Annotated in this window: 53 protein-coding genes (1 of these 53 cut by a window edge); 30 read left to right on the forward strand and 23 right to left on the reverse strand. The window is 62.8% G+C overall.

What is annotated here, in order from left to right; translation table 11 throughout:
* Positions 1–30: 30 nt before the first annotated feature.
* The gene (locus MOQ67_RS08845) at positions 31–1,350 is read left to right on the forward strand and encodes an MFS transporter (RefSeq protein WP_017848723.1); all 1,320 of its coding nucleotides are present in this window, start codon (positions 31–33) and stop codon (positions 1,348–1,350) included.
* Here MOQ67_RS08845 and MOQ67_RS08850 read toward each other — a convergent pair.
* Complete coding sequence (locus tag MOQ67_RS08850) at positions 1,328–1,507, reverse strand: hypothetical protein (RefSeq protein WP_017848724.1); 180 nt, start codon at positions 1,505–1,507, stop codon at positions 1,328–1,330. The two genes, MOQ67_RS08845 and MOQ67_RS08850, sit on opposite strands and share 23 nt — an antisense overlap.
* 129 nt (positions 1,508–1,636) lie before the next feature.
* On the opposite strand from MOQ67_RS08850, the gene MOQ67_RS08855 reads away from it, so the two are divergent.
* Both MOQ67_RS08855 and MOQ67_RS08860 read left to right on the forward strand, forming a co-directional pair.
* The gene (locus MOQ67_RS08855; RefSeq protein WP_017848725.1) at positions 1,637–2,560 is read left to right on the forward strand and encodes a LysR substrate-binding domain-containing protein; all 924 of its coding nucleotides are present in this window, start codon (positions 1,637–1,639) and stop codon (positions 2,558–2,560) included.
* A gap of 55 nt (positions 2,561–2,615) precedes the next feature.
* Positions 2,616–2,978 (forward strand): 5-carboxymethyl-2-hydroxymuconate Delta-isomerase, encoded by a 363-nt coding sequence (locus MOQ67_RS08860; RefSeq protein ID WP_017848726.1) that lies wholly within the window; start codon positions 2,616–2,618, stop codon positions 2,976–2,978.
* Positions 2,979–3,013: 35 nt separating this feature from the next.
* Here the strand turns inward: MOQ67_RS08860 and MOQ67_RS08865 are convergent, their stop codons facing one another.
* From MOQ67_RS08865 to MOQ67_RS08880, 4 genes are all read right to left on the reverse strand, one after another.
* Positions 3,014–3,949 carry a LysR family transcriptional regulator gene (locus MOQ67_RS08865; protein ID WP_198717739.1) on the reverse strand — a complete coding sequence of 312 codons (936 nt, stop codon included), beginning with the start codon at positions 3,947–3,949 and terminating at the stop codon, positions 3,014–3,016.
* A gap of 137 nt (positions 3,950–4,086) precedes the next feature.
* On the reverse strand, positions 4,087–5,274 hold the full coding sequence (locus tag MOQ67_RS08870) for a cyanate transporter (RefSeq protein ID WP_102617688.1): 1,188 nt from the start codon (positions 5,272–5,274) through the stop codon (positions 4,087–4,089).
* Between the two features lie 141 nt (positions 5,275–5,415).
* A complete protein-coding gene (locus MOQ67_RS08875) occupies positions 5,416–6,858 on the reverse strand; it encodes an aldehyde dehydrogenase family protein (protein ID WP_448675916.1) in 1,443 nt (480 codons plus the stop codon).
* A complete protein-coding gene (locus tag MOQ67_RS08880) occupies positions 6,855–8,480 on the reverse strand; it encodes a 5-guanidino-2-oxopentanoate decarboxylase (protein WP_198717737.1) in 1,626 nt (541 codons plus the stop codon). The genes MOQ67_RS08875 and MOQ67_RS08880 overlap by 4 nt, the downstream gene beginning before the upstream one ends.
* 111 nt (positions 8,481–8,591) lie before the next feature.
* On the opposite strand from MOQ67_RS08880, the gene MOQ67_RS08885 reads away from it, so the two are divergent.
* Positions 8,592–9,464, forward strand: coding sequence for a LysR substrate-binding domain-containing protein (locus tag MOQ67_RS08885; RefSeq protein ID WP_046490388.1), 873 nt, complete (start codon positions 8,592–8,594; stop codon positions 9,462–9,464).
* Between the two features lie 59 nt (positions 9,465–9,523).
* Here MOQ67_RS08885 and MOQ67_RS08890 read toward each other — a convergent pair whose 3' ends face one another.
* Together MOQ67_RS08890 and MOQ67_RS08895 are read right to left on the reverse strand one after the other, a co-directional pair.
* On the reverse strand, positions 9,524–10,138 hold the full coding sequence (locus MOQ67_RS08890; protein ID WP_017848732.1) for an NAD(P)-dependent oxidoreductase: 615 nt from the start codon (positions 10,136–10,138) through the stop codon (positions 9,524–9,526).
* Between the two features lie 34 nt (positions 10,139–10,172).
* Positions 10,173–11,039, reverse strand: coding sequence for an MBL fold metallo-hydrolase (locus MOQ67_RS08895; protein WP_102617692.1), 867 nt, complete (start codon positions 11,037–11,039; stop codon positions 10,173–10,175).
* A 105-nt stretch (positions 11,040–11,144) separates the two neighbouring features.
* On the opposite strand from MOQ67_RS08895, the gene MOQ67_RS08900 reads away from it, so the two are divergent.
* Positions 11,145–12,050, forward strand: a complete 906-nt coding sequence (locus MOQ67_RS08900; protein ID WP_032804836.1) for a LysR family transcriptional regulator — start codon at positions 11,145–11,147, stop codon at positions 12,048–12,050.
* A 99-nt stretch (positions 12,051–12,149) separates the two neighbouring features.
* Positions 12,150–12,326, forward strand: a complete 177-nt coding sequence (locus tag MOQ67_RS08905) for a hypothetical protein (protein WP_017848735.1) — start codon at positions 12,150–12,152, stop codon at positions 12,324–12,326.
* A gap of 25 nt (positions 12,327–12,351) precedes the next feature.
* Here the strand turns inward: MOQ67_RS08905 and MOQ67_RS08910 are convergent, their stop codons facing one another.
* Complete coding sequence (locus MOQ67_RS08910) at positions 12,352–13,239, reverse strand: helix-turn-helix domain-containing protein (protein ID WP_046490390.1); 888 nt, start codon at positions 13,237–13,239, stop codon at positions 12,352–12,354.
* Positions 13,240–13,428: 189 nt separating this feature from the next.
* On the opposite strand from MOQ67_RS08910, the gene pobA reads away from it, so the two are divergent.
* Positions 13,429–14,613, forward strand: coding sequence for a 4-hydroxybenzoate 3-monooxygenase (pobA, locus tag MOQ67_RS08915; RefSeq protein WP_371918422.1), 1,185 nt, complete (start codon positions 13,429–13,431; stop codon positions 14,611–14,613).
* 65 nt (positions 14,614–14,678) lie between these two features.
* Positions 14,679–16,196 carry an MDR family MFS transporter gene (locus MOQ67_RS08920; protein ID WP_102617694.1) on the forward strand — a complete coding sequence of 506 codons (1,518 nt, stop codon included), beginning with the start codon at positions 14,679–14,681 and terminating at the stop codon, positions 16,194–16,196.
* A 69-nt stretch (positions 16,197–16,265) separates the two neighbouring features.
* Here the strand turns inward: MOQ67_RS08920 and MOQ67_RS08925 are convergent, their stop codons facing one another.
* Together MOQ67_RS08925 and MOQ67_RS08930 are read right to left on the reverse strand one after the other, a co-directional pair.
* A complete protein-coding gene (locus MOQ67_RS08925; protein WP_017848739.1) occupies positions 16,266–17,105 on the reverse strand; it encodes a cache domain-containing protein in 840 nt (279 codons plus the stop codon).
* 50 nt (positions 17,106–17,155) lie between these two features.
* Positions 17,156–17,929 (reverse strand): transporter substrate-binding domain-containing protein, encoded by a 774-nt coding sequence (locus tag MOQ67_RS08930; RefSeq protein WP_017848740.1) that lies wholly within the window; start codon positions 17,927–17,929, stop codon positions 17,156–17,158.
* 410 nt (positions 17,930–18,339) lie between these two features.
* On the opposite strand from MOQ67_RS08930, the gene MOQ67_RS08935 reads away from it, so the two are divergent.
* The 5 genes from MOQ67_RS08935 to MOQ67_RS08955 all read left to right on the forward strand — a co-directional run bounded on the left by MOQ67_RS08935 (position 18,340) and on the right by MOQ67_RS08955 (position 22,999).
* Positions 18,340–19,710, forward strand: coding sequence for a glutamine synthetase family protein (locus MOQ67_RS08935; protein ID WP_046384337.1), 1,371 nt, complete (start codon positions 18,340–18,342; stop codon positions 19,708–19,710).
* A 101-nt stretch (positions 19,711–19,811) separates the two neighbouring features.
* The gene (locus MOQ67_RS08940) at positions 19,812–20,411 is read left to right on the forward strand and encodes a class I SAM-dependent methyltransferase (RefSeq protein ID WP_102617695.1); all 600 of its coding nucleotides are present in this window, start codon (positions 19,812–19,814) and stop codon (positions 20,409–20,411) included.
* A 122-nt stretch (positions 20,412–20,533) separates the two neighbouring features.
* Entirely contained in the window at positions 20,534–21,667 is a 1,134-nt protein-coding gene (rnd, locus tag MOQ67_RS08945; protein ID WP_046490395.1) for a ribonuclease D, read from the forward strand.
* Positions 21,664–21,957, forward strand: coding sequence for a YcgL domain-containing protein (locus MOQ67_RS08950; RefSeq protein WP_017848744.1), 294 nt, complete (start codon positions 21,664–21,666; stop codon positions 21,955–21,957). Before rnd ends, MOQ67_RS08950 begins: the two co-directional genes overlap by 4 nt.
* A gap of 109 nt (positions 21,958–22,066) precedes the next feature.
* The gene (locus MOQ67_RS08955; protein WP_017848745.1) at positions 22,067–22,999 is read left to right on the forward strand and encodes a D-2-hydroxyacid dehydrogenase; all 933 of its coding nucleotides are present in this window, start codon (positions 22,067–22,069) and stop codon (positions 22,997–22,999) included.
* A gap of 45 nt (positions 23,000–23,044) precedes the next feature.
* Here MOQ67_RS08955 and MOQ67_RS08960 read toward each other — a convergent pair whose 3' ends face one another.
* Positions 23,045–23,644 (reverse strand): nitroreductase family protein, encoded by a 600-nt coding sequence (locus MOQ67_RS08960; RefSeq protein WP_046490398.1) that lies wholly within the window; start codon positions 23,642–23,644, stop codon positions 23,045–23,047.
* Positions 23,645–23,797: 153 nt separating this feature from the next.
* Here MOQ67_RS08960 and MOQ67_RS08965 point away from each other — a divergent pair, with 153 nt between their 5' ends.
* Positions 23,798–24,247: a YcgN family cysteine cluster protein gene (locus MOQ67_RS08965; protein WP_017848747.1), complete on the forward strand. Its 450-nt coding sequence runs from the start codon at positions 23,798–23,800 to the stop codon at positions 24,245–24,247.
* A 13-nt stretch (positions 24,248–24,260) separates the two neighbouring features.
* Positions 24,261–25,481 (forward strand): hypothetical protein, encoded by a 1,221-nt coding sequence (locus tag MOQ67_RS08970; RefSeq protein ID WP_104903755.1) that lies wholly within the window; start codon positions 24,261–24,263, stop codon positions 25,479–25,481.
* Positions 25,482–25,546: 65 nt separating this feature from the next.
* Here the strand turns inward: MOQ67_RS08970 and MOQ67_RS08975 are convergent, their stop codons facing one another.
* The 4 genes from MOQ67_RS08975 to MOQ67_RS08990 all read right to left on the reverse strand — a co-directional run bounded on the left by MOQ67_RS08975 (position 25,547) and on the right by MOQ67_RS08990 (position 27,754).
* Positions 25,547–25,897, reverse strand: coding sequence for a YgaP family membrane protein (locus MOQ67_RS08975; RefSeq protein WP_046490402.1), 351 nt, complete (start codon positions 25,895–25,897; stop codon positions 25,547–25,549).
* A 68-nt stretch (positions 25,898–25,965) separates the two neighbouring features.
* Positions 25,966–26,433 (reverse strand): RNA methyltransferase, encoded by a 468-nt coding sequence (locus tag MOQ67_RS08980; RefSeq protein WP_017848750.1) that lies wholly within the window; start codon positions 26,431–26,433, stop codon positions 25,966–25,968.
* 199 nt (positions 26,434–26,632) lie between these two features.
* A complete protein-coding gene (locus MOQ67_RS08985; RefSeq protein WP_003210675.1) occupies positions 26,633–27,007 on the reverse strand; it encodes a YajD family HNH nuclease in 375 nt (124 codons plus the stop codon).
* A gap of 60 nt (positions 27,008–27,067) precedes the next feature.
* Positions 27,068–27,754 carry a spermidine synthase gene (locus MOQ67_RS08990; RefSeq protein ID WP_017848751.1) on the reverse strand — a complete coding sequence of 229 codons (687 nt, stop codon included), beginning with the start codon at positions 27,752–27,754 and terminating at the stop codon, positions 27,068–27,070.
* 78 nt (positions 27,755–27,832) lie between these two features.
* On the opposite strand from MOQ67_RS08990, the gene MOQ67_RS08995 reads away from it, so the two are divergent.
* Complete coding sequence (locus MOQ67_RS08995) at positions 27,833–28,111, forward strand: hypothetical protein (protein ID WP_017848752.1); 279 nt, start codon at positions 27,833–27,835, stop codon at positions 28,109–28,111.
* 34 nt (positions 28,112–28,145) lie between these two features.
* Here the strand turns inward: MOQ67_RS08995 and MOQ67_RS09000 are convergent, their stop codons facing one another.
* Positions 28,146–30,200, reverse strand: coding sequence for a S9 family peptidase (locus MOQ67_RS09000; protein WP_104903754.1), 2,055 nt, complete (start codon positions 30,198–30,200; stop codon positions 28,146–28,148).
* Positions 30,201–30,221: 21 nt separating this feature from the next.
* Here MOQ67_RS09000 and MOQ67_RS09005 point away from each other — a divergent pair, with 21 nt between their 5' ends.
* The 4 genes from MOQ67_RS09005 (at position 30,222) to MOQ67_RS09020 (ending at position 33,073) form a co-directional block, all read left to right on the forward strand.
* Positions 30,222–30,755: a hypothetical protein gene (locus MOQ67_RS09005; RefSeq protein ID WP_017848754.1), complete on the forward strand. Its 534-nt coding sequence runs from the start codon at positions 30,222–30,224 to the stop codon at positions 30,753–30,755.
* A gap of 30 nt (positions 30,756–30,785) precedes the next feature.
* The gene (locus MOQ67_RS09010; RefSeq protein ID WP_198717736.1) at positions 30,786–31,562 is read left to right on the forward strand and encodes a class II glutamine amidotransferase; all 777 of its coding nucleotides are present in this window, start codon (positions 30,786–30,788) and stop codon (positions 31,560–31,562) included.
* An 11-nt stretch (positions 31,563–31,573) separates the two neighbouring features.
* Positions 31,574–32,116, forward strand: a complete 543-nt coding sequence (locus MOQ67_RS09015; RefSeq protein WP_017848756.1) for a DUF2937 family protein — start codon at positions 31,574–31,576, stop codon at positions 32,114–32,116.
* A 216-nt stretch (positions 32,117–32,332) separates the two neighbouring features.
* Positions 32,333–33,073: a 5-oxoprolinase subunit PxpA gene (locus tag MOQ67_RS09020; RefSeq protein WP_169884546.1), complete on the forward strand. Its 741-nt coding sequence runs from the start codon at positions 32,333–32,335 to the stop codon at positions 33,071–33,073.
* Positions 33,074–33,098: 25 nt separating this feature from the next.
* On the opposite strand, the gene MOQ67_RS09025 is transcribed toward MOQ67_RS09020, so the two are convergent.
* A complete protein-coding gene (locus tag MOQ67_RS09025) occupies positions 33,099–34,277 on the reverse strand; it encodes a vWA domain-containing protein (protein WP_046384330.1) in 1,179 nt (392 codons plus the stop codon).
* A gap of 11 nt (positions 34,278–34,288) precedes the next feature.
* Positions 34,289–35,134 (reverse strand): AAA family ATPase, encoded by an 846-nt coding sequence (locus MOQ67_RS09030; protein ID WP_017848759.1) that lies wholly within the window; start codon positions 35,132–35,134, stop codon positions 34,289–34,291.
* A 256-nt stretch (positions 35,135–35,390) separates the two neighbouring features.
* On the opposite strand from MOQ67_RS09030, the gene cysK reads away from it, so the two are divergent.
* Both cysK and MOQ67_RS09040 read left to right on the forward strand, forming a co-directional pair.
* Positions 35,391–36,365: a cysteine synthase A gene (gene cysK, locus MOQ67_RS09035; RefSeq protein ID WP_198717735.1), complete on the forward strand. Its 975-nt coding sequence runs from the start codon at positions 35,391–35,393 to the stop codon at positions 36,363–36,365.
* Positions 36,366–36,551: 186 nt separating this feature from the next.
* Positions 36,552–37,490 (forward strand): aspartyl/asparaginyl beta-hydroxylase domain-containing protein, encoded by a 939-nt coding sequence (locus tag MOQ67_RS09040; RefSeq protein ID WP_017848761.1) that lies wholly within the window; start codon positions 36,552–36,554, stop codon positions 37,488–37,490.
* 134 nt (positions 37,491–37,624) lie between these two features.
* On the opposite strand, the gene acnA is transcribed toward MOQ67_RS09040, so the two are convergent.
* The gene (acnA, locus tag MOQ67_RS09045) at positions 37,625–40,366 is read right to left on the reverse strand and encodes an aconitate hydratase AcnA (RefSeq protein WP_017848762.1); all 2,742 of its coding nucleotides are present in this window, start codon (positions 40,364–40,366) and stop codon (positions 37,625–37,627) included.
* A gap of 195 nt (positions 40,367–40,561) precedes the next feature.
* Here acnA and rlmM point away from each other — a divergent pair, with 195 nt between their 5' ends.
* Positions 40,562–41,638: a 23S rRNA (cytidine(2498)-2'-O)-methyltransferase RlmM gene (gene rlmM, locus MOQ67_RS09050; RefSeq protein ID WP_017848763.1), complete on the forward strand. Its 1,077-nt coding sequence runs from the start codon at positions 40,562–40,564 to the stop codon at positions 41,636–41,638.
* A 27-nt stretch (positions 41,639–41,665) separates the two neighbouring features.
* Positions 41,666–41,917, forward strand: a complete 252-nt coding sequence (tusA, locus tag MOQ67_RS09055) for a sulfurtransferase TusA (RefSeq protein ID WP_017848764.1) — start codon at positions 41,666–41,668, stop codon at positions 41,915–41,917.
* A 116-nt stretch (positions 41,918–42,033) separates the two neighbouring features.
* Here tusA and MOQ67_RS09060 read toward each other — a convergent pair whose 3' ends face one another.
* Complete coding sequence (locus MOQ67_RS09060; RefSeq protein ID WP_198717734.1) at positions 42,034–43,428, reverse strand: MATE family efflux transporter; 1,395 nt, start codon at positions 43,426–43,428, stop codon at positions 42,034–42,036.
* A 180-nt stretch (positions 43,429–43,608) separates the two neighbouring features.
* Here MOQ67_RS09060 and pdxB point away from each other — a divergent pair, with 180 nt between their 5' ends.
* Entirely contained in the window at positions 43,609–44,751 is a 1,143-nt protein-coding gene (pdxB, locus tag MOQ67_RS09065; RefSeq protein ID WP_017848766.1) for a 4-phosphoerythronate dehydrogenase PdxB, read from the forward strand.
* A 57-nt stretch (positions 44,752–44,808) separates the two neighbouring features.
* Here pdxB and MOQ67_RS09070 read toward each other — a convergent pair whose 3' ends face one another.
* On the reverse strand, positions 44,809–44,982 hold the full coding sequence (locus MOQ67_RS09070) for a PA1571 family protein (protein ID WP_017848767.1): 174 nt from the start codon (positions 44,980–44,982) through the stop codon (positions 44,809–44,811).
* Between the two features lie 245 nt (positions 44,983–45,227).
* Between MOQ67_RS09070 and MOQ67_RS09075 the strand changes: the two genes are divergently transcribed.
* Positions 45,228–47,012 (forward strand): ABC transporter ATP-binding protein/permease, encoded by a 1,785-nt coding sequence (locus tag MOQ67_RS09075; RefSeq protein WP_185833599.1) that lies wholly within the window; start codon positions 45,228–45,230, stop codon positions 47,010–47,012.
* Between the two features lie 63 nt (positions 47,013–47,075).
* On the opposite strand, the gene MOQ67_RS09080 is transcribed toward MOQ67_RS09075, so the two are convergent.
* Entirely contained in the window at positions 47,076–49,004 is a 1,929-nt protein-coding gene (locus MOQ67_RS09080; protein ID WP_017848769.1) for a transglycosylase SLT domain-containing protein, read from the reverse strand.
* A gap of 213 nt (positions 49,005–49,217) precedes the next feature.
* Between MOQ67_RS09080 and MOQ67_RS09085 the strand changes: the two genes are divergently transcribed.
* The gene (locus MOQ67_RS09085; RefSeq protein ID WP_017848770.1) at positions 49,218–51,137 is read left to right on the forward strand and encodes an ATP-binding cassette domain-containing protein; all 1,920 of its coding nucleotides are present in this window, start codon (positions 49,218–49,220) and stop codon (positions 51,135–51,137) included.
* Positions 51,138–51,258: 121 nt separating this feature from the next.
* Here the strand turns inward: MOQ67_RS09085 and MOQ67_RS09090 are convergent, their stop codons facing one another.
* Positions 51,259–51,696 carry a universal stress protein gene (locus MOQ67_RS09090; protein ID WP_017848771.1) on the reverse strand — a complete coding sequence of 146 codons (438 nt, stop codon included), beginning with the start codon at positions 51,694–51,696 and terminating at the stop codon, positions 51,259–51,261.
* A gap of 105 nt (positions 51,697–51,801) precedes the next feature.
* On the opposite strand from MOQ67_RS09090, the gene MOQ67_RS09095 reads away from it, so the two are divergent.
* The 3 genes from MOQ67_RS09095 to fadA form a co-directional block, all read left to right on the forward strand.
* The gene (locus MOQ67_RS09095) at positions 51,802–52,239 is read left to right on the forward strand and encodes a hypothetical protein (RefSeq protein ID WP_046490422.1); all 438 of its coding nucleotides are present in this window, start codon (positions 51,802–51,804) and stop codon (positions 52,237–52,239) included.
* Positions 52,240–52,732: 493 nt separating this feature from the next.
* Entirely contained in the window at positions 52,733–54,880 is a 2,148-nt protein-coding gene (gene fadB / locus MOQ67_RS09100) for a fatty acid oxidation complex subunit alpha FadB (RefSeq protein ID WP_017848773.1), read from the forward strand.
* 29 nt (positions 54,881–54,909) lie between these two features.
* Positions 54,910–55,985 carry the 5' portion of an acetyl-CoA C-acyltransferase FadA gene (gene fadA / locus MOQ67_RS09105; RefSeq protein WP_026140242.1) on the forward strand. It continues 100 nt past the right edge of the window, so only the first 1,076 of its 1,176 coding nucleotides appear in the window; its start codon is at positions 54,910–54,912; its stop codon lies off the right edge, out of view.

The following is a 55,985-nucleotide window of genomic DNA, read 5'->3' on the forward strand; positions in this document are numbered from 1 at the left end:
CGCTGGCGGGGCGCCAGGAGGAACTGCCCGATGACTACCGCCACCCAGGCCCGCGAACCGCAGGTGCTGAACAAATTGATGTTCGCCAAGTTGATGCCCTTGTTGATCATCGCCTACATCCTGAGCTTTCTGGACCGCACCAACATCGCCCTGGCCAAGCACCACCTGGACGTCGACCTGGGCATCTCCGCCGCAGCCTACGGGCTGGGCGCGGGCTTGTTCTTCCTCACGTATGCACTGTCGGAAATCCCCAGCAACCTGATCATGCACAAAGTCGGCGCGCGCTTCTGGATCGCGCGGATCATGGTGACCTGGGGCCTGATCTCGGCGGCCATGGCGTTTGTGCAGGGCGAGACCTCGTTCTACGTATTGCGCCTGCTGCTGGGCATCGCCGAAGCGGGCCTGTTTCCCGGGGTCATGCTCTATCTGACCTACTGGTTCAACCGCGAACAACGCGCACGGGCCACCGGCTATTTCCTGCTCGGCGTGTGCTTTGCCAACATCATCGGTGGCCCGGTGGGCGCAGCGTTGATGCGCCTGGACGGGCTGCTCGGCTGGCATGGCTGGCAGTGGATGTTCCTGCTCGAAGGCTTGCCGGCGGTGGCGTTCGCCTGGGTGGTGTGGCGCAAGTTGCCGGACCGCCCGAGCCAGGCGCCGTGGCTGACGGCGGCGGAAGCGCAGGGTATCGAACAGCGCATTGCCCAGGAAACCGAGGAAGGCGCCGGGGAGGGCGGCCACGCGTTGAAAAACTGGCTGACCCCGCAGATCCTGCTGGCGATCTTTGTGTATTTTTGCCATCAGATCACGGTCTACACGGTGATCTTTTTCCTGCCGAGCATCATCAGCAAATACGGTGAATTGAGCACCATGAGCGTGGGGTTGCTGACCTCGCTGCCCTGGATCGCCGCCGCCTTGGGCGCAGTGTGGCTGCCGCGTTTTGCGACCACACCCACCCGCGCGCGGCGCCTGTTGATCAGCGGGTTGCTGACCATGGCGCTGGGGTTGGGCATCGCGTCGGTGTCGGGGCCGGTGTTCAGCCTGCTGGGCTTTTGTCTGTCGGCAGTGATGTTTTTTGTGGTGCAGTCGATTGTGTTCCTCTACCCGGCCTCGCGTCTCAAGGGCGTCGCCTTGGCGGGCGGGCTGGGTTTCGTCAATGCCTGCGGGCTGTTGGGCGGGTTTGTCGGGCCGTCGGTGATGGGCATGATCGAGATGAGTACCGGCAACGCGATGAATGGCCTGAAGGTGATTGCCGTGGTGCTGGTGGTCGCGGCGTTGGCCGCGCTGCGTTTGCGCCAGGGCCAGGAACAGGCGCCGGCCCCTCGGGTCGTTATGAGACCAGCAACGAAATAGGATAACCCGACGCCAATACCAGGTACGCCACCACCGCCGCCAGGCACAGGCCGACGAATACCCGCAACAACGTGCGGGCGGTGGGGTGCGCGATAAACTGGATGACCCAGATGCAGAACCCGGCCAGGAGGAAGGCCGCGGCGAGAATAACCAGCACGATAGTGTTCCTGCGACCGTGAAGAGCTGAATATATAGTCGTAAAGCCGCCCAATGAACAGTGCGCGCATAGACGCAGCCCCTCGGGCTTTCTAAACTGCGGCTTGTCGTGGGGAAAGGGCAGGTGCCGATGAATCGCAATGAATTACGCAAGGCCGACATCAACCTGATGGTGGTCTTCGAGGCACTGATGCTCGAACGCAATGTGACGCGGGTGGCGGAGAAGTTGTTTCTTGGCCAGCCGACCATCAGTTCGGCGCTCAACCGGTTACGCACCTTGTTCAACGATCCGCTGTTCATTCGCGTCGGCCACCGCATGGAACCTACCGCACGGGCCGAGGAAATCATCCGGCACCTGTCGCCGGCCCTGGACTCTCTTTCATCGGCGCTGAGCCTGACCCACGATTTCGACCCGTCCGTCAGCACCATGACCTTCCGGATCGGCCTGTCCGATGACGTCGAGTTCGGCCTGTTGCCGCCGTTGCTGCGCGCCTTGCGCCAGGAAGCGCCGAAGGTGGTGTTCGTGGTGCAGCATGTGGATTACTGGCGGATTCCCGATCTGCTGGCATCCGGTGATATCACCGTCGGCATCACCCAGACCCGTGGCCTGCCGGCGAACGCCAAGCGCAAGTTGCTGCGCCATATCCACCCGCGCTTGCTGCGCGCCGACGCGTCCGACCGGCCGCTGACCCTCGATGAATATTGTGCGCGGCCCCATGTGCTGGTGTCCCACACCGCCAACGTATCCGGGTTTGCCGATGAGTGGCTGGCGGAAATCGGGCGCAAGCGCCATGTGGTGCTGTCGGTGCCGCAATACAGCGCGCTGCCGGCGCTGCTGGCCGGCACCGACCTGATCGCCAGCCTGCCGGACTACACCGCCGAAGCCATGACGCTGTCGGGCAATCTGTTTTGTGAGCCCTACCCATTCGAGACGCCGACCCTGGATCTGTCCATGGTCTGGCTCAGCCATGTGGACACCGATCCGGCCGAGCGCTGGGTGCGTTCGCGGCTGGAGGCGTTCATGAGCGACCGCGGGCTGGCGAAAAAGGTCTGATGCTTTTATCCGTGGTATATCTAGGAATCTTCCTATCGATACTTCGGAGACTCCCATGCCACACCTGCACCTGGAATACACCGCCAACCTGACGCAACTGGACACCGACAAGGCCCTGTTGCGTCTGAACCATGCATTGGTGGCCTCCGGTCAGTTTGGCGCCGAGCTGGATATCAAGAGCCGTTCACTCAAGGTCGAGAGTTTTCGCGTGGGCACCGGCATGAACCCGCGGGGTTTTGTCGCCGTGCGCCTGGCGTTGCTCAGTGGACGCTCGGCGCAGGTCAAGAAGCAGCTGTCAGAAAGCCTGCTGGCCGTGGTGCAGGAACTTGGGCCATGGCCGGAAGGTGTGCAGGTGCAACTGAGTGTCGAATTGCTGGATATCGATCGCGATTCCTACAGTAAGGTCGCGATCGGCTAAGCGCTTCCATCCACCACGACCGTCGATGCGTAAGGTCAGAGTAATCCCTGTTCAGCGCAGACTTTGACCACCTGCTCCCTGAACCAGGTATTGGCGCTGTCCTGTTCACTGGTTTCGTTCCACTGCATATCCAGGGTGAACCCCGGCAACCCGTGGGGCGCCTCGCAGTGGCCGAACACCGACGCCGGGGCCAGCAGTTTGTGGACGCGGCGGGGCAGGGTCACGATGAAGTCGGTGCCGGTGATCATCTTCAACGCCGCGCCATAGCTGTTGGCCCGTGCGACCACCTGGCGCTTGTGGGCCTGACGCGCCAGCCAGCCGTCGACCATGTTGGTGTCGGAGGTCCACGGCGTGGGAAACACGTGGCGCCGCTTGACGAACGACTGCAGGCTGAACGCCGCCTCGCGGGGCGCCGCACGCTTGTCGAAGACACACACCAGATCATCTTCCAGCAACATCTGGGTCTTGAAGTCTTTATGCGCGCGGTGAAAGTGCGGGCCAAAGCAAATCACCAGGTCGAGGCGGCCTTCGCGCAGGTCGTCGGCAGGGATCTCGGTTTCCAGCTTGCGCACATTGACGATCACCGGCAGGTTCGCGCGGTCGAAGTGTTTCAACAGGCGCGGCAGGATCAGTTGCTCGAAATACTCCGGGGCGCACACGTTGAAGGTCACGGCTTTCTGGGTGGGGTCAAAGGCTTGGCCACCGGCGTGGCACAGGTTGATGCTTTCGAGGATTTTCTGCACATGGCCGTACATGGTGCTGGCCTTGTACGTCGGACGCATACCCGCCCGCGTGTTGATGAACAGCTCATCCTCGAAGCTGGTGCGCAGCTTCTTCAAGCTGTAGCTCACGGTCGACTGGCTGACGAACAGCGTTTCTGACACCTCGGTAACGCTGCTCTGGTCGTAGACGGCGATAAACACCATCAAATCCTGCATATCGAGCTTTCTGAGCAAGTTACTGTTTAGCATCCATTCCATCCGGTAAGCCTTGGCACTGTGGCAGCGCGCGACAAGGGCAAAAGCTTAACGGAACGGGAGTGCCAATAGAAAGCTCTGTAGGGTGTTTCAGTGTTGTGCGTGGGACAAAAAGTGTTTGCAACACGACGTCAGCGGATGTGGTCTGCGTAATGCTTCGGATTGAAGCGCGTGACGATCAGCAGCATCACCCCGATCACCGCCGCCAGCGACCACCATGCCCATTCGAAACTGCCCAACTGATCGCGGATCATCCCGGCGATCAGCGGCGACAGGCCGGCAATCAGGTAACCGATGCCTTGCACGAACGCCGTCAGGCTACCGGCGCGGCGCGGGTGGTCGAGGTGGTCGAGGGACAGGATCAAACTCATCGGGAACAGGCCGCCGATGCCCAGGCCGAGCAGGCAGGGCCACAGCAGGCTCAGGTGTTGGGGCGCGAGGATCAGGCCGCAGAACCCGAGGATGATCAGCACCAGCAACACGGCCAACACTCCGCGTTTATCCCGGCGGCGGTTGGCGAGGGCGGGGGTGACCAGGCCCGAGATGACTTCCATCGCGGTGAGGAAACCCAGGAGCAAACCGGCATGCTGTTCGCTCCAGCCTTGTTCTACGTAGTACGGCGCCAGCCACGCCAGTACGCAGGTGTAGGAGGCTGTACCGAGGCCAAAAAAGATCGCCAGCAACCAGGCGCGGCCGTTGCCGAAAAATCCTTCCTGCTTGTCAGAACCTGCCTGGGGCAGAACCGGCAGCGCCGCACGCTGGGCGGACCAGCACACCAGGGCGAGCACGGCCAGCCCCGCCCAGATCGCCAGGCCGATGCGCCAGCTACCGGTCTGCACCAGCACGAACGGGGAGAACGACGCCGCCAGCGCCGCGCCGCCCATGATCGCCGTGACGTACAAGCCCATGAACAATGAAACGTCAGCGCTGAAGCGCGACTTGATCAGCGCCGGCATTACCGCCTGGATCATCGCGATGCCGACCCCCGCAGCGATGGCGCTGACGATCAACTCCAGCGCCGAATCGAGGAACAACCGCGACAGCGTCGCCACGCCGATCACCAGCAGCGACACCGCAATGCTGCGATGTTCGCCGAAGCGCTTGGCCAGGCCCATGCCGAAAAACATCGCCAGGCCCATGGCCATGACCGGCAACATGGTCAGCAGCGCCGCGCTGCTGAAACTCAACGGCACCTCGTCGCGAATCGACGCTAACAACGGCCCTACGGCCGCCATCGACGGGCGCAGGTTAAGCGCGACCAGCACGACGCTGATCATCAGCCACACGGCGGTGGTGGGTTTTGCGTGAACGTTTTCCATGGGCCTGCCTTGAGTGAACAAGGGCGAATCAGGCCACGGGCGGGGGAGTGGGGCAAATGAGAAAGTCGCAGGGGCTATCTAAAAAATGCAGTTAACTGAAATACCGCACATTGCTCCACATTCCATAGGGTGGCTGCGTCGTCAGTTAGACCGGATTACATGCTTGATCTCCTGAAACGTCGCCAGCCCCCACGGGCCCAGTTCGCGGCCGATGCTGCTTTGCTTGTAACCGCCCCACGCCGTTTGCGGGAAGATCACCTGCGGCGCGTTGATCCACACCATGCCGGCCTGCAAGGCATTGGCCACGCGTGCGGCGGTTTCGTCGTTGCGGCTGACCACGCTGGCCACCAGGCCGAAATCGCTGTCGTTGGCCAGGGCGATGGCCTCGGCCTCCGTGGTAAAGCGTCGTACACACAGCACCGGGCCGAAGATTTCTTGCCGCCATAACGCGCTGTCCAGCGGCACGTCGGTGAACAGCGTGGGGCGAATGAAATAACCCTTCGCCAAGTGCGCCGGGCGCTCACCGCCGCACAGCAAGCGAGCACCGTCCTGCACGCCGCGCTGGATATGCGCCAACACCCGTTGGTACTGGGCGCGGTTGATCAGCGCGCCCATTTCCACGTCGTCGGCAAATGGGTCGGCGACGCGAATCCCTTCAGCCCGCGCAGTTAAACGCTGTAGGAATTCATCCGCGAGACTGTCCGCCACCAGCACACGACTGGTCGCTGAACACATCTGCCCGGCGTTGAAAAAGCCACCTCCACAGGCCAGCTCAAGTGCCAGGTCGAGGTCGGCATCTTCCAGCACCAGCAGCGAGGATTTGCCCCCCAGTTCCAGGCTCACGCCCTTGACGGTTTCGGCGGCGCGTTGCATCACCTGCACGCCCACCGCATTGCTGCCGGTGAAGGAAATCTTCGCCACGCGAGGGTCCGCCGCCAGCGGGGCGCCCACGGCCAAGCCGGTGCCGCAGACCAGGTTGAACACCCCCGCCGGGAAGCCGGCCGCGGCGATGATCTGCGCCAGTTGCAACTCCGCCAGCGGCGTCACTTCCGACGGTTTGAGCACCACGCAACAGCCGGCGGCCAGCGCCGGGGCGAGTTTCCAGGCGGTGGTGACCATGGGGAAATTCCACGGCACGATCAGCCCCACCACGCCGCAGGGCTCGCGGCGCAGGCGGGCGCTGAAGGCATCAGTGGGCAGCGCCACCGCGCGGTCTTGCTCGGCGTCCAGCGCCTCGGCGAGACCTGCGTAGTACTCGAAGGTGGCGATGACGTCGTCCACATCGATTCCCGCTTCGAACAACGGTTTGCCGCTGTTGTGCGACTGCACGCGCATCAACGGCTCGCGCTGCTCGCTCACGCCTTGAGCCACTTTGCGCAGCAGGGCGCCGCGCTCGCGGCCGGTGCTCTGCGACCAGCCGACACACGCCGCACTGGCGGCGTCGACCGCCTGGGTCACGGCGCGGGCATCGCCGACGCTGACCTGGGCGAGTATTTCCTCGGTGGCCGGGTTGATCACGTCCAACACGTCATGGCCCGCACGCCACGCACCATTGATATACACACCGTTTACGACCGCACTCATACCGCTACCTCCTGCACCCAACGTTCCTGGTCGATTTCAATCAGCGTCGGCCCCTGGCGATCTGCTGCGGCACGCAAGGCCACGCGCAGTGCGTCCAGGCCCTGGATGCGTTCGGCAGCGCAACCGAGGGCCGTGGCCACGCCGATGAAGTCCGGCGTGTAAATGTCGACGCCGACCGGTTCGATGGCCCGGTTGACCATGTACTTCTTGATCTCCTCGTAGCCCTGGTTATTCCACAGCAGCACGATGATCGGCGTGCGCGCCTCCACGGCGCTGGCCAGTTCCGGCAGGGTGAATTGCAGCCCGCCGTCGCCGATCAGGCACACCACCGGCTGGCCATCGCCACGCCCCAACCAGGCACCAATGGCCGCGGGCAGGGCGTAGCCCAGGGTGCCGTAGCCGGTGGACGCGTTGAACCAGCGGCGCGGGTGGTCAAGGTTCAGGGTCAGGTTGCCGCTGTACACCGGCTGCGTGGAGTCGCCCACCAGCGCTGCGCCGGGCAGTTCCTCCAGCACCGTGTGGAGCATGCGGGTTTGCGCGCGGGTGGCGGCGTCCCAGGTCGGCGTCAATTCGGCCCACAGGCGGGCGACGCGCTGGGCGCCCCAGGCACTGTGGCGAGGCGCCAGCGGCTGGCGCTGGAGTTCGGCGAGCAAGGCGTCGGCGGCGATTTGCGCGTCGGCCACCAAGGACAGCTCGGGCGGGTAATTGCGCACGGTCTGGTCGGGGTCGATATCGATGCGCAGCAGTGCGCCGGGAATCTCGAAACCGCCGGCGAAGGTCACGTCGTAGTCGGTCTCCGCCAGCTCCGTGCCGATCGCCAGCACCACATCGGCTTCGGCGACCAGGGCGCGGGTGGCGAGCAGGGACTGGGTCGAGCCGATCAGCAGCGGGTGGGCCGCGGGCAGCAGGCCTTTGGCGTTGATGATCAGCGCCACGGGGGCGCCGAGGGTTTCGGCCAGGCGGGTCAACGCCGCGGCGGCCTCGATGGCGCCGCCGCCGGCCAGGATCAGCGGGCGTTGGGCGGCGGCGAGCCGTTGGCTCATCTGCGCGACCGCCACTGGCGCCGCTCCGGCACGCGCCACGCTGATGGGGGAGGTGCCGAGCAACGCGTCGGCGTTTTCCACCAGCACATCCAGCGGGATTTCGATGTGTACCGGGCGCGGGCGCCCTGCCTGGAACAGCGCAAACGCCCGCGCCAGCACGCCGGGCAATTCTGCTGCCGACATCACGGTGTGGGAGAACGCTGCCACGCCGGCGACCAGCGCACTTTGGTTCGGCAGCTCATGCAACTTGCCGCGCCCGCCGCCCAGCTGGCTGCGCGCCTGCACGCTGGAGATCACCAGCATCGGGATCGAGTCGGCATAGGCCTGGCCCATGGCCGTGGTGATGTTGGTCATGCCGGGGCCGGTGATGATCAAACACACGCCGGGCTTGCCGCTGGTGCGCGCATAGCCATCGGCCATAAAGCCCGCGCCCTGTTCGTGGCGCGGGGTGACGTGGCGGATGTTCGAGCGCGCCAGGCCGCGATACAACTCCACGGTGTGGACGCCAGGAATACCAAACACCTGCTCCACGCCGTAGCTTTCCAGGAGCTTGACCAATACTTCGCCGCAGGTCGCCATACATGTCGCTCTCAGGTTGAGGTGAGGCGGTATTGGACCGGCTGGCCCGTAGCGGCAACAATCGATAAAAAGTCATACTAGCCATGTCCTCACGTCATGGCTGCTTGCCCTATGAAACGCCTCCCGCCGCTGCCCGCGCTGCACACCTTCTGGGTCACCGCCCAGTGCTGCAACTTCACCCACGCTGCCGCGCAGTTGCACATCACCCAAGGCGCGGTGAGCCGGCAGATCGCCGGGCTGGAAAGCCATTTGGGCTATGCCTTGTTCCAGCGCCAGGCGCGGGGCCTGAGCCTGACCGAAGAAGGTCGCGAGTGGTCGCTGCGGGTGCAGCAGGTCTTCGGCCTGATCGGTGACGCGCTGGAGCAGATCGGCCGCCGCCGCGACACCCTGCAGCTCAAGGCTTCCACCTGCGTGATGCGCTGGCTGCTGCCGCGCTTGATGCAATGGCAGCGGGAGCGCCCGGATGTGCCGGTGGAGCTGACCACGACCGTGGCCTACACCGTGGACTTTCGTCGAGAGCAATTCGATGCCGCGGTGATCTATGCGCCCAGCGCCGAACAGTCGGCCGAGGCTCGGCATCTGTTCGACGAACACCTCACCCCGGTGTGCGCGCCGGCCTTGCTGGGCGCGCTGAATACGCCAGCGGACCTGCAGCAACAGGTGCTGCTGCACCCCACGCGGGACGAGCGGGACTGGGCGTTATGGCTGAACGCGGCGAAGACGCGCTTGAGCAATGTGAGCCAGGGCCATCATTTCGAGACGCTGGATCTGGCCATGACAGTGGCGTCCCAGGGTTCAGGCGTGGCGATTGGCGACAGCGCGTTGATTGGCGAGGACGTGAGCGCGGGGCGCTTGGTGACGCCGTTTGAATTGCGGGTGCCGACGGGGATGGGCTATTACCTGGTGTATCCGCCGGGGACAAAGCCGTCCGCCGGGCTTGAAGCGTTGATGGAGTGGTTGGTTAACCAGGCGCAACAGGCGTAACGCTGAAGATCCACCTGTGGGAACCGGCAAGCCAGCTCCCACAGGTGGATCGTGTCGGCTCAGTAACCGACGGTGAAACGCTGGCGCGAATGCTTCGGTGTTTCCACTTCATCGATCATCGCGATGGCGAAGTCGGCGAAGCTGATCCAGCTGCGGCCTTCGCGGCTCACCAGCAAATCATCCTGGCCCAGGCGGAAGGTGCCGGTGCGCTCGGTTTCAACGAATTCGGCCGATGGCGACAGGAAGGTCCAATCCAGTTCCTGTTCCTGACGCAACGCCTCGAGGAACGTCGCGCCGGCACTGGCTTCAGCCTTGTACGCCTCTGGGAAACCCTCGCTGTCGATCACCCGAGTGCCGCCCGGCAGCAGCAACGAACCCGCGCCGCCCACCACCAGCAGGCGTTTGACCCCGGCTTTTTTCACCGGGCCGATCACCGCGCTGGCGGGCAGGGTGGCGAAATGCGCCGCGCTGATCACCACATCGCTGCCGCTGATGGCCTGTTGCAAGGCCTCGGCATCCAGCGCATCGACCTGTTTGACGCTGACGCCAGGACGCACGGCGAGCTTGTCAGTGTTGCGCGCGATGGCGGTGACGCTGTGCCCGCGTCGCAGCGCTTCTTCCAGCAGTTGGCTACCGGCGCGGCCGGTGGCCCCAATGATTGCGATCTTGCTCATGACATTCTCCAGTACGGTTAAGGTTTGAAACGCTTCACCACTTCATTTCGCCCTTGGCGACTTTGGCGCTCAGTTCCAGCGAACTTTCGTCGGCGAGGGTCGGGTAACGCTTTTTCATCCCCGCGATCAGGGCGGCGGAGTCCTTGGCCTTGGCGGTTTCTTCGTCAAAGGCCTGGATGTAGTCGGCGGTAAAGGCCACGGATTGCAGCGACGGGCTGCCGAGGAAATGCCCCGGAACCACCGTGCGCGGCTGCAGTTCGGCGATGCGTTGCAGGGTGGCCAGCCAGTCTTTATGGGACTGCGCGCTCTGAGTATCGGCCATCCACAGGTGGATGTTGTCGGCGACGACCACACCGCCGACCACGGCCTTGATCGACGGCACCCACACAAAGCTGCGGTCCGGCTGCGGGCCGTCGAGGCCGATCACTTCCAGCGGTTGCCCTTCAAGCGTCAGGCGGTGGCCGTCGAGCACCTGCGGCACGATGGTTTTGCCTGGCTTGTCGGCGCCCATTTTCGGGCCCCAGAACGCCAGTTTGCCGGCGACGGTGGCGTTGATGTGGTCGACCACCGCTTGCGGGGCCAGCACCTTGGCGTCGGGGAATGCGGCGGTCAGGGTGTCGAGGCCGAAGTAGTAGTCCGGGTCGCCGTGGCTGATGTAGATGGTCGTCAGGTGTTTGCCGCTGGCGCGGATCTTCTGCACCAGGTGTTCGGCCTGGCTTTTGCCGAACTGCGCGTCGACCAGGATCGCGTCTTTCGCGCCGCTGACCAGCACCGAACTGACCGGGAAGATCGCGGCCTCGCCGGGGTTGTACACGTCGAGGGTCAGCTCGGCAGCGGCCGCCTGGACGGCGAAGGCCAGGGCGGCGGTCGCCAGGGTCAGGCGCTTGAGGGTGGACAACATCGGGCAACTCCGGCAATCGGTAAGGGATGCACAGAGCTTAGTTGCACCAAACACCACAAAAAATGCGATGCTGGGACATAGTTTGTTTCTAAAATCGGGCAGATCATGGATCGTCTTCAAGCAATGCGCGTGTTTGTGACGGTGGTGGATCTGGGCAGCCAGTCCGCCGCCGCCGACCATCTGGACCTGTCGCGCCCGGTGGTCTCGCGCTACCTGGCCGAGCTGGAAGACTGGGTCGGCGCGCGCTTGCTGCATCGCACCACGCGCAAACTCAGCTTGACGGCTGCCGGCGGGGAAACCCTGCCACGTTGCCGGCAATTGCTGGAACTGTGCGGCGACATGCAGGCCGCCGTCAGCGAACCGGATGACGCGCCCCGTGGCCTGCTGCGCCTGAGTGTCAGCACCTCGTTCGGCCAGGCGCAGTTGGCCGAGGCCATCGCCGAATACGTCAGGCGCTACCCCTTGGTGACGGTCGACCTGCAGATGCTCGATCGCACGGTCAACCTGGTGGATGAGCGCATCGACCTGGCCATCCGCACCAGCAACGACCTGGACCCCAACCTGATCGCGCGGCGCCTGACGGTCTGTCGCTCGGTGGTGTGCGCGACCCCGGCCTACCTGCTTGAGCATCCGGCGCCGCAAAAGGTCGAGGACCTGGCGCGACACAACTGCCTGACCCACTCGTACTTCGGCAAAAGCCTGTGGCATTTCGAGGAAGGCGGCGAACACGTTTCGGTGCCGGTCCACGGCAATATCACCGCCAACGAAGCCAGCACGCTGTTACGCGTGACGCTCGCCGGGGCGGGGGTGGCGATGTTGCCCAGTTATCAGGCCGGCGAGCACATCCGCCGTGGCGAACTGGTGCGCCTGTTGCCCGCGGCCGAACCGCGGCAGATGAATATCTACGCGGTGTACGCGTCGCGCAAACACATGCCGTCGGCGCTGCGTAGCCTCCTGGATTTCCTGGTGCTGAGGTTTCCGGAAACGCCGGAGTGGGACCGGGGCCTGTGACCCGACATACAGATGTTGAATGGCGTCCAATAATGGCAACTCGCCCTGGCTGACCTATGCTTTAAACAGCACCGAGTAGGTCCTTCAGAGGTCTGTGCCATGACCGTCAAAACCAGAAAGTACCTGAAAATTTTCATCCTTTGCGCCTTGGTCAGCGCGCTGTACGGCACCGCCGCCTATCGCGTCGAGCAGGCCCGCATGCAGCCGAGCTTTGCGATCAGTTGCCATCAGGATCAATGCATTCCGCGCACCGGCAGTTTCAGCGCGTTGCGCTAATGGCCGACCAAGGACGATCTCGCGTTTAATCCTCGGGTGTTTCGGCCTTGAGTCGTTCGCGAAATGCCTTGGGCGAAAACCCGACCCGGCGGCGGAATAGCCGCGAGAAGTTGGTCGGGTCGGAAAAGCCCAATACCTCCGACATTTCATTGATGGTCATGCTGGTGTAGGTCAGCAGGCGCTTGGCTTCCAGCAATTGGCGGTCGTGCATGATCTGTAGCGCGGGTTGCCCACCCAACTCCCGACATGTGCCGTTCAGGTGTGAGACCGAGATACCCAGCTTGTGGGCCAGGTCTTCAATCTTCGGGTGTTCGCGATAATGCTGTTCGACCAATTGGGTAAAGCGCCGGAAATACTCGCGCCCACGCGGTGCCCGCGGGTGACGGCGCTGGATGGCCTGGCGGCTGATCCATACGAGCAGCACGCTGACCAGGGCGTGCATCAGCATGTCCCGGGCCGGCTGCTCATCGGCGTATTCGTCCTGCAGGCGGGCGAACAGGTTGTTGAGATAGTCGCTGTCCTTGCCTGCCGGGTAACTGCCCAGCACCTGCAGGCCGTCCACCGTTGCGCCCAATTGCGCTTGCAGGTGGCTGACCAGCGGTGCCGCCAGGGTCAGCACGTAGCCTTCGACATCTTCCGCAAACCGGAATCCGTGCACACACAGCGGCGGCAGCACCTGCAAGGTCGCTTCGTTGAGGGTGGTGCGCTGGCCTTCGATTTCCAGTTGCGCCTGGCCTTGGTGGACGTACAGCAACTGGCACAGATCCGCGTGCCGGTGGGGCTGGATTTCCCACTGGTAGTCCCGGCTGCGTCGGGAAATCGTTTCGCAGTGCAACAAATCCGGCGTCGGCCATTGCTGGTTTTCCCCGTACAGCTTGAACACCGGAATCGCGGAACTGGCAGTTTTGGTCATAGTTTCAATCCGATACTCAGGCAAGTGGTTCGGTAATCGCCCCGATTGGCAAAAAGCGCAGGCTTTGGCGCAGTTTTCACCTTCTTATAGCGCCCACTCAAGTGAAAAATGTCAGCAATAAGACCAATGACAACTCTTTCACCTTATCCGTTCGGGTGAATTTTTCGGACCATAAAAATAATGAAAACGCTGAAAACTCAAGTCGCCATCATCGGCGCCGGTCCTTCGGGACTGTTGCTCGGCCAACTGTTGCAGCAGGCCGGTATCCAAACCCTGATTCTAGAGCGCCAGAGCGCCGATTACGTGCTGGGGCGCATCCGTGCCGGGGTGTTGGAGCAAGGCATGGTCGACCTGTTGCGCGAGGCCGGCGTCAGCCAGCGCATGGACGAGGAAGGCCTGGTCCATGATGGCTTCGAACTGGCGCTTAATGGCCAACTGACTCACATCGACCTCAAGGCGCTCACCGGCGGTCAATCGGTGATGGTCTACGGCCAGACCGAAGTGACCCGCGACCTGATGGCCGCACGCGCCGCCACCGGTGGCGTCACCTTGTATAACGCGCGTGAGGTGCAACCCCACGGGCTCAAAACTGATCAACCCTGGCTGACGTTCGAACATGAAGGCGAAGCCTTTCGCCTGGAGTGTGATTACGTGGCCGGTTGCGACGGTTTTCACGGTGTCGCCCGGCAATCGATCCCGGCCGAGTCGCTGAAGGTCTTCGAGCGGGTGTATCCCTTCGGCTGGCTGGGCATCCTGGCCGACACGCCGCCGGTCCATCCTGAACTGGTGTACGCCAAGCATGCGCGTGGGTTTGCCTTGTGCAGCATGCGTTCGCCGACGCGCAGCCGTTACTACCTGCAAGTACCCGTTGAGGAGTCGGCCGATGAGTGGTCGGACCAGCGTTTCTGGGCTGAACTGAAAACGCGCCTGCCAAGCCAGTTGGCCGAGCAGTTGGTGACCGGGCCGTCGATCGAAAAAAGCATCGCGCCGCTGCGCAGCTTCGTGGTCGAGCCGATGCAGTACGGGCGTTTGTTTCTGCTGGGGGACGCGGCGCACATCGTCCCACCCACCGGGGCCAAGGGCTTGAACCTGGCGGCGAGCGACGTGAGCACGCTGTTTCGCATCTTGCTCAAGGTCTACCGCGAGGGGCGCGTGGAGTTGCTGGAGAAATATTCGGAAATCTGCCTGCGACGCGTGTGGAAGGCTGAGCGGTTTTCCTGGTGGATGACGTCGATGCTGCATCAGTTTCCCGAAGCGGACGGGTTCAGCCAGCGCATTGCCGAGAGCGAACTGGCGTACTTCATCCACTCGCACGCCGGTCGCACCACCATCGCGGAAAATTACGTCGGGCTTCCTTACGAAGCTATCGAATAGCCTGCTATCGTATCGAGCATGCCCGCAGGTCGCCTTTTCCTGCGGGCCTTGCTCGAAGGTTTACCGTGACTCAGCTCAATCAGCCTACTCCAGCCGTACCTGCCGTGCGCAGCATCCTCGTCTCGTTGATGATGGCGATCTTCCTCGGTGCCTTGGACCAGACCATTGTCGCCGTGTCCATGCCGGCCATTTCCGCGCGGTTCCACGACGTCAACCTGCTGGCCTGGGTGATCTCCGGCTACATGGTGGCGATGACAGTGGCGGTGCCGATCTACGGCAAGCTCGGCGACCTGTATGGGCGGCGGCCGATGATGCTGATCGGCATGGGTCTGTTCACCCTGGCGTCGCTGTTCTGTGGCATGGCGCAAAGCATGGAGCAACTGGTGCTGGCGCGGGTGCTCCAGGGCATCGGCGCCGGCGGGATGATTTCGGTGAGCCAGGCGATCATCGGCGACATCATCCCGCCGCGCGAGCGCGGGCGTTACCAGGGCTATTTCAGCGGCATGTACGCGGTGGCCAGCGTGGCCGGGCCGGTGCTGGGCGGTTATATGACCGAGTACCTGTCCTGGCGCTGGGTGTTTTTGATCAACCTGCCGTTGGGCGCCGGCGCCTGGTACGTGGCCCATCGCAGCCTGGTCGGGCTGCCGTTGCCGCAACGCAAGCCGATCATCGATTACCTCGGCACCGTGCTGCTGATCATCGGCTTGAGCGCCTTGCTGCTGGGCATCACCGAAATCGGCCAGGGCCATGATTGGCGCAATGACTCGGTGCTAGCGTTGCTGGCCTGCGCGCTGGTGGCGCTGAGCATATTTGTCTGGCATGAGCGGCGTGCGCGGGAACCGTTGTTGCCGATGCACCTGTTCGCCAACCGCAGTGCTGTGCTGTGCTGGTGTACGATGTTTTTCACCAGTTTCCAGGCGATTTCCCTGACGGTGCTGATGCCTTTGCGCTTTCAGACCGTGACCGGCTCCGGCGCCGACAGTGCCGCGCTGCACCTGCTGCCACTGGCGATGGGCTTGCCGATGGGCGCCTACTTTGCCGGGCGCATGACCTCGGTGACCGGGCGCTATAAACCGCTGATCCTCAGCGGCGCCGTGTTGAGCCCCTTGGCGATTCTCGGCATGGCCTACAGTGCGCCGCAGGCGATGGGGCTGACGGCGATGTTCATGCTGCTGTGCGGCATCGCTGCCGGCATGCAGTTCCCGACCTCGCTGGTGGGCACGCAGAACTCGGTGGAACAGCACGATATCGGCGTCGCCACCAGCACCACCAACCTGTTCCGTTCCCTGGGCGGGGCGGTCGGGGTGGCGTGCATGTCGGCGTTGTTGCTGGCGCTGTTGCAGGACTCCAGCTTTGCCCACCTGGCCAGCGGCGCGCTGGTGGTCGAGGGCGGTTCCGGCAGCGTTTTGCTCGACGGCCTGAACGCCGCCCCGGGCCCGGCGCAGGATGCCCTGCGCGGGGAACTGGCGTTGACGTTCCGGCATTTGCTGATGGTCAGTGCGGCGGTGTCGTTGCTGGGGTTGGCGGCAGCGATTGCGATGCCTGATCGCATGCTGCGCGGCCGTGAAGACAAGGCCCGCTGACGGGCCGGCTGGACATCCAAATGTGCGAGCGGGCTGGCCCGCTCCCACCGGTTTGACCGCCTGTGCAATTCAAGGGCTGTAAGAACCGACCGCCACCATGAAATGCCCGGTTTTGCGCAAATACGCATGCTTGTTCTCGACCTTGCCGGTCACCGGGTTTTTCCAACGGTACGTGTACTCACCCTGATCCTGCTCCGCCATCAACTTGAGGATCGGTGCGCCCACCGGCTTGCCGTCGGGGTCCTTGATCTTGCTGAAGTCGGTGTTGATCAGCCGCAGGTTGGTGCCATGGGCGGCATAGCGCCGGGTATCGAGGTCGACCACGAACACGTAGAGATCGTCCTGCAGGAAACCGCCCTGCAATGAGTTGATCGCCTTCAGCGTGCCGGCTTCATCCTTGACCAGCGCCTTGACGGCCTGGTCCCGCAGCGCTCGCGCCTGTTCCGGCGTGGCCCGTGGCAGGTAATAGCCCACCGCGAGGATGCGTTCGCCGACACGCTGATAAAACACATGCTTGTGTTCGATCTTGCCGTCGTTCCAGTTCTGCCAGCGGTAGTCGGCCTGCTGGATGCCCTGGCCTTCCGGCGCCTTGAGCGCGTCCTTGAACGACTGGCGCAAATCCGCCCCGAGCACTTCGGACACATCGCGGCCGATCAAGGCGGAGGAGGGCCCGCCGCTGGCCAGCAACACGCCCTGGGTGTCGACCACGAACACATAGCGGTCATGGTCGACGAACTCGCCCTGGCGGCTGAAGGCGGCGAAGGCCTTGTCGCCATTGCTCTGGTAGTAGGCCAAGGCTTTTCCCAGCAGAGCCTTGGCCGCCTGGGCTTCCTCCTCCGGCAAGGCGGCGGCGTGTACTTGGCTGAAACCCAACAGCAACAGCCAGCTGAATCGGAGCAGTCGCTTCATTATCCGTGCCTCGTTCTTATGGATGTGAGCACAGCTTAGACGGCTGCGGCTCAGGGCGCCGCCAGCCATTGATTGACGATGCCGTCGTACACCCCGGTGGCCACGCTCAGGTGCAACCACTGGTCGACGTAACTTTTCCAGGCCACATCGTCGCGGGGCAGCAGGAAGGCTTTCTCGCTGTATTGCATCTGCCGCTGCGGGTTGACCGCACACAGCCCCGGCTTGAGTTTCTGCTGGAAGCGCGCCTCGCTGGCGTCGGTGATCATCACATCGGCCTTGCCCGCCAGCAGTTCGTCGAAGATGGTCACGTTGTCGTGCAGGCGCAGTTGCGCCTGGCCCAGGTGCGCCCGGGCGAACACTTCGTTGGTGCCGCCCGCCGGTTCGATCACCCGCACCTGTGGCTGGTTGATCTGCTCGACGCTCTGGTAACGCTGCACATCGGCGCAGCGCACCAGCGGGATCTTGCCGTCGACGCCGAGGGACTGGCTGAAGAACGCCTTTTTCTGGCGTTCCAGCGACACCGAAATACCGCCCACGGCGATGTCGCAGCGGTGCGCGAGGAAGTCCGGCATCAGGCTTTTCCAGGTGGTGGGCACCCAGGCGATTTTGGCGTTGAGGCTCTTGGCCAGGGACTCGGCCATGGCGATATCGATGCCTTCGTAGCGGCCATCGGCACGCAGGAAGGTGTAGGGCTTGTAGTCGCCGGTGGTGCAGACGGTGAGCGTGCCGCTGTCGAGCACGTTGTCCAGGCGCGAGGGGGGCGTGTCCGCGAGGGCGGGTGTCGCCAGACTCACCAATACACACAGGGCTAAAGGAGCTTTCATGCGGTCGAGTCCTTGGGCATGATCGGGCGGCCATTATTTCCAGCAAGATGGCGGGGTGGCAAGGACGGCGAATGTTTAGCCAACGTGCAACCAAACTCCGTCAACCCTGAATTGACGCCCCTGACCCGGCGTGTGACGCTGCCAGGCATCTCCCTCACTGTGATTCGCCCATGGACGGTTACCCCGACACTTACCCCGAGACACTGCCTGGCGTGCTCGCGCCGAGCGGTCCGGCGGATGTCGAGGCGTTGCCCTCCGCGCTGGCTTTCTGGGCCCTGTTCCACTGTCGACATGCGCGCCCACCAGATACCTCTCTCCTACGTTGATCTATCCGATGGATGACGCGCACCTGCGCGCATCCGCCCGGCGGCGCCTGTGCGCCTGCCTGACGCAAACGTATGAGAATTGCCATGAGTGTTTTTGCCAGCCTGCACGAAGCCCGCTCTTTCCTTGAGCAGAACCCGGACATCGAGATGTTCGAGCTGTTCATCCTCGACAACAATGGCGTGCCGCGCGGCAAGTTGCTGCATCGCGACGAACTGCTGGCGGTGTATGAAAGCGGCCGCCCGCTGCCCAGCACGATCCTTGGCCTGACCATCCATGGCGATGACGTGGAAAACTCCGGGCTGGTGTGGGAGGTGGGCGATATCGACTGTCGCGCCTACCCGATCAGCGGCAGTTTGCAGCGCATGCCATGGCGGCTGATTCCGACGGCGGCGGTGCAAGTCAGCATGCACCCCACCGAAGGCTTGCCCGCCACCGTGGCCGACCCCCGGCACGTGCTGGCCAGGGTGATCGACGGGCTCAAGGCCGATGGTTATTACCCGGTGATGGCGGCGGAACTGGAGTTCTACCTGCTCGACCAGAAACCCGACCACAACGGCCGCCCGCAACCGGCGCGCGACATGGACGGCGGCCGCCCGCGTGCGACCCAGGTCTATGGCCTGCGCGAGCTGGAGCAGATCGAGCCGTTTCTCGCCGACCTTTACAGCGCCTGCAAACTGCAAGGTATCCCGGCGCGCACGGCGATTTCCGAATACGCGCCGGGCCAGGTCGAAATCACCCTCGAACACCGCACCGATGCCCTGCAAGCGATGGACGAAGCGGTGCGCTACAAACGCCTGGTCAAAGGCGTGGCGCACAAACACGGAATGACGGCGTGCTTCATGGCCAAACCGTTCGACGACCTGGCCGGCACCGGCATGCACATGCACGTCAGCCTGGCGGACGCCGAGGGCCATAACCTGTTCGCCAGCGAGGCCGCCGACGGTACGCCGCTGCTGCGCCAGGCCGTGGGCGGCATGCTCAGCACCTTGCTCGATTCGCTGCTGATGTTCTGCCCCAACGCCAACTCCTATCGCCGCTTCCAGACCAACAGCTATGCGCCGCTGGCCGCCACCTGGGGCGTCGACAACCGCACCGTCAGCCTGCGTGTGCCGGGTGGTCCGGCGCCGTCGCGGCACATCGAACACCGCCTCTGCGGCGCCGACGCCAACCCCTATCTGGCGGCGGCGGCGATCCTCGCCGGTATCCACCGCGGCATCCGCGAACGACTTGACCCCGGCGCTCCGGTGGAAGGCAACGGCTACGCCCAGGCCAACGCGTTGCTGCCCACCGATTGGCTCACCACCCTGCGCGCCCTGGAAGACTCCAGCTGGGCACGGGAGGCGTTCGGCAGTGAGTTCCTCGGCGTGTACCTGGCGGTGAAACGGGCTGAATATCGGCAGTTCATGGGCGAGGTGGGCGAACAGGATTGGCGCTGGTATCTGCACTCGGCGTGAACGGATTGACGGTGGTGGTTTTTTCGACCTTTTTTTCACGTTGCACTGGTTAAGCTGCGAATCAAGGTCGTTCACTACCGTTCCACTCACATGAGCCCGTGATGTTGTCACCACCACTTTCGTCCATCGAGATCGAATACGCCGAACGCTGTGACCGTGAGCACGCCAGGGTCTGCGGCGATACGCGCCCGCCTGGGCTGCGCCGGCGTCTGGCGGCGTGGCGTGACGGGCGGCTGGTGCGCAATGCCCTCAAGGTGGCCGGCGAGCCCGGTCTGATCCTCGACCTGGCCTGCGGTTCGGGGCGGTTCTGGCCGGTGTTGGCCGAACACGTCAACCGGGTCATCCTCGCCTCGGATAACTCCCAGGACATGCTCGACCACGCCCGCACCCATCACCCGGCGGCGCTGCTCAAGCGGGTCAAGACCTTTCAGGGCTCGGCGTTTTCCATCGGTTTGTCGGCGAACGCGGTAGATTGCATTTTCTGTCTGGAATTGTTTCGCCACGTGCCCAGCCGCGAAGGGCGCCAAGCGCTGCTGCAGGAGTTTCATCGGGTCAGTCGCGACACCGTGATCGTGTCGGTCGCCTCCCGGACGCCAGTGGAGGAGGAGTTCTGCCAGGCGGGGTTCCAGGTCCTGAATCACCAGGAGTTCATTCCTGGCTCCAGCGTATGGCGTGTCTACGTTCTACGTAAGATGGGATAACTCCAATCTGTCCGACTATTCTTCACATGCTGTCGGAGTTTTCATGATTGCGTGTGCACTGCGGATGCTCGCAAGTCCCTTCCGCGATATATACTGCGCGCCATTCTTCAAGGGAGAGCCGTGTGGCCATCGATATTCACTGGATCTGCGACAACGATAGCCTCGGCCAGCATTGCGCCGAATGGCAGCAGTTGCCATTCGTCGCCCTCGACACCGAGTTCATGCGGGTCGACACCTTTTATCCCATTGCCGGGCTGATCCAGATCGGTGATGGCGTTCGCGCTTACCTGATCGACCCCCTGACCATCGACAACTGGCAACCGCTGGCGGCGTTGTTGGAAAACCCGGCCGTGATCAAAGTGGTCCACGCCTGCAGTGAAGACCTGGAAGTGTTGCTGCGCCTGACTGGCAGCCTGCCAGTGCCGTTGTTCGACACCCAACTGGCCGCGGCTTACCTGAACCTCGGCTTCTCCATGGGCTATTCGCGCCTGGTGCAAGCCGTGCTCGATATCGACTTGCCCAAGGGCGAAACCCGCTCGGACTGGCTGCAGCGCCCGTTGTCCGAGACCCAGGTGAGCTACGCCGCCGAAGATGCGGTCCACTTGGCCGAGGTCTTCATTCGCCTGCGCCCGCGGCTGTCGGACGACAAGTACGCCTGGGTCCTGGAAGACGGTGCCGAACTGGTGGCCAACCTGCGCCGCGAAGTCGACCCTTACGAGGTGTACCGCGAGGCCAAGCTGGCGTGGAAACTGTCCCGTGCCCAACTCGCCGTGCTGCGTGAACTGTGCGCCTGGCGCGAGCAGCAAGCGCGTGCCCGTGACCTGCCGCGCAATCGCATCATTCGTGAACACTCGCTGTGGCCCCTGGCCAAATCCCAGCCGGATAACCTCGCCGCTCTGGGCAAAATCGAAGACATGCACCCGCGCACCGTGCGTCAGGATGGCCAGTTTCTGCTGGACCTGATCAAGCGCGCCGGCAGCGTGTCCATGGACCAATGGCCGCCCGCCGTGGCTGAACCGCTGCCGGTGGACGCCGCGACGCTGATCAAGCACCTGCGCGCCTTGGGCCAGGCGCAAGCCGAACGTCTGGAGATGGCGCCGGAACTGATGCTGCGCAAGAAAACCCTCGAAGCCCTGGTCAAAAGTGGCTACCCCGACGGGCCTTACCAATTGCCAGACTCGCTGCGTGGCTGGCGCCGCGAGTTGATGGGCCAGGCGCTGCTCGACAGCCTGGCCACTGCCGGAGAACAGCCTTGAAACGTATTTGCTCCATCTATCGCAGCTTGAAACGCAACGAAATGTATCTCTACGTGCTGAAAAGTGATGCCCTGGAGCGCGTGCCGGAACCCTTGATGGAAGCCTTCGGCAAGGCCCATCACGCCTTCGACATGGTGCTGACGCCCGAGCGCAAGCTGTCGCGCGAGGACATCGCAGTGGTCCTGGAAAACCTCGAAAAGCAGGGCTACCACCTGCAAATGCCACCGGCCGAGGACGAGTACATCGAACACTTGCCCGAAGAGCTGCTGCGCCGCAACGACCCGATGTGATCGTGGCGTGCCCTGCCCGGGGCGCATTCTTTTCCATGGAATCGTATTAATGGATGGTGGCCGTAAGGATGCGGGCGGCCGTCCGCATTGTTTTTGAAAGGTTTGAACCATGCGTGTTCTGATTGCTGAACAGGATCACCCGCTCTACGCCCGGTTGCTGAGCGAAGCGGCCCCAGACCTCGAGGTGTTGACCAGCGGCGACTCGGCCGAACTCTCGCGCCTGGCCGCCGATTGCCCGGTGTGGCTCGGCCAGCCGGACCTGCTCGCCACCCTGTTGCGCCAGGGGCACCAGCCGCAGTGGCTGCAATCGACCTGGGCCGGCATCACGCCGCTGCTGGCCGACGGCCTGCCCCGCGACTATCGCTTGACCCGTGCGGTGGGGATTTTTGGCCAGGTCATGGCGGAATTTATCCTCACCTACATGCTCGGCCATGAACGCGAAGTCTTGGCGCGCCTGGTCAGCCAGGTCGAGCGCAAGTGGGACAACCGCATGGGCCAGAGCCTGGCGGGGCGCACGGTGCTGATCGTCGGCTGCGGTGATATCGGCCAGCGCGTGGCGCAGTTCCTCGTGCCGTTTGGCGTCAAGCTGTACGGCATCGCCAGCCAGGCGCGCGAGCAGGCGCCGTTTGTCGAAGTGGCCGCGCTCGATCAACTCGGCCGGCTGGTGGGCGAAGCGGACTACGTGATCAACCTGTTGCCCAACACGCCGAACACCCACGACCTGTACGACGCGGCGCTGTTCAAGCAATTCAAGCCGAGCGGGTTGTTTATCAACGTCGGCCGCGGCGTCGCGGTGGTTGATGCGGATCTGGTCGAAGCGTTGAAAGAAGGGCACTTGGCTGGCGCGGTGATCGACGTGTGCCGCCAGGAACCGTTGCCGCAGCGCCACCCGTTCTGGACCGCCTGGGGCCTGCTGCTGACCGGGCACAGCTCGGCGCCGACCTCGCCATCGATGATGGTGCAACTGTTTCTGGAAAACGTGCGCGCCTACCAGGCCAAGCAAGTGTTGCGCGGTGAAGTGGATTTCGAGCGCGGCTACTGACACCGCGTCGAACCACAGGTGGGGGCTGGCGAGCCAGCTCCCACGTCAGTCCTGGAGACTGAAATCGCCTTGCGAAACCAGCTCGCTCAACGGCTTGCGCGGGCTTGGGGTCTCACGGCCTTGCAGGTACTCGGGCAAGCTCGACTTGTCGCCCAGCTTGCCAATCGCGACCGCCGCATGCAGCGCATAACCCTCGGGAATCTTCAGCTCCTTGCGCGTCAGTGCCTGATCGAAGCCGGCCATGCCATGGCTGTGCCAGCCGCTGAGGCTGGCCTGCAGCGCGAGGTAGCCCCAGGCCGAACCGGTGTCGAAGGTGTGCCACAGCGCCGGGGTTTCTTCGCTGGCGCCGGGGGCGATGAAGTCGGTTTTCGAGGCGATGATCACCAGGGCCGACGCATGCTGCGCCCAGTTGCGGTTGAATTCGTTCAACAGGCCGAGGAAACGTTCCCAGTCCGGCGTGTCACGGCGCGCATAGAGAAAACGCCAGGGCTGCGAGTTGTAGGCCGATGGCGCCCAGCGCGCGGCTTCGAAAAAACTCAGCAGGGTTTCCTGCGGGATGCTCTCGCCGGTAAAGGCGCGGGGCGACCAGCGCTCAGTGAACTGGGGGTTGATCGGGTAATCGGCAGCGCGGGGGTTGGTGCTCATGGGCAGTTCCTGATCGTCAATTCGGCGCTCAAAGCTACTGCGCTCCCACTAGACTGACAAGTCTTGCAACACCGCCAGTCGTAAGCGCTTGGCCCCAGTGGCCTTGGGCACTAGACTGGCGGCCTTTTCACCCACCGATACCGATGTAGAGCCATGGCCGCCAAAGTCGAACCTTTCTGGATACGCAAAACCCTTGAACACCTCGATCAGGAGGAGTGGGAGTCGTTGTGCGACGGCTGTGGCCTGTGCTGCCTGCAAAAGCTCGAGGATGAAGACGACAACAGCGTCTATTACACGCGCATCGCCTGCAAACTGCTCGACCTGAAAACCTGCCAGTGTACCGATTACCCCAACCGCCGCGCGTCGGTGCCCGACTGCATCCAGCTTACCCCGGGCCAGGCCGACCAGTTCAAGTGGTTGCCGCCCACCTGCGGTTACCGCCTGGTCAGCGAGCGCAAGGACTTGCCGCTGTGGCATCACCTGGTCTGCGGCGACCGTGACGCCGTGCATCACGAACGCATTTCCCAGTCCGGACGCATGCTCCGCGAAGGCAGCGTGCCCGAAGAAGACTGGGAGGATTACCTGATCTTCCGCGCTGGCTGAACAAGGAGCGAGTATGAAGGGCCTGACCCGGCTGGCGGCCAGCCTGGTGTTGCTGGCGCTGAGCACACCGGCGTGGTGCGCGAAGAAAGTCGACCTGGACTATCACGTCAAACTGCTGCCCCAGAGCGATCAGGCTGAGGTGCGCGTGAGCCTGTCCCAGGGTTCGGCGGTGCGCAGCCTGGATTTCGAGCTGGGTCGCGACGGTGACTACAGCGATTTCAAGGCCGATGGCCAATGGAAAGTCAGTGGCCATCGCGGCCTTTGGCAACCCAGCGCCGACAAGGCCAGCCTGACCTACCGTGTACGCCTCAGCCATGCGCGCAAGCCGGGTATCTATGAAACGCGCATGACGCCGGATTGGGCGCTGTTTCGCGGGGAAGACCTAGTGCCGACCGCGCACCTCGACCAGCAGGACGGCGTCGAGCTGGTCTCGCGCCTGGTGTTCGAGCTGCCGACGGGCTGGAAAAGCGTCGAAACCGCCTGGCCGCGTATCGGCAAGCACACCTTCCGGATCAACAACGTCTCGCGCCTGTTCGACCGGCCCACCGGCTGGATGCTCGCCGGTAACCTCGGCAGCCGCCGTGTGCGCCTGGGCGAAACCGACGTCACCGTGACCTCGCCCAAGGGCCAGGCCATGCGCCGTATGGACGTGCTGACGTTGCTGACTTTCGTCTGGCCGCAGGTGGAAGCCGCGTTCCCGCGTCACCCCGCCAAGCTATTGATTGTCGGCGCCAGCGACCCGATGCGCCGTGGCGCCTTCTCGGCGCGCGACTCGGTCTACCTCAACAGCCGCACGCCGCTGGTCAGTGAAAACGGCAGCAGCCCGTTGATCCGCGAAGTGGTGCATGCCATCGGCCGCTTCAGTGACCATGATGCCAGCGACTGGATCAGCGAAGGCCTGGCGGAGTATTACGCGATCGAACTGCTGCGCCGTGGCGGCGGGATCACCGATGAGCGCTATGCGGCGATACAGGCGCGGTTGACCCGCGAAGGCAAGAACGTCACCAGCCTGCGTGGCGAGCACGTCAGCGGCGCAACCGTGGCGCGGGCAGTGGTGGTGATGCAGGAGCTGGATCGCGAGATCCGCGTGAAAACCCACAACAAGCGCTCGCTGGATGATCTCGCGCAAGTGGTGATGCGGGCGAACAGCGTCAGCACCCCAGAGTTTGTGCGACTGGCCCAGAGCATTATCGGCGAGTCGTCGGTGGTGCTGGACTCCAAGCTGTTGCGCTGACCCAGAATAAAGGTGGGAGCAAGCGGCCTCCCACATCTGGATCAGCAACAGGCAGAAGACTTGGCTCAGCCGGTAGTTTTTGTGGCCTTTTCGGCCCCCGCTTGCGCCTTGGTCTTCAGGTTCTTCAACTCGTCACCGGCGCGCTCGATTTTCGTGCGCAGGCTGTTCATTTCCTGGCGACCTTGTTCCAGCTTGTCCTTGAGCGAACTGTGCCCGGTAAACCCACGCGTCAGCGCCACGCCGCCAATCGCCACCTGGAGCAGCCCGAAAATCCCGCCACGGCGCAGGCCTTTGCCGACCATGATCACGCCGCCGGCCACCGAGCCGATGCGCTCCCAGCCGTGTACGTTCTGCGTGGGGCGGGCCTGGCGTGGGGTGGATTCAATGACAGGTCGCAGGGTTTTGCTGTCGCTCATGATCGGTCTCCAACAAGGGCTAGTGATACGCAACTGACTGTGTGCAGGCGCCGGATGTTCCCGGCAACTCAGTATTTGGGCCCCGAGCGGGTGTTATTGCCCTTGGCCAGGCGGTCGTAGAGCACCACGTTGACGGTGGCGGCGAGGTTCATGCAGCCGGTGGTCGGGATGTACACCACGTCTTCACACCAGTCGCGAATCTCTTTGTCGAGGGAGCCGTCCTCGGGGCCGAAGATGTACAGCGCGCGGTCGGGGTGGGTGTATTCGGGCAGCGGGCGGGCGCCGTCCACCAGTTCGACGGCGACCGGGATGCAGCCCAGCGGCAGGATTTTTCTCAGGTCATCGATGCCGATCAGCGGAATGTCGTGGTGGACCTTCTTGGTGTCGGTGATGAAATCCCGGGCGCGCTCGTAGCGTTTGCCGGTGTAGAACACCGAGGCCACGCCGTAGCAACCGGCGGCGCGCATCACCGAACCGACGTTTTCGGGGGATTTGGGGTTATACAGACCGATGCAGCTGTAGCGTTTATTGCCCACGGGGAAGGGTGCCTTGGAGAAAAGCGGCGATTATACGGGGATTGGTCGGGCTGTGGTCGCTATCGAGCGCTGCGCCGCTGGCACTGCTGCCTTCGCGAGTAAGCCCGCTCCCACATTGGCCCGTGTCCATGCTCTGGAATGCGGTCAAGGGTAGGAGCGGGCTTGCCCGCGAAGAGGGCGGGGCAGCCCGCGTGCAACTTCAGTCGTCTTTCTTCATCAACCCTGCCAACGCCGCGAACGGGTTGTGCGTGGCCTTGGCGATCGTCGGGCTGCTGGTGGAGCCTTCGCCGAAGTACTGCTGGTCGGTGTAGCGCGAGTGCTCGTTGTCGTGGCAGTACAGGCACAGCAACTCCCAGTTGGACCCATCCTGGGGATTGTCGTCATGGTTGTGGTTGCGGTGGTGTACGGTCAGTTCGCTCAGGCGCTTGCCGGCGAACTCACGGGCGCAGCGGCCGCACACGTGGGGGTACATTTTCAGGGCTTTGTCGCGGTAGCCCATTTCCCGGTCGCGCTGGGCATCGGCGAGGATGCGGTCGAGCTTGGCGGTGTGGGAGGGCGGGTTGGTCGAGCTCATCATGGCTCCTGTCTTCGGGTGGGTCACGGATAGGGTTGATTCTAGCCAATCGCGGCGCAATTAGCCCTTGAGCTTTTCCGCAATCCAGATGGTGTGCCGCGTGCCCTTGTTGCCATGGGCGAACACTTGCACTTCCTCGGCCTTGAAACCGGCCTTGCGCAGCTTGTCGCTGAACAGCTTGTCGGCGCTGGCCGACCACACCGCAAGTACGCCCTTGGGGCGCAGGGCCTTGGCGCAGGCGGCCAGGCCACCGGCGGAGTAGAGCCAACTGTTGGCTTTTTGCGTAAGGCCTTCGGGGCCGTTGTCCACGTCGAGCATGATCGCATCAAAGCCCTGGGGCTCGGCTTGCAGCACCTTGGCCACGTCTTCCATGCGGACCACGGTGCGCGGGTCAAGCAGCGGGCGCCCGGCCTTTTCGCCCAAAGGGCCACGGTTCCACTCCACGACACCGGGCACCAGTTCTGCCACCACCACTTCGGCGGTCTTGCCCAGGTGCTTGAGGGCCGACGCGAGGGTGAAACCCATGCCCAGCCCGCCGATCAATACCCGCGAACCGGGGCGGCCGGCGACTTTGCGACAAGGGATTTCTGCCAGCGCGTCTTCGGAGCCGTGCATGCGCGTGTTCATCAACTGGCCGCCGTCGCCGCCCTGGATCTTGATGACAAAGTCCTCGCCGTATTCGAACAGGCACAAGGCACCGCCGTTGTCGGGGATCGGGGTGGTGTCCAGCAGAACGAAACGTTTCATGGAGATCTCATTGGGAAGGGCATTCTTGCGCGGTTGGGAGTAGCCTTACGACATTCCGGTCAGGCCATGGAGCCATCGATGAAGTGCAGCATTCTAACGGTCATTGTGTTGGGCGCGCTCACATTGGGTGTGGCGCAGGCTCAGGAGTTGCAAACCGTACCGGTTGCGCCGGCGCCAACCCCAGGCGCGCCGGGCACCCCCACCCCGACGTTGTATCCGCAAGTCACCCCGCCGGCGGTGCCCAAGACGAACGGCTCGCCGCCGCTGGTGCCTATTGTGTTACCTGCGCCACCGAAGGACCAGACGGTCCCCGGCGTGCCACCGAACGACAGCAAGCCGAAGACGCCCGGCGGTTAACCGCGTCGAGCGCTCCGGCGTTCAGACAGGACCGCTAAACCAGCCCCAGCGCCTTGAACACAAATGCATATTCGAGCGCTACGTCACGTAATCCCTGGTAACGCCCGCTCATGCCGCCATGGCCGGCCCCCAGTTCGGTCTTGAGCAGCAGCAGGTTGTCGTCCGTCTTAGTGTCGCGCAGCTTGGCCACCCACTTGGCCGCTTCCCAGTACTGCACGCGGCTGTCGTTGTAGCCGGCGATCACCAGCAGGGCCGGGTAGGCCTGGGCGCGCACGTTCTCATACGGCGCATACGCCTTGATGCGCGCATAGACCTCGGGCTCCTGCGGGTTGCCCCACTCGTCGTACTCGGTGACGGTCAGCGGCAGGTCCGGGTCGAGCATGGTGTTGAGCACGTCGACGAACGGCACTTCGGCAATCGCCGCCTGGAACAGCTCCGGACGCTGGTTGAGCACCGCGCCGATCAACAGGCCACCGGCGCTGCCGCCGCTGATCACCAGCTGTTTGGCGCAGGTCAAACCCTGTGCGATCAGGTGTTCGGCACAGGCGATAAAGTCGTTGAACGTGTTCTGCTTGTGTTCTTGTTTGCCATTGCGATACCAGGCTTCGCCCAGCTCGCCGCCGCCGCGCACATGCGCAATGGCAAACGCGACGCCACGGTCCAGCAGGCTCAGGCGCGCGTGGGAGAACCACGGATCGAGGCTCTGGCCGTAGGCGCCATAACCGTAGAGGTACAGCGGCGTCGGTTTGCCAAGCTGGTCGCGCTTGACCACCAGGCTGATCGGCACCTGGGTGCCATCGGCGGAGGTTGCCCACAAACGCTGGCTGACGTAATCGTCGGCGTTGAAGACGCCGAGTACCGGGGTTTCCTTGAGCACCTGTTGCGCGCCGCTGGCCAGTTCCAGCTGGCGCACCTGGGCCGGACGGTTCAGGGCTTCATAGCGCAGGCGGATCTTGTCGCTGGGGAATTCCAGGCTGTTTTGTACGTAGAGGCTGTAGGCAGCGTCAGGCAATTCCACACGATAGGTCGGTAGACCCTGGGGATGCACTTCGATGACCGGCAGGCCGCCTATGCGCAGGCTCAAGGTCATGGCGCCGGCATTCAGGCTCACGCCGTCGAGCATCACCTCATCGCTGTGGGGGATCAGGTTTTTCCAGTCGGCCTGGGTCGGCACGCGGCCGGTGTCGGCGGCGACGAACAGGGCGTAGTTGATGCCGTCGCGGTTGCTGCGGATGAACCAGGTCCACGCGCCGTCGAGCTGGCCGTGGTCGACGTCGTACTCGTGGTCTTCGACCCGTGGCGCCAGGCAGGTGAAGTCCAGGTGCGGCTGGTCGGCGTCCAGCGCCCAGATTTCACTGGTGGTCTTGCTGCCCAGGGCCACCAGCAACTGGCGCTCGGAGCTGGAACGGTAGCAGTGCAGGAAGAAACGCCCGTCGGTCTCGTGGAACACTTCCTGCGCGGCGGTGCCGTCGAGGCGATAGCGGTAGAGTTTGTGCGGACGATGGGTGTCGTCCAGTTCGCCGAAAAACAGGGTCAGGCTGTCATTGGCCCAGGTCATGCTGCCGTCGCAGTTATCGAACGCCAGTTCGCTGACTTTGTTGGTGGCCAATTCCTTCACATATAGGGTGTAGATCTCTTCGCCATTGGTATCGAGGCTGTAGGCCAGGCGCTGATGGTCGGGGCTGATGCTGAATGCACCGAGGGAGAAAAAGCCGCCGTTGGCCAGCACGTTGGGGTCGAGCAACAGCTCCTCGCTGCTGTCATCCACCTGGTTGCTGTCGTCGGCCGGGCGGCGGCAGCGGTAGTGGCGGGCGTACTCGTCGCCAGCGGTGGTGCGCGTGTAATACAGGTACGGGCCCCAGGGGGAGGGCAGCGACAGGTCGGTTTCGAGGATACGGCCCTTGATCTCTTCGAACAGGGTTTCACGCAGCGCCTGTTGCCCGGCGAGTTGGGCTTCCTGCCAGGCGTTTTCGGCTTTCAGGTAATCCATCACTTCTGCGCTGTCACGCACTTGCAGCCAGGCGTAGGGGTCCTGGCCTGGGGCCTTGCGGGCAATCGGGGCAGCAGTGATGGGGGTCGATGGCGGCATGGAGCACTCTCTGTCTGGCGGATGGTGGCAGGCATTGCAGCCGCGACACGCAAAAGCCGTTATCATAGCGGCCTGTTTGCCTACCTTGCCATGGACACCATGACCGAGAACGATTATCTGACCGCTTGGGGCCTTTACGCCTTCGCCGCTTTGGGCTGCCTGTTGGTGTGGTGGCGCATGACCCGCTGGATCTGGCGCTGGTTGCGCGAGCCACTGCAATTGCTGATGGCCGTGCTGCTGTTGAGCCCGACCATTGTCGACCCGGTCAAGACCCAGTTCGCGCCGGCCGTGGCGATTACTGCGCTGGACCTGGTGCTCAAGGTCGGTAACAACGCCTGGCGGGCCGTCTCCGATTTGTTCATGTACACGATGATCGCCTTTGGCGTGTACCTCGTGTTTGTGTTGATCCGCTGGCCCATCGAGCGCGCCGCCAACGCCCGCCGTGAGCGCAAGGCCGCCGCTGATGCCGCCTTGGCCGCCGAGCCCGAAGACGATGACGAGCCGTTCCGTCGCCCGGCGCCTGTGGGCGGTATGCGGGTCGAACCGCGCCTTTAACGTTGTCTGCCCTGCAGCGAGAGCCCTGGCATGTGTGAATTATTGGGCATGAGTGCCAACGTCCCCACCGATATCGTGTTCAGCTTTACCGGGCTGATGCAGCGCGGTGGGCGTACCGGCCCCCACCGCGATGGTTGGGGCATCGCGTTCTATGAAGGTCGTGGCCTGCGCCTGTTCCAGGACCCGGCCGCGAGCAGCGAATCGGAAGTCGCGCGGCTGGTGCAGCGTTATCCCATCAAAAGTGAAGTGGTGATTGGCCATATCCGTCAGGCCAACGTGGGCAAGGTGTGCCTGTCCAATACCCACCCGTTCGTGCGCGAGCTGTGGGGGCGTAACTGGTGCTTTGCGCACAACGGCCAATTGGCCGACTTCAAACCGCGCGCCACGTTTTACCGGCCGGTGGGCGACACCGACAGCGAAGCGGCGTTCTGCGACCTGCTCAACCGCGTCCGCGAGGCGTTCCCGGAGCCGGTGGAGATCGAGCGGATGCTGCCGGACCTGATCGTCGCCTGCACCGAATACCGCAGCAAAGGCGTGTTCAACTGCCTGCTCAGCGACGGCGATTGGTTGTTCTGCTACTGCACGACCAAATTGGCCCAGATCACCCGGCGCGCTCCGTTCGGCCCGGCACGCTTGAAAGACGTCGACGTGATCGTCGATTTCCAGGCCGAAACCACGCCCAACGATGTGGTAACGGTGATCGCCACCGAACCCCTGACCGACAACGAAAACTGGACCCGCTACGAACCGGGCCAGTGGAGCCTGTGGCGGCGCGGTGAATGCGTCAGCCAGGGCATTACCGAGTAAGGAAGTCGACTATGTTGCTCAGCTATCTGCGGTTGGTGTTGTTTGCCATTGGCTTGTTGGTCGGTGTGCAAGTGCCGGGGTTCATCAATGACTACGCCAAGCGCGTCGAAGCCCACTTGATCGAGGCCCAGACCGGCCTGCGCGGCTTTGAATCCACCGCGCAACAGTTCTTCAACGGCGACTTGCAGGCCCTGGTCGCCCACTACCGTGCCAGCGACGACCCGGTGTTTCGCAGCGATGCCAACAGCCTCGGCACGCTGTTGGATCGTCAGTTGGCGCTGGACAAGCAATTCCAGGCCATGCAAGGCCCCTGGTACATTCGCGCATTGCAGGTAGCGGTCGCGGCCGACCCGGCGATCCGCCTGGAAACCTGGAACGGCTACAGCTACCAGATCCTGCTGACCCCCGAAGCCATGGGCTGGGGCCTGGGCGGGGCGATGTTGTTGTCCTTCGGCCTGGAGTGCCTGTTCCGCTTGATCGACTGGGTGGTGCTGGGCGGCAAGCGCCTGCGCCAGAGCCGGCCGATCGAAGAGCGTGATTTGAAAGGGCTGTAGAAAGGCCTGTAATGGTGGGAGGGGCTTGCTCCCACCGTTTTAATCGCGCTCCTTCAACTTCATGGGGTCGACCTTTATGGGGTGGACACCGTCCCGGACACACGCCAAAAATCGCGCCGTTTCACGATAAGTGCCGCTGGGACGGTGGGATAAGTTGCGAGTCTTGTGTAAAAGATCCCACACTACAAAAAAACAAAGCCTACAGGAGCACTCAGCGTGAGCCGTCTGCTATTGAATTGCGACATCGGCGAAAGCTATGGCAACTGGAACCTGGGTCTCGACGCTGAGGTCATGCCGTTCATTGATTGCGCCAACGTGGCCTGCGGCTTCCATGCCGGCGACCCGAGCATCATGCGCAAGACCGTCGGCCTGGCGCTCAAGCATGGCGTGCTGGTCGGGGCGCACCCGGCGTATCAGGACCTGCAAGGTTTCGGCCGCCGTTCCATGGCCTACACGCCCGAAGAAATCCAAGACCTGTTGCACTACCAGATCGGCGCGCTCGACGGCATTTGCCGCGCCCAGGGCGGACGGGTCAGCTACGTCAAACCCCATGGCGCGATGTACAACGACATGATGGCCAACCCCGCGCAGTTGCGTGCGGTGATCCAGGCCGTTGCCGCTTACGGCGAACTGCCGCTGATGCTGCTGGCCACCCGCGACAACCGTGCGGCCCAGGCGCTGGGCGACGAATACGGTGTGATCCTGTGGTTCGAGGCGTTCGCCGACCGCGCCTACGACAACAAGGGGTACCTGGTTTCCCGCCAATTGCCCGGCGCGGTACACCACGATACCGAAGCCATCATCCAGCAATCCCTGACCATTTCCCGTGGCGAACCCTTGACCGCCAGCGATGGCAGCCCCTTGGTCCTGCGGGCCAATACCTTGTGTGTGCATGGTGATAACGCCAGTTCGGTGGCCTCCGTGCAGCGCATTCGCGAGGCGTTGAAGTGCCAGTGACGCCACGCCTATGGGAGATATCGGGTTACTTGGAAAGGAACCGCATGCCTTCTTCCAGCCCGCGCAAGGTCAGCGGATACATCTGGTCTTCGACCAACTCCCGCACGATCCCGGTCGACGCCGTATAGCCCCAGGTGTCCTTCGGATACGGGTTTATCCAGATCAGCTTCTTGTACTTGGCCATGAAGCGCTGCATCCACACATACCCCGGCTCCTCGTTCCAATGCTCGACGCTGCCGCCGGCCTGGGTGATTTCATACGGCGCCATCGAGGCATCGCCGATAAAGATCACTTTGTAATCGGCGCCATATTTGTGCAGTAAGTCCTGGGTGGAGGTGCGCTCCGACGTGCGGCGCTGGTTGTTCTTCCACACCGACTCGTACACGAAGTTGTGGAAGTAGAAGTACTCCAGGTGCTTGAACTCGGTCTTGCACGCGGAGAACAGCTCTTCGCAGATCTTCACATGGGCGTCCATCGAGCCGCCGATGTCGAACAGCAACAGCAGCTTGATGGTGTTGCGCCGCTCCGGGCGCATCTGGATATTCAGCAAGCCGGCATCGCGGGCGGTGTGGTCGATGGTGCCGTCGATGTCCAGCTCTTCCGCCGCACCCTGGCGCGCGAACTTGCGCAGGCGGCGCAGGGCGATCTTGATGTTGCGCGTGCCCAGTTCCACCTGATCGTCGAGGTTCTTGTACTCGCGCTGGTCCCAGACTTTCACCGCCTTGCCCTGGCGCTTGCCCGCATCGCCGACGCGGATGCCTTCCGGGTTGTAGCCGCCGGAGCCGAACGGGCTGGTGCCGCCGGTGCCGATCCACTTGTTGCCGCCGGCGTGGCGCTCTTTCTGTTCTTCCAGGCGTTTCTTGAACTCTTCGATCAACTTGTCCAGGCCGCCGAGGGACTGGATCTGCGCGCGTTCTTCGTCGCTCAGCGAGCGTTCGAACTCCTTGCGCAGCCAGTCTTCGGGGATCAGCGCCTGCAGGTGGTCGTCGAGCTTTTCCAGACCGTTGAAATAGGCGCTGAAGGCGCGGTCGAACTTGTCGAAATGGCGTTCGTCCTTGACCAGGATCGCCCGGGCCAAGTAGTAGAACTCGTCCATGTCGGCGAAGATCACCCGCTGTTTCAGGGCGTTGATCAGGTCGAGCAGCTCGCGCACCGACACCGGCACCTTGGCTGCACGCATTTCATTGAACAGGTTGAGCAACATGGCAGGCGCCCTTATCGGTTACCGCGACGGCTCATGAACGCCAGGCGTTCGAGCAATTGCACGTCCTGCTCGTTCTTCACCAGCGCACCGGCCAGGGGCGGGATGGCCTTGGTCGGGTCGCGTTCGCGCAGTACCGCTTCGCCGATATTGTCGGCCATCAGCAGCTTGAGCCAGTCGACCAGTTCGGAGGTGGAAGGCTTTTTCTTCAGGCCCGGCACTTTGCGCACGTCGAAGAACACGTCCAGCGCTTCGCTGACCAGGTCTTTCTTGATGTCGGGGTAATGCACATCGACGATCTTTTGCAGGGTGGCGCGGTCGGGGAAGGCGATGTAATGGAAGAAGCAGCGGCGCAGGAACGCATCCGGCAGTTCTTTTTCATTGTTGGAGGTAATGATGATGATCGGGCGTTTCTTGGCCTTGATGGTCTCGTCGATTTCGTAGACGTAGAACTCCATCTTGTCGAGTTCTTGCAGCAGGTCGTTGGGGAATTCGATGTCGGCCTTGTCGATTTCGTCGATCAGCAGGATCACCCGTTCCTCGGCCTCGAAGGCTTCCCAGAGCTTGCCCTTCTTCAGGTAGTTGCGCACGTCATGCACCTTGTCCACGCCCAACTGCGAGTCGCGCAGGCGGCTGACCGCATCGTACTCGTACAGGCCCTGGTGGGCCTTGGTGGTGGACTTGATGTGCCAGGTGATCAGCTTGGCGCCGAAGGATTCGGCCAACTGCTCGGCGAGCATGGTCTTGCCGGTGCCCGGCTCGCCCTTGACCAGCAGCGGCCGCTCCAGGGTGATGGCCGCGTTGACGGCCAGTTTCAGGTCATCGGTGGCAACGTAGGCCTGGGTGCCTTCGAACTTCATCGGTCATTCCTCGAATTCATCAATGCCCGACTATACCGTGCGGCCCCGGCGACTGTGAACGCAGACGGGTTATTCAGTCTCTGAATGACCAGTCACGCGTGCGCTCAGTCGATCGAAGGCGTGGTCGTTCCCGGGGCTGTTCTGCGGGCTTGTAGGAAATTGACTATTGCGATGTCTCCGACGTTCCGCTGACTGGACGCTTTGGAAGACGAGGCATACCCTTGGGGCTTTCTTCAAGCCGCCTCAAGGACCCGTCATGAGCCGCATTTTTGCAGACAACGCGCACTCCATCGGTAACACGCCTCTGGTTCAGATCAACCGCATCGCACCGCGTGGCGTGACCATCCTGGCCAAGATCGAAGGGCGTAACCCGGGTTATTCGGTGAAGTGTCGCATTGGCGCGAACATGATCTGGGACGCGGAAAGCACCGGCAAACTCAAGCCAGGCATGACCATTGTCGAACCGACCTCGGGCAACACCGGCATCGGCCTGGCGTTCGTCGCCGCGGCCCGTGGCTACAAACTGGTGCTGACCATGCCTGCGTCGATGAGCATCGAGCGCCGCAAAGTGCTCAAGGCCCTGGGCGCCGAGCTGGTGCTGACCGAACCAGCCAAGGGCATGAAGGGCGCAATCGACAAAGCCGCGGAAATCCTCGCCAGCGACCCGGCCAGCTACTACATGCCGGCGCAGTTCGAAAACCCGGCCAACCCGGCGATCCACGAAAAAACCACCGGTCCGGAAATCTGGAACGACACCGACGGCGCCGTCGACGTGTTGGTGGCGGGCGTGGGTACCGGCGGCACCATTACCGGGGTGTCGCGCTATATCAAGAACACTGCGGGCAAGCCGATTCTGTCGGTGGCCGTCGAGCCGATCGTCTCGCCGGTGATCACCCAGGCGCTGGCCGGTGAAGAGATCAAGCCGAGCCCGCACAAGATCCAGGGCATCGGCGCCGGGTTCGTGCCGAAGAACCTCGACCTGTCGATGGTCGACCGCGTGGAACTGGTGAGCGACGACGAATCCAAGGCCATGGCCCTGCGCCTGATGCGGGAAGAGGGGATTCTGTGCGGGATCTCCTGCGGCGCGGCGATGGCGGTCGCCGTGCGCCTGGCCGAGAAGCCGGAGATGCAAGGCAAGACCATCGTGGTGATCCTGCCGGACTCCGGCGAGCGCTACCTGTCGAGCATGCTGTTCAGTGATTTGTTTACCGATCAAGAAAACCAGGCTTGATGCAAATCAGCGTGTGAGCGGGGGCCTTATGCATAATTGGCCTACCCTCGCGCCGTTTTAAACGCTGATTGTTGGACTGCGCGGGTTTTTCCCGAGGTCCGGAGTGTTTATCATGGCCGGCTGCTACGCCTGGTTTCCCCTCGATGGGAGGTTGTTGGCCAGGCGCTTATTTCCAGGAGTTGCTGCATGACCTTTTCTTTGGCCGCCAAACTGTCGGTGTTGCTGGTGTTTATCGGCAGCACGCTGTACGTACACCTGCGCGGCAAGGCCCGTTTGCCGATGTTGCGCCAGTTCGTCAACCACTCGGCGCTGTTTGCCCCGTATAACGCCTTGATGTACCTGTTCTCGGCCGTGCCGTCCAAGCCGTACCTGGACCGCAGCAAGTTCCCGGAACTGGACGTGCTCAAGGACAACTGGGAAGTGATCCGCGAAGAGGCCATGCACCTGTTCGACGAGGGTTACATCCGCGCCGCCGAAAAGAATAACGACGCCGGCTTCGGCTCGTTCTTCAAGAAGGGCTGGAAGCGTTTCTACCTCAAGTGGTACGACAAACCGCTGCCGTCGGCCGAGGCCCTGTGCCCGAAAACCGTGGCCCTGGTCAGCAGCATCCCCAACGTCAAGGGCGCGATGTTCGCGCTGTTGCCGGGCGGCAGTCACCTCAACCCGCACCGCGACCCGTTTGCCGGTTCCCTGCGTTATCACCTGGGCCTGTCCACGCCGAACTCTGACGACTGCCGCATTTTCGTCGACGGCCAGGAATACGCCTGGCGCGACGGTGAAGACGTGATGTTCGACGAGACCTACGTACACTGGGTGAAGAACGAGACGGAAAAGACCCGTGTGATCCTGTTCTGCGACATCGAGCGCCCGCTGAGCAATCCGCTGATGACCCGCATCAACCGCTGGGTCAGCGCGCAACTGGGCCGCGCCACCGCGCCGCAGAACCTGGACGACGAACGCGTCGGCGGCATCAACCAGGCTTATGCCTGGAGCAAGTCGTTCAGCGACAAGATCAGCAGCGTGGTCAAGCAGTGGAAGCGCAAGCATCCCAAGGCCTACCGCATTGCGCGGCCAGTGCTGGCGGTTGTCGTCTTGGTACTGCTGTGGAAGTGGCTCTTCGGCTGACTTGAAGTTTTAAATGCGGTCAAAACTGTGGGAGGGGGCTTGCCCCCGATAGCGGTGTGTCAGTCATCAGATGTATCGACTGATCCACCGCTATCGGGGGCAAGCCCCCTCCCACATTTGGCCTCCAGCGACCTTTAGCTGGCGATCAACTGGCGCAGCACATAGTGCAGGATGCCGCCCGCTTTGAAGTATTCCACTTCATTGAGGGTGTCGATCCGGCACAGCACGTCGATCTTCTCGCTGCTGCCATCCTCGCGGGTAATCACCAGGGTCAGGTTCATGCGCGGCACGAGCTGCGCGTCGCTGAGGCCCAGGATGTCGATCTTCTCCTTGCCGGTGAGTTTGAGCGCCTTGCGGTTCTGGTCCAGCTTGAACTGCAACGGCAGCACGCCCATACCCACCAGGTTGGAACGGTGAATGCGCTCGAAGCTCTCGGCGATCACTGCCTTGACCCCTAGCAGATTAGTACCCTTGGCCGCCCAGTCGCGGCTCGAGCCGGTGCCGTATTCCTGGCCGGCGATCACCACCAGCGGTGTGCCGGCGGCCTGGTACTTCATGGCGGCGTCGTAGATCGGCATTTTCTCGCCGGTGGGCACATACAGCGTGTTGCCGCCTTCCTCGCCGCCGAGCATTTCATTGCGGATACGGATATTGGCGAAGGTGCCGCGCATCATCACTTCATGGTTGCCGCGGCGTGAGCCGTAGGAGTTGAAGTCGCGCGGTTCCACGCCTTGTTCGCGCAGGTAATGGCCGGCCGGGCTGTCGGCCTTGATGTTGCCGGCGGGGGAGATGTGGTCGGTGGTCACCGAATCGCCCAGCAGGGCCAGGACGTTGGCGCCGTGGATGTCCTTGATCACTGGCAGCGGCCCGGCGATGTCGTCGAAGAACGGTGGATGCTGGATGTAGGTGGAATCCTTCTGCCACACGTAGGTCGCGGCCTGCGGCACTTCGATGGCTTGCCACTGTGCGTCGCCGGCGAACACCTCGGCGTATTCCTTGTGGAACATACCGGTGCTGACCTGGGCGACCGCGTCGGCAATCTCCTGGCTGCTTGGCCAGATGTCCTTGAGGTAGACCGGATTGCCGTGTTGATCGTTGCCCAACGGTTCGCGGCTGATATCGATGCGTACCGTACCGGCCAACGCATACGCCACCACCAGCGGCGGCGAGGCCAGCCAGTTGGTTTTCACCAGCGGGTGGACGCGGCCTTCGAAGTTGCGGTTGCCGGACAGCACCGACGCCACGGCCAGGTCGGCTTTCTGGATGGCTTTTTCAATCGGCTCGGGCAACGGGCCGGAGTTGCCGATGCAGGTGGTGCAGCCATAACCCACCAGGTCAAAACCGAGCTTGTCCAGGTATTGGGTGAGGCCGGCCGCCTTGTAGTAGTCGGTGACCACTTTGGAGCCGGGGGCCAGGGAGGTTTTTACCCAGGGTTTGCGGGTCAGGCCTTTTTCCACGGCCTTTTTCGCCACCAGCCCGGCGGCCATCATCACGCTGGGGTTGGAGGTGTTGGTGCAGGAGGTGATCGCGGCGATCACCACGGCGCCATTTTTCAGACGATAGGTCTGGCCGTCGTACTCGTAATCGGTTTCGCCCACCAGATCGGCATTGCCCACGGCCACACCGCCGCCGCCTTCGCTTTCCAGGCGGCCTTCTTCCTTGTTGGTCGGTTTGAATTGCAGGTCGAGGAAGTCACTGAACGCCTGGCCGACATTCGGCAGCGACACGCGGTCCTGCGGGCGTTTCGGCCCGGCGAGGCTGGCTTCGACGCTGCCCATGTCCAGGGCCAGGCTGTCGGTGAACACCGGCTCCTGGCCGGCGTTGCGCCACAGGCCTTGGGCCTTGGTGTAGGCCTCGACCAGTTTGACGGTCTGCGCCGGGCGACCGGACAGGCGCAGGTAGTCCAGGGTCACCTCATCCACCGGGAAAAAGCCGCAGGTGGCGCCGTATTCCGGGGCCATGTTGGCGATGGTGGCGCGGTCTGCCAGGGGCAGGTCGGCCAGGCCGTCGCCGTAGAACTCGACGAATTTGCCGACCACGCCTTTCTTGCGCAGCATCTGGGTGACGGTCAGCACCAGGTCGGTGGCGGTGATGCCTTCTTTCAATTTGCCGGTGAGCTTGAAGCCGATCACTTCCGGAATCAGCATCGACACCGGCTGGCCGAGCATCGCCGCTTCCGCTTCGATCCCGCCCACGCCCCAGCCGAGCACGCCGAGGCCGTTGATCATGGTGGTGTGGGAATCGGTGCCGACCAGGGTGTCGGGGAAGGCGTAGGTGCGGCCGTCTTCGTCCTTGGTCCACACGGTGCGGCCGAGGTATTCGAGGTTGACCTGGTGACAGATGCCGGTGCCCGGCGGCACCACGCTGAAGTTGTCGAAGGCGCTCTGGCCCCAGCGCAGGAAGGCGTAGCGTTCGCCGTTGCGCTGCATTTCGATGTCGACGTTTTGCCCGAACGCGGCGGTGGTGCCGAACTTGTCGACCATCACCGAGTGGTCGATCACCAGGTCCACCGGCGACAGCGGGTTGATGCGCTGCGGGTCGCCACCGGCCTTGGCCACGGCGGCGCGCATGGCGGCCAGGTCGACCACGGCGGGCACCCCGGTAAAGTCTTGCATCAGCACGCGGGCCGGGCGGTACTGGATCTCGCGGTCGGACTGGCGCTCTTTGAGCCAGGCGGCGATGGCCTTGAGGTCGGCGCCGGTGACAGTTTTGTTGTCTTCCCAGCGCAGCAGGTTTTCCAGCAGCACCTTGAGGGACATCGGCAGCTTATCCAGGTCGCCCAGGCGCTTGGCGGCTTCGGGCAAGCTGAAATAGTGATAAGTCTTGTCGTCGATTTGCAGGGTTTTAAGGGTTCTCAGGCTATCAAGGGATGACATTACATGACTCCTTATGGTCCGCACGGCTACGGACCTGACGGGACGAACAGAACTATCAAACTAGCCCTGTTTTCAGTAGCTGGCTAATTACTGGACTCTATGGACAGATCCAAGGTTCCGAAGTCAGTTATCATGCGCGCGTTTTCATGACAGACATTGCGATAGCGCAAGTCCGTTGGGTCGCCAGGAGAGTCGATGAACACCCTTTTTATGCACTGCCGCCCGGGTTTTGAAGGCGAGGTCTGTTCCGAGATCGCGGAACACGCCGCGCGCCTGAACGTTTCCGGCTACGCCAAGGCCAAGACCGGCAGCGCCTGCGCCGAATTTGTCTGCACCGAGGAAGACGGCGCCCGGCGCCTGATGCACGGTCAGCGTTTTGCCGAGCTGATCTTCCCGCGGCAGTGGGCGCGCGGGGTGTTCATCGACCTGCCGGAAACCGACCGCATCAGCGTGATCCTCGCGCACCTGCGCGAATTCCCGGTGTGCGGCAGCCTGTGGCTGGAGATGGTCGACACCAACGACGGCAAGGAGCTGTCGAACTTCTGCAAGAAATTCGAAGTCCACCTGCGCAAAGCCCTGCTGAACGCCGGCAAGCTGGTGGACGACCCGAGCAAGCCGCGCCTGCTGCTGACCTTCAAGAGCGGCCGCGAAGTGTTCATGGGGCTGGCCGAGTCGAATAACTCGGCGATGTGGCCGATGGGCATCCCGCGCCTGAAATTCCCCCGCGATGCGCCCAGCCGCTCGACCCTGAAGCTGGAAGAGGCCTGGCACCACTTCATCCCCCGCGACCAGTGGGACGAGCGCCTGCACGGCGACATGACCGGCGTCGACCTGGGCGCCGCTCCGGGCGGCTGGACCTGGCAACTGGTCAACCGGGGCATGCTGGTGACCGCCATCGACAACGGCCCCATGGCCGAAAGCCTGATGGACACCGGCCTGGTGCAACACTTGATGGCCGACGGTTTCACCTTCGTGCCCAAGCAGCCGGTGGACTGGATGGTGTGCGACATCGTCGAAAAACCGGCTCGCAACGCCGCCTTGCTGGAAACCTGGATCGGCGAAGGCTATTGCCGTGAAGCGGTGGTCAACCTGAAACTGCCGATGAAGCAGCGTTACGCCGAGGTCAAGCGTTTGCTCGAGCGCATCGAAGACGGCTTCAAGGCGCGCGGTATTCGTGTGGAAATCGGCTGTAAGCAGCTGTACCACGACCGCGAGGAAGTGACCTGCCACTTGCGTCGGCTGGTGGATGTGAAGAAAACCAAGGCCCGTTAAACTGAGCGCCTGCCGTAGGAGTTATCAATGAGCGATATGACCGACACTGCCGTCGACGGCACCCTCGACGCCACCGGCCTGAACTGCCCGGAGCCGGTGATGATGCTGCACCAGCACATCCGTGACCTGCCGCCTGGCGGTTTGCTCAAGGTGATCGCGACCGACCCGTCGACCCGCCGCGACATTCCCAAGTTCTGCGTGTTCCTCGACCACGAACTGGTGGCTCAGCAGGAACAGGCCGGTACGTACCTGTACTGGATCCGCAAGAAGCTCGACTAAGCCCCCGATTCCTGTAGGAGCGAGCTTGCTCGCGAAAACCCCGAGAGCGCCACGTCAAACCAGGCGAGCTGCGTTATCGCTGGCGACCTTCGCGAGCAAGCGCGGGTGTGTGCTGCTTAACCCCGCGCCTTGTCCCGGCGAATGCGTCGGCGTGCGCTGCGCGCCAGGCGCACCAGCAACATCCCCGCCGCGCAGCTCAGGCCCACGATCAGCCCCTGCCACAAACCGCTGGGGCCGCTCGCCGCGCCCAGCCAGTCGGTCAGCCCCAGGGCGTAACCCACCGGCAACCCCACGCCCCAGTAGGCAAACAGGGTCAGCACCATGGTCACGCGGGTGTCCTGATAACCGCGCAAGGCCCCGGCGGCGGTGACCTGGATCGAGTCGGAAAACTGGAACAGCGCGGAAAACACGATCAGCGTCGACGCCAGGTGGATCACCACCGGGTCCGGGGTGTAGATCGCCGCGATCTGCTCGCGAAACACCAGCATCAGGCTGCAGGACAGGCAGGCATACGCCAGCGCCGTGCCCATGCCGACCCCGGCAGCGAAGCGCGCTTCACGCGGCAGGCCACGGCCGAGGGCCTGGCCGACGCGCACGGTGACGGCCGTACTCAGGGAGTAGGGGATCATGAACACCAGGGAACTGACGTTCAGGGCGATCTGATGGCCGGAGACCACCGTGGCGCCCAGGCTGCCGATCAGCAGGGCGATCACCGCGAAGATGCTCGATTCGGCAAAGATCGCGATGCCGATTGGCAGGCCGATGCCCAATACGCGCTTGATCACCGCCCATTGCGGCCAATCGAAACGCTTGAACAGTTCGCTGCTCTGGTACGCCGGCCCCCAGCGCGTCCAGCCCGCCAGGCCGAGCATCATCACCCACATCGCAATGCCCGTGGCCCAGCCGCAGCCCACGCCGCCCATGGCCGGCACGCCGAAATGGCCATAGATGAAGATGTAGTTCAGCGGGATATTCAGCGCCAAACCGCACAGGCCCAGGACCATGCTCGGGCGTGTGCGGCCCAGGCCGTCGCTGAAACAACGCAACACGTAATACAGGGCAACGGCCGGCATGCCTGCGGCGATGCCGTGCAGGTAGCCCATGGACGGTTTGATCAGGTCGGGTTCAACCTTCATCGCGTGCAGGATCGGTTCGGCGCTGAGCAGCAGCAGTGACGCGGTGATGCCGGCCACCACCGCCAGCCACAGGGATTGGCGCACCAGCGGCCCGATCTCGCTGTAGTGACCGGCGCCATAGCGCTGGGCGACTTTCGGCGTGGTGGCCAGCAAGGTGCCGGTCATCAGCAGGTACACCGGAATCCAGATCGAATTGCCCAGGCCCACCGCCGCCAGGTCCTGCGGGCTGACGCGCCCGGCCATCACCGCATCGACGAAGCTCATCGCGGTGGTTGCCAGTTGGCCGATCATGATCGGCACGGCGAGTGTCAGCAGGCCGCGCACTTCCCGGCTGATGCGGGCGGGACGGGTGAGGGTGGCGGTGGCGGTGTTCACGTGCAGATGTCCAAAGAAGAGCGCAGGACGGCGGATTCTACGCGTTGACGCAGCGGTCAGGAAAAAACCTGTGTTAGCGATTTGTAAGCGATCTTCCAGGCGCCGCAGCGTCCACCTTCGATCTGCGGTGGAACACCGATCGCATCCCTGTACACTGCTGTTCCGCCAAAGGAGCCTGCCATGCTGATTGTTGCCGACGAAAATATTCCGCTGCTCGATGCTTTCTTCCAAGGATTTGGCGAAATACGCCGGGTGCCCGGCCGTTCCATTGACCGCGCCACCGTCGAGCAGGCCGATGTGCTGCTGGTGCGCTCGGTGACCAACGTCAACCGGGCTTTGCTCGAAGGTTCCAAGGTGCGCTTTGTCGGCACCTGCACCATCGGCACCGATCATTTGGACCTCGACTATTTCCAGCGTGCCGGCATTCAATGGTCCAGCGCGCCCGGCTGCAATGCCCGTGGCGTGGTGGACTACGTGCTGGGCAGCTTGCAGACCCTGGCCGAGATCGAGGGCGCCGATCTCAACCAGCGGACTTACGGTGTCGTCGGCGCCGGTGAAGTGGGCGGGCGTTTGGTCAAGGTGCTCAAGGGCCTGGGCTGGAACGTGCTGGTCTGCGACCCGCCGCGGCAGATCGCCGAAGACGGTGACTACGTCAGCCTGGAGCAGATCATCGAGCAATGCGACGTGATCAGCCTGCACACGCCGTTGACCAAGTCCGGCAACGGCTCCACCTGGCACTTGTTCGACCGCGAGCGCCTCAATCGCCTCAAGCCTGGTGCCTGGCTGATCAACGCCAGCCGTGGCCCGGTGGTGGACAACGCCGCCCTGCGCGACGTGCTGCTTTCGCGTGAAGACCTGCAAGCGGTGCTGGATGTGTGGGAAGGCGAGCCCGAAGTGGATGTCGACCTGGCCGACCTCTGCGTGCTGGCCACCCCGCACATCGCCGGTTACAGCCTGGACGGCAAGCAGCGCGGCACGGCGCAGATCTACCAGGCGTTCTGCGCGCATCTGGGCCAGGCGCCGGCGATTGAACTGAGTGATTTGCTGCCGCCGCCGTGGCTGGCCGAGGTCCACTTGAATGCGTCTACCGACCCGGCCTGGGCGCTGGCGACGTTATGCCGCAGCGTGTACGACCCGCGTCGCGATGATGCGGATTTCCGTCGCAGCCTCGTGGGAACGGTGGACGAGCAACGCAAGGCGTTCGATCTGCTGCGCAAGCACTATCCGGAGCGCCGTGAGATCGATGGCTTGAAGGTGCGTATCCATGGGCAATCGGCGCTGTTGTCCGGCATCGTCGAGGCATTGGGCGCTGAACTGCTGTAGGAACGAGGTCACAAAAAAACCGGCCATCAAGGCCGGTTCTGAAAGAGCGTGGGCGCTTCAGCCTTGCTGGGCAGGCTTGACCAGTCGCTGTTCCAGCTCGCGGCACGCTTGCTGGATCATGTCTTCGGTAATCTGCACTTCGCGGCCTTGGGCGTCGATGACGGAGCAAGGCAGGTATTGCGGTTGGCGGATTACTTCAATCTTGGCATCGCTGCTGTTTTGCAAGGTCATGGCCTGTCTCCTCATCAGGTTGTGTACCAACTTTAACCCCCCCGCGTGACCGAGCTGTTACAACTCCTTGCAAGATCATCGCTTCGAATACTCAGTCCACCAGAAACCGTTACAAATTTCCAGCCGGGTGTTAGACCGATAACCTCTAGGGGGCAGAGTGGGCGGGCATAATTAACCCGACTCATTGTTATTTACCCAAGTTCCCCCAATGTTGTCTGTAGGTTCCGATCTCCCCTCATCAGGTGATGCCCCCCATGTTCTCAGTCCGACAACGCCGTGCAATTCGCCTGGCCAGCCGCTTCATTGCGCCCTATCGCTGGCAGGCGCTTGGCGCGCTGGTGGCGCTGATCGTCACCGCCGGCATCACCTTGTCCATGGGCCAGGGCATTCGCCTGTTGGTGGACCAGGGCTTCATGACCCAGTCGCCGCACTTGCTCAACCAATCCATCGGCCTGTTCATGATCCTGGTACTGGGCCTGGCCGTCGGCACGTTTGCGCGGTTTTACCTGGTGTCGTGGATCGGCGAGCGGGTGGTGGCGGACATTCGTCGGCAGGTGTTCAACCACCTGATCTACCTGCATCCGGGCTTCTATGAAAACAACCGCAGCTCGGAAATCCAGTCGCGGTTGACCACCGACACCACATTGTTGCAATCGGTGATCGGCTCCTCGCTGTCGCTGTTCCTGCGCAATGCGTTGATGGTCATCGGCGGCATCGTGCTGCTGTTTGTCACCAACCCCAAGCTCACCAGCATCGTGGTGGTGGCGCTGCCGCTGGTGTTGGCGCCGATCCTGATTTTCGGCCGCCGCGTGCGCAGCCTGTCGCGCTTGAGCCAGGACCGTATCGCCGACGTCGGCAGCTACGTGTCCGAGACGCTCGGCCAGATCAAGACCGTGCAGGCCTATAACCACCAGGCGCAGGACGAACAACGCTTTGCCGTGACCGTCGAGGACGCTTTCAGCACCGCACGTAAGCGCATTGCCCAGCGCGCCTGGCTGATTACCCTGGTGATCATGCTGGTGCTCGGCGCTGTCGGGGTGATGCTGTGGGTCGGCGGCATGGATGTGATCAGCGGGCGCATTTCCGGCGGCGAGCTGGCCGCGTTCGTGTTCTACAGCCTGATCGTCGGCAGCGCCGTCGGCACCTTGAGCGAAGTGCTCGGCGAGTTGCAGCGCGCCGCGGGGGCGGCAGAGCGGATCGGCGAGTTGCTGCAGTCGCACAACGAGATCCAGGCGCCCGTCGCCGGCGGCGTGCAATTACCGCCACGCGTCAGCGGCCGCATGGAGCTGCAAGACCTGCGCTTTTCCTACCCGTCGCGGCCGGACACTTACGCCATCGACGGTTTGAACCTGACCATCAACCCCGGCGAAACCCTCGCGCTGGTGGGGCCGTCGGGCGCGGGCAAGTCGACGATTTTCGACCTGTTGCTGCGCTTCTATGATCCCCAGCACGGCCGCATCCTGCTCGAAGGCCAGCCGCTGACCGAACTCGACCCCCAGGACCTGCGCCGCCACTTTGCCCTGGTGTCCCAGAGCCCGGCGCTGTTCTTTGGCAGTGTCGAAGACAACATCCGCTATGGCAACCCGAGCGCCACCCGCGAGCAGGTCGAAGCCGCGGCGCGGATTGCCCATGCCCACGACTTCATCCTGCAAATGCCCGATGGCTACCAGACCCACCTCGGCGACGCCGGCATGGGCCTCTCCGGCGGCCAACGGCAACGCCTGGCGATCGCCCGCGCGTTGCTGGTAGATGCGCCGATCCTGCTGCTGGACGAAGCCACCAGCGCCCTCGACGCCCAGAGCGAACACCTGATCCAGCAGGCGCTGCCACAACTGATGCAGGGCCGCACCACGCTGGTCATCGCGCATCGGCTGGCGACGGTGAAGCATGCGGACCGGATCGCAGTGATGGACCAGGGCAAGCTGGTGGCGATCGGCACGCATCAGCAGTTGATCGCGAGCAACCCGCTGTATGCGCGGTTGGCGGCGTTGCAGTTCAGTGATGGCGTGGAGGAACAGGCTGCGCACTGAAATCACCGCGCAAAAAAATGCCCGCATCGAAGGATGCGGGCATTTTTGTGTGTGCGTCACGCTTTATTGATCGTCGAAATACCGCTCATGCCAGTCCACCAACGGCTGTGGCGAATTGAGCTTCTGCCCGTAGATCACCGAATAAGACAGCACGTTCTGCACGTACTGGCGGGTTTCGTCGAACGGGATGCTTTCCACCCACACGTCGAAACTCAGGTGATCGGCGCCGCGCAGCCACTGGCGCACGCGGCCCGGGCCGGCGTTGTAGGCGGCGGAAGCGAGGACGCGGTTGCCGTTGAACTGGCTGTGTACCTGGCTCAGGTAAGCGGCACCGAGCTGGATGTTTTTATCCGGATCGAGCACCTGGGCCGGGGAGGCCAGCGGGATGCTGAACTTGCGCGCGGTGTCTTTGGCGGTGCCGGGCATCAGCTGCATCAGGCCGCTGGCGCCGACGCCGGAGCGGGCGTCGTCCATGAACGCGCTTTCCTGGCGGGTGATGGCGAACACCCAGCTCGAATGCAGGCCGCGCACCTTGGCTTCGCGCACCAGGGTGTCGCGGTGGGCCATTGGGAAGCGGATGTCGAGGTCATCCCAGTACTGCGCCTGGCTGATGGTACGGATCGCCGGGAAGTACCACTTCATGTCGTAGGCCAGCCTGGCCTGGGCGACCATTTCGTCGCGGTTGAAGTGACGGCTGACGTGGTACCACTCGCGGCGGCCATCGACCACCTGGCCCCGCGCATAGAACTCCAGGGCGCGGCGCACGCCGGGGGTGTTGCGCACTTTGTTGATCAGCGCCTGGCTCATCAACAGCGGTTTGTTCATCAGTTGGTACGGCGCTTTGGAGCGGTCGGCGGCGAGGAAACCGTAGAAATCGCGCTCCCGCGACAGGTTCTTGTACAGCACCAGGGCTTGCGGGTTTTTCGGCTCGGCCAGTTCCAGGCTGCGGGCCTGCCAGTAGCGCCAGCGGTTGGTGGTGGCCAAGTCCTGCGGGAGTTTGCGCGTGAGTTGGTAGGCGTCTTCCCAACGGGCCAGGCGCAACAGCAGGCGCAGGCGCCATTCGGACACGGTGTTGTCGCGCAGTTCCGGGTCGTACTTGGTCATCACCTCAAGGGCGCGTGGGTCAAAGCGCTTGGCCAGGGTCAGGCCGATCTCGCGGGCAATCGCCACTTTTTCGTCACGGGAGAAGTGCATGCTGCTGGCATAGCCGTCGAGCATGGCCATAGCCTTGTCCGGGTCCTGGCGCGCCAGGCGGCGCAGGCCCAGGCCCACGGCGTCAGACATGGCCTCGGTGGCCGGCAGGAAGCGCGATGGGTCGTTGAGCATCTCCGGCTTTTGCGCCACGTCCACCATCAGGCGGCCTTGGGCGCCGAGGGTCGGCAGGCTTTTTACCAGGCTGTTGGCCAGCGCGTAGTTGCGGGCTTCGGCGGCGAGCTTGGCGCGGTCCCAGATTTTCTGTTCGGTGAGTTGGCCATCTGCGGCCCACTGCGCGAACGTGGCATCACAGGCGGACGGTTGCGATTTACCGGTCAGCCAGAGTTTTTCGGTGGTTTTGTAGCCTTCGGCCTTCAGATTGTGCGTGAGCTGGAACTGGCCATGCAGGCAATCGAGCTCGACGAAATTGAGCTTGGGGTCGTAGTACTTTTCAAAGGTCTGCCAGTCGCCACGCTCGGCCAGCCAGCGCAACCAACGCAGTTTCATCCAGTTGGCCTGGGGCAGGTCGCCGTTTTTGGCGAGGAATTGTTCGATTTCCTCGTTGCTCGCGGTCTTCAGGCGTGCGGTCAGCTCGTCGTAGGCCAGGTACGGCGTCAGCGGATAGTCGGCCAAGGCCTGGCTGTATTGCATGTAGGGCCCGGTATCGCCCTTGGCCAGGGCGCGTTTGGCTTCATCGTAATATTGACGTTGGGTGGTTATGTCCACGGCCAGGGCGGATTGAGCGGCAGTGGCGGTAAGAAGCAGACAAGATAAAAAGTTGAAAAGGCGACTGCGCATGAGACGTCCGTGCAGAGAAATCACGACTAGCGCCGGCACCGCCGACACTCATTGCCTCTAGCTTAGCCTTTTGCCAGCGGCCGGTGAAAGCTTTGCCGACCTGTTCGTTCAAGTTCGCAGGAATTGTCTTACAGAACCCACCCGTAGCGAAAATGCCGGCCGCATCCCACCCTCAACTCAGGTAGAATGCGCGCCCAGTTTTTGGAGAAGCGTATGACCCTGCTCAAATTCAGCGATGTGTCCCTTGCTTTCGGCGCTATGCCGTTGTTGGACAAGGTGTCCTGGCAGATCGCCCGTGGTGAGCGGGTGTGCATCATCGGCCGCAACGGCACCGGCAAGTCCAGCATGATGAAGCTGGTAAAAGGCGACCAGAAGCCCGATGACGGCTCTGTATGGCGCGCCCCGGGCCTCAAGATTGGCGAATTGCCGCAGGAACTGCCGGTGGCCGACGGACGGACAGTGTTCGACGTGGTCGCCGAAGGCCTGGACGGCGTCGGTGAGTTGCTTGCGCAATACCATCACCTGGCGCAGAACTGCGTCACCGAGGAAGACCTGGACAAGCTGATGCACGTCCAGCAAGACCTCGAAGCCCGTGACGGCTGGCGCCTGCAGCAACTGGTGGACAGCACCCTGAGCCGCCTGCAACTGCCGGCCGACAAGACCCTCGCCGAATTGTCTGGCGGCTGGCGTCGCCGCGTCCTGCTGGCCCAGGCCCTGGTGTCCGAGCCGGACCTGCTGCTGCTCGACGAACCGACCAACCACCTGGACATCGGCGCGATCGCCTGGCTCGAAGAAGCCCTCAAGGATTTCCAGGGCGCCGTGCTGTTCATCACGCACGACCGGTCCTTCCTGCAGAACCTGGCGACCCGCATCCTCGAGCTGGACCGTGGTGGCCTGATCGACTGGAACGGCGACTACGCCAGCTTCCTGGTCCACAAAGAAGCCACCCTGGCCGCTGAAGAAACCGCCAACGCCTTGTTCGACAAGCGCCTGGCCCAGGAAGAAGTGTGGATCCGCCAGGGCATCAAGGCGCGCCGCACCCGTAACGAAGGCCGTGTACGCGCACTCAAAGCCCTGCGCGTTGAACGCAGTGAGCGTCGCGAGCGCACCGGCAAGGCCAACATCATGCTGGAAACCGCCGACAAGTCGGGCAAGCAGGTGATGGTGCTGGAGAACGTCAGCTTCCATCACCCGGACGGTCCGTTCCTGATCAAGGACTTCTCCATGGTCCTGCAGCGCGGCGACCGTATCGGCCTGCTCGGCGCCAACGGCACCGGCAAGACCACGTTGCTCAAGCTGATGCTCAACGGCCTGCAACCGACCAGCGGTAAAGTGGAAGAGGGCACGCGCATCGACGTGGCCTACTTCGACCAGTTGCGTCACCAGTTGGACCTGGAAAAAACCGTGATCGACAACGTCGCCGAAGGCCGCGACTTTATCGATATCGACGGCCAGAGCCGCCATGTGCTGAGCTACCTGGGCGACTTCCTGTTCAGCCCGCAGCGCGCACGCACGCCGGTCAAGGCCTTGTCCGGTGGTGAGCGTGCGCGCTTGCTGCTGGCCAAGCTGTTCAGCAAGCCGGCCAACCTGCTGGTCCTCGACGAACCGACCAACGACCTCGACGTGGAAACCCTTGAGCTGCTGGAAGAGGTCCTGCTGACCTTCAACGGCACTGTGCTGATGGTCAGCCACGACCGGGCATTCCTCGACAACGTGGTCACCAGCACCCTGGTCTTCGAAGGTGAAGGCAAGGTGCGCGAGTACGTCGGTGGTTACCAGGACTGGCTGCGCCAGGGCGGCTCGCCGCGCCTGCTGGGCGTGACCGAGAGCAAGTCCGGCAAGGCCGACTTGACCTCCGCCGTCGTCGCCCCCGTGGCCGCCGCTGCACCGGCGCCGGAAGCCGCGCCTGCCGCGAAGAAGAAACTCAGCTACAAGCTGCAGCGTGAGCTGGAAGCTCTGCCGGGTGAAATCGACGCCAAGGAGCAGCAGATCGCCGCGGTCGAAGCGCAAATGGCTGACGCGGGTTTCTACCTGCGTCCGGCGGCGGAAACCGCCGAGGTCATCGCGTCCCTGGAAACCTTGAACCAGGAGCTGGAAGTGCTGGTTGAACGTTGGGCCGAGTTGGACGCCTGATTGATTCCAGTGCATTAAAAAACCCGGTGTTCATTTCAATGAGCGCCGGGTTTTTTATATGAGCTGCAGTCCAACATATGGGAGGGAGCAAGCTCCCTCCCATATTGGATCTCGATCGGTCCTACGCGCCTTTTACCAGCTTCACCGCCAGCACATCGCACGGTGCGCCGTGCAGGACGTCATTGGCGGTGGAGCCCAACAGCAAGGCCAGGCCGTGACGGCCATGGCTGCCGACCACGATCAGGTCGCAGCCCTGTTCCTTGGCCAGGTGATGGATTTCCTGGCGTGGCTGACCATAGGTCAGGTGGCTCTGACCTTTTTTCAGGTTCGGGTACTTGGTGATCAGGCGCTCAAGGCGTTCCTTGGCTTGATCGAATTGCTGCTGTTGCAGTTGTGACAGGTCCATCGGCACGTCGCCGCCAAAGGCCATGGCCATCGGTTCGACGATATGCACCAGGGACAGTTTGGCAGTGGTGCCAGCCAGATCCACGGCGCGTTTGATCACTGGATCGCACTCTTCGGTCAGGTCTACGGCGACCAGAATATGTTCGTATGACATGGGGCGTTCCTCCAGGGGACTGCAATAAGTTCAGTATGGCTGCTTTCAAGCGGATGGGGTTGCGTCAGGTCAAATCCGCTTATCTAAAAAATCGGGAGTACACATATGACGGTCTGGATAGTGGTGTCAATCCTTGCGGTGGTTTTGAGCCCCCTGGCATGGCTGCGCCCGTCGCGCCATCAGAGTGGGCGCATGGCCCTGCGCATGGAGGCGCGCCGCATGGGCCTGGCGATGCAACTGGCGCCCCAGGCGTGGCCGCACTGGCTCAAGCAGGAGCCGCCGAGCCCGTGTGCGCAATACCACCGGCCACGGCGCGGCAAGGTCCCTGCACTATGGAGTTATTGGCAGCTGGAGCCTGGCGTGTGGGTCAACCAGTGGCAGGAAGCCTGCGTGGACGAGCAATTGCTGGCGTATTTTGCGACGCTGCCGGCCAACGTCTACAAAGTCGAGGCAGACCGGCAAATGATCGCGTTGTGCTGGGGCGAGAAGGGTGAGGTGAGCGACCTGCAGGCCATTGATACGTTGCTCAAGGCCCTGGCCTGAACGTCGGGCAATAAAAAGCCCGACATCATCATCGGGCGGGGTTGGCCAGGCAGGCCGGTAAAACTGTGTGTTTCACGCCGGGTATTCACCCAGGCGTTTTGACTATTCTGTAATGGCTGCCGCAAGCCTAGCCGGATATCCGGATCTGTACAGTCTTTTTCTACGCTGTGTTCATTATTGATTTTGTGAATAGTTGAATATTGGCGAAGCGTGGGCCAAGGGTTGGGGTTCTGAAATGACTGGAAAGTCGCGTTTTTCCTAGCGCTTTCGAGCGATTGACAATTGCCCGGAATTGGATGAAGGTGGCGTACCCAAATCAAACGGGCGTATGAATTGAGCGTTTGTCTGTCAGACGTCTCATACAGAATCCCGACTATCGCATTGGCGGGTGTGCCTGGCGCATTGGGGTGAGCATTGACGAAATCATCAATGTCCAACCAGAGGCCAGCGTCCGATGTGTACTGTTCAGCTTCCATATCGTGGAGATCAGTTGATGATTTACGAAGGTAAAGCCATCACGGTTAAGGCTCTTGAAAGTGGCATCGTCGAACTGAAATTCGACCTCAAGGGTGAGTCCGTCAACAAGTTCAACCGTCTAACCCTGAACGAACTGCGTCAGGCCGTAGACGCCATCAAAGCAGATGCTTCGGTCAAGGGCGTGATCGTCTCCAGCGGCAAGGACGTGTTTATCGTCGGCGCCGACATCACCGAATTCGTCGAGAGCTTCAAGCTGCCCGATGCCGAGCTGGTGGCTGGCAACCTCGAAGCCAACAAGATTTTCAGCGATTTCGAAGACCTCAACGTGCCGACCGTTGCCGCGATCAACGGCATCGCGCTGGGCGGCGGCCTGGAAATGTGCCTGGCCGCGGATTTTCGCGTCATGTCGGCCACTGCGAAAATCGGCCTGCCGGAAGTCAAGCTGGGCATCTACCCAGGTTTCGGCGGCACCGTGCGCCTGCCGCGCATCATCGGGGCCGACAACGCCATCGAGTGGATCGCCGCCGGCAAGGAAAACAAAGCTGAAGACGCGCTGAAAGTCGGTGCCGTCGATGCCGTGGTTGCTCCGGACAAACTGGCCGAAGCCGCGCTGAACCTGATCAAGGGCGCCATCAGCGGCGAATTTGATTACAAGGCCAAGCGTCAGCCGAAGCTGGAAAAACTCAAGCTCAACGCCATCGAACAAATGATGGCGTTCGAAACCGCCAAAGGTTTCGTGGCTGGCCAGGCCGGCCCGAACTACCCGGCGCCGGTTGAAGCGATCAAGACCATCCAGAAAGCCGCGAACTTCGGTCGCGACAAAGCCCTGGAAGTGGAAGCGGCAGGTTTCGTCAAACTGGCCAAGACCTCCGCTGCCCGGAGCCTGATCGGCCTGTTCCTGAACGATCAGGAACTGAAGAAAAAGGCCAAGGCCTACGATGAAGTCGCCAAGGATGTGAAACAGGCCGCCGTACTCGGTGCCGGCATCATGGGCGGCGGTATCGCCTATCAGTCGGCGTCCAAAGGCACGCCGATCCTGATGAAAGACATCAACGAACACGGCATCGAGCAAGGCCTGGCGGAAGCGGCCAAGCTGCTGGTGGGTCGGGTTGATAAAGGTCGCATGACCGCGGCGAAAATGGCTGAAGTGCTCAACGGCATTCGTCCTACGCTGTCCTACGGCGATTTCGGTCACGTCGACCTGGTGGTCGAAGCGGTTGTCGAAAACCCGAAGGTCAAGCAAGCGGTACTGGCGGAAGTGGAAGCCCAGGTCAAAGACGACACCATCCTGGCGTCCAACACCTCGACCATTTCCATCACGCTGCTGGCCAAGGCCCTCAAGCGTCCGGAAAACTTCGTCGGCATGCACTTCTTCAACCCGGTACACATGATGCCGCTGGTGGAAGTGATCCGTGGTGAGAAGTCCAGCGAGCTGGCCGTCGCCACCACCGTTGCCTACGCCAAGAAAATGGGCAAGAACCCGATCGTGGTCAACGACTGCCCGGGCTTTTTGGTCAACCGCGTGCTGTTCCCGTACTTCGGCGGTTTCGCCAAGCTGGTCAGCGCCGGTGTGGACTTTGTGCGTATCGACAAGGTCATGGAAAAATTCGGCTGGCCGATGGGCCCGGCGTACCTGATGGACGTGGTCGGCATCGACACCGGCCACCACGGTCGCGACGTGATGGCTGAAGGCTTCCCGGACCGCATGAAAGACGACCGCCGCTCGGCGATCGACGCGCTCTACGAGGCCAAGCGCCTGGGCCAGAAGAACGGCAAGGGCTTCTACGCCTACGAGACCGACAAGAAGGGCAAGCAGAAGAAGGTTGCCGATCCGTCGGTCCACGAAGTGCTCGCGCCGGTCATCTATGAACAGCGTGAGGTGTCCGACGAGGACATCATCAACTGGATGATGATCGCCCTGTGCCTGGAAACCGTGCGTTGCCTGGAAGACGGCATCGTCGAAACCGCCGCCGAAGCCGACATGGGCCTGGTGTACGGTATTGGTTTCCCTCCATTCCGTGGCGGTGCGCTGCGTTACATCGACTCGATCGGTGTGGCCGAGTTCGTTGCCCTGGCTGATCAATACGCTGATTTGGGCCCGCTGTACCACCCGACCGCGAAGCTGCGTGAGATGGCCAAGAACGGCCAGAGCTTCTTCGGTTAAGCGTCCCATACACTTGAGCGAGAATATTTATGAGCTTGAATCCAAGAGACGTCGTGATTGTCGACTTCGGTCGCACGCCGATGGGCCGCTCCAAGGGCGGCATGCACCGCAACACCCGCGCCGAAGACATGTCGGCGCACCTGATCAGCAAATTGCTGGAGCGTAACGTCAAGGTCGACCCGAACGAAGTCGAAGACGTGATCTGGGGCTGTGTCAACCAGACCCTGGAACAGGGCTGGAACATCGCCCGCATGGCCTCCTTGCTGACCCAGATCCCGCACACCGCGGCCGCCCAGACGGTCAGCCGCCTGTGTGGTTCGTCGATGAGCGCACTGCACACGGCCGCCCAGGCGATCATGACCGGCAACGGTGATGTATTCGTGGTCGGTGGCGTGGAGCACATGGGCCACGTCAGCATGATGCACGGTGTCGATCCCAACCCGCACATGTCGCTGCACGCGGCAAAAGCCTCGGGCATGATGGGCCTCACCGCGGAAATGCTCGGCAAGATGCACGGCATTACCCGCGAAGCCCAGGATGCGTTCGGCCTGCGTTCCCACCAACTCGCCCACAAGGCGACCGTGGAAGGCAAGTTCAAGGATGAAATCATCCCGATGAACGGCTACGACGAGAACGGTTTCCTGAAACTGTTCGACTACGACGAAACCATTCGTCCGGATACCACCCTGGAAAGCCTGGCCGCCTTGAAACCGGCGTTCAATCCAAAGGGCGGCACCGTGACAGCCGGCACTTCGTCGCAAATCACCGACGGTGCCTCGTGCATGATCGTGATGTCGGCGCAGCGTGCCAAGGACCTGGGTATCCAGCCGATGGCGGTGATTCGTTCGATGGCCGTAGCGGGTGTGGACCCGGCGATCATGGGCTATGGTCCGGTACCGGCGACACAAAAAGCCTTGAAGCGCGCGGGCCTGACCGTCGCCGATATCGACTTCTTCGAGCTCAACGAAGCCTTCGCCGCACAGGCCCTGCCGGTGCTGAAAGATTTGAAAGTACTCGACAAGATGAACGAGAAGGTTAACCTGCACGGCGGCGCGATCGCCCTGGGCCACCCGTTCGGTTGCTCCGGCGCGCGAATCTCCGGCAC

This window comes from Pseudomonas sp. LY-1, assembly GCF_053502595.1.

Bases quoted from the DNA above. Each gene is read 5' to 3' on its own strand.
- MOQ67_RS09070 (WP_017848767.1), bottom strand. From the start codon at position 44,982: ATGACCTTGCAAAACAGCAGCGATGCCAAGATTGAAGTAATCCGCCAA.
- MOQ67_RS08985 (WP_003210675.1), bottom strand. From the start codon at position 27,007: ATGAGCTCGACCAACCCGCCCTCCCACACCGCCAAGCTCGACCGCATC.
- MOQ67_RS09005 (WP_017848754.1), top strand. From the start codon at position 30,222: ATGGTGGCAGGCATTGCAGCCGCGACACGCAAAAGCCGTTATCATAGC.
- MOQ67_RS08970 (WP_104903755.1), top strand. From the start codon at position 24,261: ATGAAGGGCCTGACCCGGCTGGCGGCCAGCCTGGTGTTGCTGGCGCTG.
- MOQ67_RS08995 (WP_017848752.1), top strand. From the start codon at position 27,833: ATGAAGTGCAGCATTCTAACGGTCATTGTGTTGGGCGCGCTCACATTG.
- tusA (WP_017848764.1), top strand. From the start codon at position 41,666: ATGAGCGATATGACCGACACTGCCGTCGACGGCACCCTCGACGCCACC.
- MOQ67_RS08845 (WP_017848723.1), top strand. From the start codon at position 31: ATGACTACCGCCACCCAGGCCCGCGAACCGCAGGTGCTGAACAAATTG.
- MOQ67_RS08895 (WP_102617692.1), bottom strand. From the start codon at position 11,039: ATGTTGTCCACCCTCAAGCGCCTGACCCTGGCGACCGCCGCCCTGGCC.
- MOQ67_RS08975 (WP_046490402.1), bottom strand. From the start codon at position 25,897: ATGAGCGACAGCAAAACCCTGCGACCTGTCATTGAATCCACCCCACGC.
- MOQ67_RS08910 (WP_046490390.1), bottom strand. From the start codon at position 13,239: ATGACCAAAACTGCCAGTTCCGCGATTCCGGTGTTCAAGCTGTACGGG.
- MOQ67_RS08880 (WP_198717737.1), bottom strand. From the start codon at position 8,480: ATGGCGACCTGCGGCGAAGTATTGGTCAAGCTCCTGGAAAGCTACGGC.
- MOQ67_RS09015 (WP_017848756.1), top strand. From the start codon at position 31,574: ATGTTGCTCAGCTATCTGCGGTTGGTGTTGTTTGCCATTGGCTTGTTG.
- MOQ67_RS08940 (WP_102617695.1), top strand. From the start codon at position 19,812: ATGTTGTCACCACCACTTTCGTCCATCGAGATCGAATACGCCGAACGC.
- MOQ67_RS08865 (WP_198717739.1), bottom strand. From the start codon at position 3,949: ATGCTAAACAGTAACTTGCTCAGAAAGCTCGATATGCAGGATTTGATG.
- MOQ67_RS09010 (WP_198717736.1), top strand. From the start codon at position 30,786: ATGTGTGAATTATTGGGCATGAGTGCCAACGTCCCCACCGATATCGTG.
- acnA (WP_017848762.1), bottom strand. From the start codon at position 40,366: ATGTCATCCCTTGATAGCCTGAGAACCCTTAAAACCCTGCAAATCGAC.
- MOQ67_RS08990 (WP_017848751.1), bottom strand. From the start codon at position 27,754: ATGAAACGTTTCGTTCTGCTGGACACCACCCCGATCCCCGACAACGGC.
- MOQ67_RS09030 (WP_017848759.1), bottom strand. From the start codon at position 35,134: ATGAAGTTCGAAGGCACCCAGGCCTACGTTGCCACCGATGACCTGAAA.
- MOQ67_RS08900 (WP_032804836.1), top strand. From the start codon at position 11,145: ATGGATCGTCTTCAAGCAATGCGCGTGTTTGTGACGGTGGTGGATCTG.
- MOQ67_RS09075 (WP_185833599.1), top strand. From the start codon at position 45,228: ATGCCCCCCATGTTCTCAGTCCGACAACGCCGTGCAATTCGCCTGGCC.
- rlmM (WP_017848763.1), top strand. From the start codon at position 40,562: ATGAACACCCTTTTTATGCACTGCCGCCCGGGTTTTGAAGGCGAGGTC.
- pdxB (WP_017848766.1), top strand. From the start codon at position 43,609: ATGCTGATTGTTGCCGACGAAAATATTCCGCTGCTCGATGCTTTCTTC.
- MOQ67_RS08960 (WP_046490398.1), bottom strand. From the start codon at position 23,644: ATGAGCACCAACCCCCGCGCTGCCGATTACCCGATCAACCCCCAGTTC.
- MOQ67_RS08965 (WP_017848747.1), top strand. From the start codon at position 23,798: ATGGCCGCCAAAGTCGAACCTTTCTGGATACGCAAAACCCTTGAACAC.
- MOQ67_RS08925 (WP_017848739.1), bottom strand. From the start codon at position 17,105: ATGAAGCGACTGCTCCGATTCAGCTGGCTGTTGCTGTTGGGTTTCAGC.
- MOQ67_RS09000 (WP_104903754.1), bottom strand. From the start codon at position 30,200: ATGCCGCCATCGACCCCCATCACTGCTGCCCCGATTGCCCGCAAGGCC.
- fadB (WP_017848773.1), top strand. From the start codon at position 52,733: ATGATTTACGAAGGTAAAGCCATCACGGTTAAGGCTCTTGAAAGTGGC.
- MOQ67_RS08860 (WP_017848726.1), top strand. From the start codon at position 2,616: ATGCCACACCTGCACCTGGAATACACCGCCAACCTGACGCAACTGGAC.
- MOQ67_RS08875 (WP_448675916.1), bottom strand. From the start codon at position 6,858: ATGAGTGCGGTCGTAAACGGTGTGTATATCAATGGTGCGTGGCGTGCG.
- MOQ67_RS09095 (WP_046490422.1), top strand. From the start codon at position 51,802: ATGACGGTCTGGATAGTGGTGTCAATCCTTGCGGTGGTTTTGAGCCCC.
- MOQ67_RS08905 (WP_017848735.1), top strand. From the start codon at position 12,150: ATGACCGTCAAAACCAGAAAGTACCTGAAAATTTTCATCCTTTGCGCC.
- MOQ67_RS09040 (WP_017848761.1), top strand. From the start codon at position 36,552: ATGACCTTTTCTTTGGCCGCCAAACTGTCGGTGTTGCTGGTGTTTATC.
- cysK (WP_198717735.1), top strand. From the start codon at position 35,391: ATGAGCCGCATTTTTGCAGACAACGCGCACTCCATCGGTAACACGCCT.
- MOQ67_RS09090 (WP_017848771.1), bottom strand. From the start codon at position 51,696: ATGTCATACGAACATATTCTGGTCGCCGTAGACCTGACCGAAGAGTGC.
- MOQ67_RS09085 (WP_017848770.1), top strand. From the start codon at position 49,218: ATGACCCTGCTCAAATTCAGCGATGTGTCCCTTGCTTTCGGCGCTATG.
- MOQ67_RS08890 (WP_017848732.1), bottom strand. From the start codon at position 10,138: ATGAGCAAGATCGCAATCATTGGGGCCACCGGCCGCGCCGGTAGCCAA.
- MOQ67_RS08870 (WP_102617688.1), bottom strand. From the start codon at position 5,274: ATGGAAAACGTTCACGCAAAACCCACCACCGCCGTGTGGCTGATGATC.
- MOQ67_RS08935 (WP_046384337.1), top strand. From the start codon at position 18,340: ATGAGTGTTTTTGCCAGCCTGCACGAAGCCCGCTCTTTCCTTGAGCAG.
- MOQ67_RS08885 (WP_046490388.1), top strand. From the start codon at position 8,592: ATGAAACGCCTCCCGCCGCTGCCCGCGCTGCACACCTTCTGGGTCACC.
- MOQ67_RS09080 (WP_017848769.1), bottom strand. From the start codon at position 49,004: ATGCGCAGTCGCCTTTTCAACTTTTTATCTTGTCTGCTTCTTACCGCC.
- MOQ67_RS09025 (WP_046384330.1), bottom strand. From the start codon at position 34,277: ATGTTGCTCAACCTGTTCAATGAAATGCGTGCAGCCAAGGTGCCGGTG.
- MOQ67_RS08930 (WP_017848740.1), bottom strand. From the start codon at position 17,929: ATGAAAGCTCCTTTAGCCCTGTGTGTATTGGTGAGTCTGGCGACACCC.
- MOQ67_RS08955 (WP_017848745.1), top strand. From the start codon at position 22,067: ATGCGTGTTCTGATTGCTGAACAGGATCACCCGCTCTACGCCCGGTTG.
- MOQ67_RS08855 (WP_017848725.1), top strand. From the start codon at position 1,637: ATGAATCGCAATGAATTACGCAAGGCCGACATCAACCTGATGGTGGTC.